Genomic DNA, 57,671 nt, shown 5'->3' on the forward strand with positions numbered 1-57,671 from the left:
CGCCGTGCCCGCACCCACGAGGACGACGTCGGCGAGCCCTCGCAGCACGCGGAACACGGCTTTGTCGCCGGGACCGCCGAGACCGCCGGACTTGCCGTCGACGGTGACCGCACCGTCGATCGACGACACCATGTTCGCCCGCACGAACGGCGTGCCGTCGTCCGGATCCGTGGACGATCGAGGGGGGTAGGAGTAGAGCTCGGCCAGCCGGACCAGCTCGTCCTCGGATGTGACCTGGGTCGCTTTCTGCAGGTGGAACATGCGTTCATCATTACGCGCCTGGCTACTCTCCACACATGGTGGCCCGACTCTGCGATCGCAACCCTGCGACCTCGCCCGACGCACTCATCGACGAGATGGTGCCCCCGTCGACCTTCGACGACGTGAGCTTCGACTCCTACATCCCCGACCCCAACGAGCCGTCGCAGGCCGAGGCGGTGGCCAAGGCGCGCGACTTCGTGGCGCGGGCGTCGAAGGCGCGCTCGGGCAAGAAGGGCCTGTTCTCCCGGAAGGCGCCGACCCAGGGCGTCGGTCTGTATCTCGACGGCGGCTTCGGCGTCGGCAAGACCCACCTGCTGGCGTCGATCTACCACTCGATGCCCGCACCGAAGTCGTTCGCGACATTCGTCGAGGTCACACACGTGGTCGGCGCGCTGGGCTTCGTGAATGCCGTCGAGCGGCTCTCGCAGCACACGGTGCTGTGTATCGACGAGTTCGAGCTCGACGACCCGGGCGACACGATGCTCGTCTCCCGGCTGCTGACCGAACTCACCGCCAAGGGCGTGTCGATCGTCGCCACCTCCAACACGCTCCCCGGCCAGCTGGGCGAGGGCCGGTTCGCCGCCCAGGACTTCCTACGGGAGATCCGCAAGCTGTCCTCGGTGTTCGAGACGATCCGCGTCGACGGTCCCGATTATCGTCACCGCGATCTGCCGCCGGCGCCGGAGCCGCGCAGCGAGTCCGAACTGACCGAGATCGCCGAGTCCACCGACGGCGCGACCCTCGACGACTTCGACGCACTGTGCGACCACCTCAGCACCCTGCACCCGTCGAAGTACAAGGACCTCGTCGACGGCGTCTCCCTGGTCTGCATCTCTGGAGTGCACCCGGCCGAGGACCAGTCGGTCGCCCTGCGCCTGGTGGTGCTCGCCGACCGTCTCTACGACGCCCACATCCCGGTGACCGTCTCGGGCGCGAAGCTCGACGAGATCTTCACCGAGGAGATGCTCGCGGGCGGTTACCGCAAGAAGTACCTGCGCGCCACGTCGCGTCTGCTGGCTCTCTCGCGGTTCGCGGAGTCGGCGGCCTGATCTCCGTACAAACCCACCTCTTCTCCGTAAACCCACCCGATCCGAGCGCGGTGGGTTTACCGAAAAGGGGTGGGTTTGCGGGTGGGCGCGACTGAGCCCGCCGGTTCACAGCCGCTGCGTGAACACGTAGTCGTGCTCGATGCTGTCCCCGAGGGTGAAGGTTTTCACGCCGGCGCGTTCGAAGCCCATCTTCGTGTAGAACCGCTGGGCCCGGACGTTGAGCTGGTTCACGCCCAACCACACCAGCGCGCTGCCGTGCGACCGTGCGCGATCGAGTGCGGCACCCATGAGCAGGTGCGACGGAGTCGCGCCCTGCCGCGAATGATGGTCGCGCAGCACATACATCTTCGAGATCTCGCTCACCGGACGCTCGGTCACGACCGCACACACGTCGGGGTGCCTTGGGTCGCCATGCAGCACCAGCGCGTAGCCGAGGATCGGTCCGCCGACACCGTCGCGCGCGACCAGGACATCGGCAGTCGGATCGGCGATGTGATCACGAAAGTTGTTCTCCCGCAGGTTGTCGGCGACGAAGTTCTCGATGTCGGCCGGTGCAGCGTGCGGCGGGCACGCGAGCGGGAACGTGACGGCGGCGACCTCGGCGACTCCCGCCGCCGCTGCGGGGTCGGTCACGACCTCCACGGTGACATCGGCGAGGTCGGCGGCACCGGGGTCGGTCACGACAGCGGACGAGCCGGATCGGCGGTCCAGGCGTTCATCGATCCGTCGTAGACCGCGACGTCGTCGCGTCCGAGGCTGTGCAGCGCGAATGCCGCAGCGGTGGCAGCGATTCCGCCGCCGCAGTACGTGACCGGGCGTACCGACGGGTCGAGGGCGCCGACATCTGCAAACAGTTCGCGCAACTCCTCTAGCGGCCGGAGGCGCCCCGCGTCGTCGACCAGTGCGGCGAACGGCACGTTGACACTGCCGGGAATGTGGCCGCCCGCGAACGATTCCCGGTCGAGCGCGTTGACCAGCAGGACGGAGGACTCGCCGGTGGCGGCCACGACCTCGTCGGTGGAGACGATCCGCTGGGGCCGGCGGCGCGGGGTGAACGAAGCCGGGGTAGTCGTGACCTCGCCGGTCTCGACCGGGAGGCCGGCCGCGGTCCAGGCGGCGTATCCGCCGTCGAGGACGAGTACGTCGTCGAAGCCCTCGAGTCCGAACTGCCACCACAGTCGCGTGGCCCAGATGCCGTTGGCGGTGTCGTACACGACGACGGTGGAGTCGTCGCCGATGCCGAGGCGGCCGACCGCATCGGCGAAACGCGCGGAGTCTGCTGCGGCGAACGGTGCCTCGCCGTCGGGGTCGCTGAGGTCGGTGATCTGATCGGCGAACACCGCGCCGGGCAGGTGCCCGGCCAGATAGGTCTCCCGACCGGAGGCGACGTGTGCGCCGTCGGCATCGAAGGTCAGATGGACGGTGGCGTCGACGATGCGGAGGTTCTCCTCGCCGAGGCGGGCGGCGAGATCGGTGGCGGAGATGAGGGGCGTCATGACAGCCACGGTAGTCCCGTCAGTCGACGAGGGGTTCGGCGACGAAATCGTCGAGGTCGACACTGCGCGTCCGCGCCCAGTAGTCGACGATCCGCCATGGCAGGACGGCGACGACGCGTCCGTCGGGGTTGCGATACCAGTTGGTCATCGCCGGATGCGTCCACACCATCTGCGCGTGGGCGCGGTCGACGGCGTCGTTGTATTCCTCGGTGACGTCACGTCGGACTTCCAGTACGCCCAGCCGGTTCTCGATCATCGCGCGGAGAGCGTCGCAGACATAGCGCACCTGGTATTCGAGGATGCTGATGAAGCTGCCGCCGTGTCCCAGTGCGGTGTTCGGCCCGGTGAGGATGAACAGGTTGGGGAAGTCGGGTGCGGTGATCCCCAGGTAGGCGTACGCGTCGTGATCACCCCACGCGTCGACGGTGTTCTGCCCGCTGCGTCCGACGATGTCCATGGGGTAGAGGTAGCGGTCGCTGTGGAATCCGGTGGCGAAGACGATGATGTCGAAGTCGTGGGCGGTGCCGGTGCCGTCGACGAGTCCATCGGAGGTGACCCGTTCGACGCCGTGTGGAACCAGCTCGACGTTCGGCCGGCGCAACATGCGAAACCAGCCGTTGTCCAACAGCATCCGCTTGCCGAAGGGCGGGTAGTCGGGAGTCGACAGGTCGATGAGGTCGTCGCGGTCACCCAGTTCGCTGCGCAGGTAGCGCAGGTAGAACTCGCGGTGACCGTGATTGACGGCGTTGATCGACGCGGTCGGCTCGGGCCAGTCCGGGTCGATGCGCAGGGTCGAGTGGACCTTGTCGTTGAAGATCCACGACAGTCGTGCGCGGTACCACTCCCGGTACCCGGGGAGGTTGTCCATCAGCCAGTGCACGTCGTCGCCGACCGGGGCGAAGTAGTCATCGTTCGGCGCGATCCACTGCGGCGAGCGCTGGAAGATCGTCAGCGATCCGACCCGATCGGCGATGGCCGGCCCGATCTGCATCGCGCTGGCACCGGATCCGACGATGGCGACCCGTTTGCCGGTGAGCGCGCCGGGCCCGTCGAGTTCGTCCGGCCATTGTGCGGAATGGAAGATCGGACCGGTGAAGTCGTCCATCCCCGGAAGTTCGGGAAGCTTCGGGCGGTTGAGGAGACCGACTGCGCTGATGAGGATCCGGGCGGTCAGGGTGTCCTGGTGGCCCTCGCGGTTACGGACGTGGACCGTCCAGCGCTGGGTCTCGGCGTCGTAGGCGGCCGAGAGGACCTCGGTGCCGAAGCGGACGCGATCGCGCACCGCGTGCCGGTCGGCGAAGGCCTGTAGGTAGCCCTGCACCTCGTCGCGCTTGCCGAAGTGCGTGGACCACGGGTGGTCGAAGGACGAGATCGAGTACAGGTAGCTCGGCGTGTCCACGCCGGCGCCGGGGTACCGGTTCTCGTACCACGAGCCGCCGACCTCGTCGTTCTTCTCCAGCACGGTGTGCTCGACGCCGGCTCCGGCGAGTTGCGTGGAGATCAGCATGCCGGCCACACCGGCGCCGATGACCAGCGCGTCCATCGACGTGGCGAGATCATCGGGCAACGCCGGCAGATGCATATCCCGGAGGTCGCCACGGACGATCTCGGTCATCATCGGCGCGAATTCCGGGGCCACCTGCTCGCCCGCCGTGAACGACATCAACGATGCGACGAGTGCCTCGTCGGCCGGCTTCCGCGCAGGCCGGCCACGGTCGTACCAGTCCTCGAGGGCGTCGACGACCGCCGCGCGGATCTTCTGCTGGACGTCCTCTCCGAGCCCGCCCGAGGAGTTGTCGTCCATGCCTCGGCTCCGCGTCGGGCGGTATCGATCGGCCATCCACCGGTGGTCACCCGTCATCTCCACGAGGACCGCGAGCAGGGTCGGGATGTTGCCCGCGGCCACGGCTGCCCGGATCTCCGCTGTGGTCGGTCGCGTCTCCGGACGCAGCGAAACAGATGTCATGGATAAAACTAACCACTGTTAGTAGTGCGTCGTCAACACCGCGTTTTGCTCGGACTGACGGGCCTTGACGGCGAAAACGAGCTGTGTCACTGTGTCCTCAGTCATACTAACAACGGTTAGTGAGCACGGAGGATTGACATGGATCTCAGCGAGGCAATGCGCACGACGGGCACCTGCCGCTACTTCAGCGACCGCCCGGTGGAGGACGAGGTGCTGTACCGGGCGTTCGACGACGCGCGATTCGGCCCGCAGGGCGGCAACCGCCAGCCCGTCCGTTGGGTCGTCGTCCGCGACGAGGTGACCAAGAAGGCTCTCGCCGACCTGTACCTGCCGTTCTGGGAGGGCTACTACGCCGCGGTCGTCGAGGGGTCGAAGAAGGTCGGCGCCATCCCCAAGACCGTGGAGAGCGCCAACTATTTCGCGCACCACCTCGCCGAGGTGCCCGCCCTGATCGTGGTGTGCGCCGAGATGGACGGACTGCACCCGACCGACCACGAACTGGGCAGGCTCAGCGTCGTCGGCGGGGCGTCGATCTATCCGAGCGTCCAGAACCTCACCCTTGCGCTCCGGCAGCAAGGCGTGGCCACTGCGCTGACGACCCTGCTCTGCGCCGCCGAGAACGAGGTGAAGAACCTCCTCGGCATCCCCGAGGGTTATCTCACCGCCGCCCACATCGCCGTCGGCTATCCGCGTGACGACTTCCCCCGCAAGCTGTCCCGGACCCCGGTCGAGGAGATCGCCTTCCTCGACCGCTTCGACAACCGGATGTTCGCGTGAGCGCCCCCGCCGTGAACCCCTCGACGCGCGCCCTGTCTCCCGCTCAGACCTCGATGCTGGGCCGGGCCACCATCGGTGACCAGCTGCGTCGCCTGGCCCGGTCCCAGGGTTCGACCCCGGCGATCGTGGCCTACGACGCGGAAGGCGGACGTACGTCGACGTCGTACGCGGAGCTGAACACGATGGCCAACCGGGTCGCCCATGTGCTGCTCGACCTCGGCGTCGGGCGCGGGGATCGCGTTGCGGTGATGAGTCGTAACCGGGTCGAGACGGTCGCCACCTACTACGGCGCCCTCAAGGTCGGTGCCGCGTATTCCGGCGTCAGTTCCATGTTCCGGGAGGGCGAGGTCGCCCAGCAGCTCCGGCACCTGGAACCGACGGTGCTCGTCGTCGAGCAGCCGCTGTCCGCGTTGGCCGGCCCCATCGCCGACAGTCTCGGCATCTCGGTTCTCGTCGTCGGCGACGACGAGGCGAACTCGTGGAACTCGTTCGACGAGTCCGTCGCGGCGGCTGACGATTCCGAACCCGACTGCGAGGTCGACGAACACGATCTCGCGATGATCGTCTACACCAGCGGCACCGAGTCGACGCCGAAGGGCGTCGAGATCGCCCATCGGAACTACCTCATCTCCACCTCGCCGGCGTACACGTGGGGGCTGCGCTGCCGCAACGACGACGTGTGGCTCTATGTGATGCCGTTCCACACGATCGCCGGGATCGGCTCGCTGACCTCGTTGACGCTGCTGGGCGCCACCCTGGTGCTGCCGGCCGCGGTCGACCCGGCGACGGCGTTGCGGATGATCCGCGACGAGAAGATCTCGGTGCTGGCCCAGACGCCGACCTTCTTCATCGCGCTCGCCAACCACCCGGACTTCGGAGTCGACACCGTCGGTTCGGTGCGCCGCTGCCTGACCTACGGCGGTCAGGTGTCGCCGCACGCGGTCGACGCGTGGGCCGCGGCGACCCCGGAATCGGTCTGGGGTACCTACTGGGGACAGTCCGAACTCACCCAGCTCGGCTCCGTCGGCTGGTTCCGACGGCTCGAGGACGTGCCGGACCAGGACCCGACCTGGATCGGCAAACCGGTCGGGCACCTGGAGGTCCGGGTCGTCGACGCCGACGGCAACGACGCCGAAGAGGGTGAACTCCTGTGCCGCACACCGTCGGTCATGCTCGGCTACCACAAGGACCCCGAGCGCACCGCGCAGGTCTTCGAGGGTGGCTGGGTGCACACCGGTGACATCGTCCGCATCGACGCCGACGGCAACCTGTTCTTCCGCGACCGGCGCAAGGACATGATCAAAACCGGCGGATTCAACGTCGCGTCACAGGAGGTCGAGCGAGTCCTGCAGGCGCACCCCGACGTCGAGCGTGCCGCCGTCGTCGGGCTGCCCGACCCCTACTGGTCGGAGGCGGTCACCGGATTCGTGGTGCTCCGTGCCGGCGCGGAACACACCGGCGCGGACATCCGTGAGTACTGCCGAACCGACCTGGCATCGTACAAGGTGCCCAAGGAGGTCCACGTGGTCGACGCGTTGCCGACCGACGCCCAGGGCAAACTGCTCAAACGCGAGTTGAGGAAGGCCTATGGAACCGGTCAGGGCTGAGATCGACGCCGACGCTGCCACCGACGAAGACCGGACGCCGCCGGCGCGGCGGCCCCGCCGACGCCGCGACGAGATCGTCGAGGCCGCGGCCCGCTACTTCGCCGATCACGGCTACTCCAACGCGGGGATGCGTGACATCGCCCAGGCGGTCGGTATGCGGGGTGCGAGCCTCTACAACCACTTTCAGTCCAAGGAGGAGATCCTCTACGCCATCGCGCTGCGGATGACCGAGGATCCCCAGCAGGATCTGCTGCTGCTCGACGCCGAGGGCGGTCCCGTCGAACGGCTCACGAACCTGATCGAGGCCCACGTCCGGCGTCTGGCGCGGCACCGGGTGGAACACCTTGTCGCCCTTCGGGAATTGTCGGCGCTGACACCCGAGCACCGACGGGTGGTCACCGACTATCGGAAGTACTACCAGCGTCGAATTCGCGATGTGATCGCCGCCGGCGCCCGACTGGGGCTGTTCGAGGTCCGCGACCCACACCAGTCGGCGATCGCGGTGCTGGACCTGATGAACGGGATCAGCTGGTGGCTCAACGACTCCCACGATGTCGACCAGTTGGTCCGCGACTACGTCGACTTCACGATCGGTGGCGTTCTCCACCATCGTCCGACGTCGTGAGCGGACCACTCGCCGGCGTGCGGGTGGTCGAGATGCCCGGGCTCGGGCCGACCCCGCACGCCTGCATGCTGCTCGCCGATCTCGGCGCCGACGTCATCCGGATCCGGCGGCCCGGCCCGGATCTGCCCGGGCCCGACGGTATCCCGGATGCCGACGCCGGTCTGTACCGGTCGCGACGCACGGTCGACGCCGACGTCAAGGACCCCGACGACGTGGCCCGCATCCGAGAGCTGATCCGGCGCGCCGACATCGTCGTGGAGGGCTTCCGTCCGGGCGTGATGGAACGCCTCGGCCTGGGTCCCGAGATCTGCTCCGACGCACCGCAACTCATCTACGCGCGCATGACCGGGTGGGGTCAGGACGGGGATCGTGCCGCGAGCGCCGGACATGACATCAACTACCTGGCGGTCACCGGTGTGCTCGAGGCGATGGGTCCGGCCGGCGCCCCGCCGGTGCCGCCGCTCTCGCTCGTCGGCGACTTCGGCGGGGGGTCGATGCTGCTCGTCGTCGGCGTGCTGGCCGCTCTGCACGACCGCACGCGCACCGGCCGAGGCCAGGTCATCGACGCCGCCATGGTCGACGGTGCCGGACTGCTCGGCGCGCTGCAGTGGTCGTGGAAGGCCGCCGGACGCTGGGAGTCTCGGGACCAGGGCAACCTACTCGACGGCTCGGCGCCGTTCTACGCAACGTATCGGTGCGCCGACGACAAGTTCGTCGCCGTCGGCGCGCTCGAGGAGAAGTTCTGGCAAAACCTCATTGACACCCTTGGTCTCGGCGACCTGCCCGACCGGTGGGACCGGGCCGCGTGGCCGGTGATCAGCGCGGCACTGCAAGCCCGCTTCGGGTCGCGTACGCGCGACGAGTGGGGGAGTGTGTTCGACGGTGTGGACGCCTGCGTGACACCGGTTCTCGACTTCGACGAGGCCGCCGCAGACCCTATCGCGGTGCAACGCGGTTCCTTCGTGCGCGTCGACGACGCGATCGCCCCCGCGCCGGCACCGCGGTTCTCGCGGACCGTGCTGCCCGCGCCCTCGGGTCCGTCGGCGGCGTCGTTGGGGGAAATCGTGGACGAGTGGTCGGCGGGCAACTGAAAGGCCGATGAGCCCACGAAAAACCCCCGGAGCGATCCGGGGGTTTTGTCGTGGTGCGCGATACAAGGATTGAACTTGTGACCTCTTCCGTGTCAGGGAAGCGCTCTCCCACTGAGCTAATCGCGCGGGTATGGAATTGTGCAGCGGTGGAGGTGGCGACGGGAATCGAACCCGTGTACACGGCTTTGCAGGCCGTTGCCTCACCACTCGGCCACACCACCAGATGCGAGTCGACTCGCGCCGAGCGGATGACGGGATTCGAACCCGCGACCCTCACCTTGGCAAGGTGATGCGCTACCAGCTGCGCTACATCCGCATGCCCACGAGCGATCTTGTGGATCGTGCTGCTCGCGGTGCGAAGAGAAACTTACGCGATGGTTTCCGAACTATCCAAATCGCCTGGTCAGAGGCGTGGCCGCGAGTGAATCCCCAGCGTGTGATTCGCTCCCGTGCCGCATAGGCGGGTTTGTGACGTGGCCCACCGCGGTGATTTGGGACTTCTGCGCAACCCGTGTAATCTTCTGGCTCGTGCGCAGGCGCCCCCGGCACTGACCGAAGGCGCCCGACACGGTCCCGTGGCTCAGTGGAAGAGCGTCCCGTTCACACCGGGAAGGTCGCTGGTTCGATCCCAGCCGGGACCACCAGGTGATAGCGGCTGTCAGGTCATCGGGCCATCACTCGACCTCTCGCCAGCCACGACGCGCCTTCGTTCTTCAACAGCAACCGCACCGCCACCGTCTAAGGTTTGCTCCGTGCCCTGTCGGAGTTGTGCGCGGTGACCATTCCTGATTTCCAATCCCTAATGCGGCCAGTGCTCGCCTTTCTCGCCGACGGGCAGGTCCACAGATCTCGCGATGTTGTCGAGGCCATGGCTGATCAGTTCGGTTTGACCGAGGCTGAGCGCGCCGAGATGTTGCCCAGCGGTGCGGCGAAACGAATCAACAACCGAGTTGGGTGGGCGACGACCTACCTCAGCCAGGCCGGCCTGATCGAACGCCCTGGCCGAGGGCAGATTGTGATCTCACAGCAGGGGCGTGGCGCCTTATACAGCAATCCCGAGCGCATCGACATGAAGGTCTTGGAGGAATACGAGTCGTATCGCGCGTTCAAGATGCGGAAGCGGAAGCGCGAGGATGACTCTCACGAGGACCACGACATCGTCGAACCGACTGTGACTGACGACGATGGGGCGGCGACGCCGAACGACCTCCTGGAGCGTGCGGTCGCACTTAATCGGGCGGCCGTTGAGAGCGAGGTGCTGGCAACGGCACTTAAACTCTCGCCGACCGGGTTTGAGGAGCTGGTCGTGAGGCTCCTGGACCGCATGGGATATGGGCGTGCCGGATCGGTCGAGCGAACGAGCGCGTCGGGTGACGCAGGAGTGGACGGGATCATTAGCCAGGATCCGCTCGGCCTCGATCGCATCTATGTTCAGGCGAAGCGGTACGCCGAGGACCGTGCTGTCGATCGACCGAGGATCCACGAGTTCGCGGGAGCGCTCCTTGGAAAGCAGGGCGACCGTGGCGTGTACTTAACTACATCGAGATTCACCCACGGCGCTCGCGACGAGGCAGAGCGAATCAACGCCCGCATCGAACTCATCGACGGTTCCCGGCTCGCCGAGTTGCTGGTGCAGTACGAGGTCGGCGTTCAGCCCGAGCAGGCTGCGACTCTGTATCGCCTGGACGAGGACTTCTTTGAGTCGATCTGATGATGAACGGGGTGATGAATGCAAGGGCGGGTGTTTCCGCACAAGTGGACATCGGATGTCGAGATCGAGGAGTCGAAACGTCTTGCTGCCGCTGGCGGTGTCGGAAAGAAGCATCACCACGTGCCTCAGGTTTACCTCCGGCGGTGGGCTGACTCCGAAGGTGCGGTCCGAGTCACGAAAGTCTCGACGCGTGACACATATGTCCAGCCCACCAAGGACATCGCCAAGAAATCGAATCTGTACAGGATCTCCGCGTCCGATTTGGAATCTGACTACCCTGAGCTGTGGTTCGAGAAGCACATGTCGAGGATCGAGAGCGACGCCGCCGCATGGCTCGGCGCGTTAGACGAGCTTCCCGATGGGCAAATTCGTGATCGGCAATTGATCGCTAATCTTGGTGTGTTCGTGGCGCTGCAGGAGCAGCGGACACTCAAACATCACGCGCAGAATTTGCGGATTGAAGACGCGTTGAATCGGTTTGGTCGCGCTGAGACGGTCAGTCGAGTGCTGCCCTGGCTTGCTCCGTTGTATGGGATTCCTTACTCGGCGGAGCGCCACGACGAGCTGTTGGACGAGATTCTGAATGTTCAGTTGCTCAGTAGCGAGCGGAAGCCCCGGGCTTTGGAAAGTGCCATAGGCGTCTGGCGGTCGCAGGCTATTCCGCACCTCGTGGCGGCGCGAAGTTGGTGGCTTGTGTCGAGTGCGGGTCCATTGGTCACATGTGATGAGCCCACCATCTGGTTGGGAGGTCCGGCTCGTGGCCGGTGGGAGCCCCCTGCCTGGGCGCGTTCCTCGCACATGGTGTTTCCGCTCGGTCCGCATCGACTACTGGTACTGGCAGCGCGCAAGTTTCATCCATTGCCGCCGCCGTTTGAACTAAGTGCCAGTGAGGCTCGGCAGATCAACTTCGAGATCGTGGCTGCCTCTCACGAGTTCGGTTACGAGACCCCGGGCACTAGCGCTGCAGCGGCGTTTGAAGTGCCGCCGTGGCCGCCTCATAGCCCGGATAGTGCCCCGACATTTATGGAGGCAGTCCTAGAGCCGTCGCGATGGGCGCAGGGCGAAGGTCCTCCGTGGGCTGTCCGCCGCTGGTACGGGTAGCGGCTTGTCGGCACTGAGGACGTAAACGCGTTGCTTGCATGTCAATCGGAACTCAGCCGGTATTCGTCGTCGTACCAGCGAATGAACCGCTCAACGGAGCCCCAACCTTCCGCTACGCGGTCGTGAAGTGCACGCTGGTCGTGGCCGGGAACCCAGCGGCGGCCAGGTGGCAATTCACTGCCACACCCGCACATACAGCCAAGGTTGGAGTTGTCGTCCGGCAGATACCGGACAGGATTGCGGAATGGCTCGATCGCGGTGTCGATGAGACGGTCGTAATCAGGGTGCCCCCTGCGCAGAACGTGTCCGACAACGGCCTGCTTGACGCCTCCTGAGCGAAGCGGAACGTCTTCGATGTGATCGATCTCGGCAACGATACGAATGACGTGCCCGACGCTCATCGTGGCGATCCGCTCTCGATGACCGCGTGGCCCAATCTTGTACACGCCGCGGTTCTGATTGAAGTTCACGCTGTCGCTTGCGTGTGGGTCGAACCCGGCCCAGTTGCGATTCCAATCCGACGGATCCTCGCCGACTGATGTCCCGGGTCCGACCAAGAACTTCTCACGCAGATTGAGATTCAGCATGCGCCTGCCTTCCCAAGGAGTGATGCAGACAATACGTTACAGCAGGACGTAAGGGCAAGGCAATATCTTTAGATTAAAGTCGCTTCCTAGGATCAATCTTTAACCATCGAGCTACTGCGATCCTGATGACAGCCTCAGCCCGCGTACGAGCAGGACTCGTGCTTACGTGACCCAGGACCTCTGTCCTCGCACGCGTGTCGCTACTAGGACTTCTGAAGACGTTGATGGCGAAGAACGCCGTCGCCGGTTTGCGATGGCAGTGGTAATCGCCACGCCGACGTCCCGTGGGTGCGGCGCGACGATCGGACGCTTTCAGTGCGGACTGCACCCATGAACGAACACGGGCCGGTATGGCTGTCCCGCAACCGCATCGACGTCGGCGAGAGCCCGGGCCAGCACGACGACCGCGGCGTCCGCGGACCGCTGCAGCGGCGCGGCGAGGAGGCCGTAACCGTGCCGCATCGTCACCGTGGCGACGATGCGCGCCTGCCAGCCCGGCGCGTCGGCCGGCGGTGACTGGATGCCGTCGAGAACGCGGCAGGTCGAACGCTGCGCGAGCTCCTCACCGTCGTTCCCGGTCGAGAGATCGATGAGTACGTCGACCACTCGCCGCTGGTCGGGTCGTAGCGCAGAGTCGTCGGGGAGTGGCCAGGGGTTGAGCCGCGGGCGCACGACCTCGGACGGGGTCTCGAGTGCGATGTGGATCGGTGGAACCGGACCGTCGGCGGTGCTCGACGAGGTGTCGCGCGTCATCGCGACCGGCTCGATGCCTTCCCCGACGCATGCGACGGTCAGCGTCGATGATGCCGCGATGACCAGTACGACTCCGAGGGTTGCTCGTAGTGATGACATGGTGTCGTCCCCAAGGTGATCTCGTCACCCACCGAGGTCAACGGTAGTCCGGCACGGACTGTCGCGATCCAGCTGTCCACCGAACAACCGACCACGCCCCACGGCGTTGCGCGTGATGCAGCTCACAGACAGGGCGTACGCTCGCCGCGTGGCCGCGAGGACTGCCGTCAATCTGCCGGAGTCGTCTCGTCCTGTGCCCGCACGGATCTCGACGGCGGCGATCGTCGTGGCGGCCGTCGTCGCGGTCGGGGTGATCGCCTGGCACATCGCGGCGTTCCCGATCACCAACCCGTTCTACGGGCTCTTCGAGAACGCCACTGATGCCCGCGTCTATCGCGCGGGCGCGGCCACCGTGCTCGACGCGGGTCCGCTGTACGACGCACCCGTCCTGTGGCGTCTGCACTTCACCTATCCGCCGTTCGCCGCGGTCGTGTTCGTCCCGCTGGCTCTGCTCACCGAGGCCGTCGCCAACATCGTCTGGTGGACGATCGGTTTCGCCGCGCTCACCGGCGTGATCGGGATGTGCCTTCGCAGCCTGCGCTACCGGCCCGATGGTCGCCTGATCACGTTCGCCGCCTTACTCGCGATCTCGTCGACCGCCCTCGAACCCGTCCGAACCACCATCTGGCTCGGACAGGTCAACCTCCTGGTGATGACCCTGATCCTCGTCGACCTGGTGTTCCTCCGGACGCACTCTCGATGGCGCGGAGTGGCCATCGGCATCGCGGCCGGGATCAAACTGACACCGCTGTTCGCCGTCGTCTACCTGTTGGTGACCCGCCAGTGGCGCGCGGCAGCCACGGCGCTGGCGACGTTCGCGGCGACCGTGATGATCGGATTCCTCGCCGTCCCCGCCGACTCGTGGGCCTACTGGACCCGCCACCTCGCGGACACCGAACGCATCGGCCGGGCCGACTCGCCGGCCAACCAGTCGGTGCGCGGATTCGTGTCGCAGATGTTGTCCCACTTCGACATCGGGCGGTTCGCCGAGCCTGCACCCGGCGGGCCCGTCTTCGTCGCACCGACGTGGCTGTGGCTCCCGCTTGCGCTGGTCGTCGCCGCGCTCGGACTGCTCGCCGCGGTGGTTGCCCACCGCGACGGTCGCGACCTCCTCGCGGCCACGATCGTMGGCATGACGATGTGTGCGGTCTCGCCCTTCGCGTGGGGACATCACTGGGTCTGGTGCGTGCCGCTGTTCGTCGTCGCGCTGGATCTGGCGATGCGGCGGGGCAGTACGGCTCGTACGTGGTGGTACTTGCTCGCGCCGGCCGGCGTGGCGGCGCTGACGTTCACCTGGTGGCGGCACTGGTGGGACAGCGGGCCGTACCTGACCTCCGACCACGCCATCGCGTTGGGGCTTTTCATGATGCCGCGAAACGGTGACGACTCTGTCGTGCGCGATCTGCTCGYCGTGCTCTATTCGGGCTGCTATCCGCTGCTTCTCGCGGTCACCGTGTCCGCGACTCTGATCGACGGCGCGCGGCGGAGGCGACGGCGTCGCTCGACCACCCTGCCGACGCCGGAGGCCCACACCTGCATCGCGTAGCCTGGACGTCACTTTCCAGGCCGAGACGAACACCGGGCCGAAGTGCGCAGCGGGCCGAATGAACGAGGTGGGAGACGATGCCGACACCGGGGGCGAGCGAGTCCGGAGTGAACGAGACGTCCACACCGAGCGGCGCGCGGACGTCGGCCGACGCGGACCGCGGGTCTCTCCGGCATCGCCTGCGCATCCGCGCACGCCATCGTCGCTACGTCGTGCGCAGCAACCCGAAATGGCATGGCATGTACCGCATCGCGGTCGGGACCATCGGCACGATCGTCCTGCTGTGCGGCATCGTCGCGATCCCGTACCCGGGCCCGGGCTGGCTCATCGTGTTCCTCGGACTGGGCATCCTGGCGTCCGAGTTCGACTGGGCGCACCGGTTGCTGAAGTTCGCGCGGGCGAAATACGACGCCTGGATGGACTGGATCGGTCGGCAACACTGGTCGGTACAGGCCGTCTTCTGGCTCGCAACCTGTGCCATCGTCATCGCCACCCTGTGGGTTCTCGGCGCGCTCAACACCGTCGCCGGGTGGGTCGGCCTCGACTACGGCTGGCTGGCGAGTCCGATCTTCGGCTGATCTCCGACGCCGCAAGGTAGGGGTGCACTCCACGACGACCCGGCGCGGATACCATCAGAGTCGCAAACGTCCGACCCGGACGCGTCTTCGCGTGTCCGCCCCAACCCGAGGAGCGCCCCCGTGCCCGACGACGTCCAGGTGACCAGCCCCGCCACGATCCGTGTGCCGGCTGGGACGACCGCGGGCACCGCACTGCGCGAGGCCGAGCTGCCCAACAAGGGCCCGGAGGCCATCGTCGTCGTCCGTGACGCGGGCGGGGACCTCCGCGACCTGTCGTGGGCACCCGACGCCGACACCGATGTCGAACCGGTCGCCGCGAACACCGAGGCCGGCCGCAGCGTGATCCGGCACTCCACCGCACACGTTCTCGCGCAGGCGGTCCAGGAGCTGTTCCCCGAGGCCAAGCTCGGGATCGGCCCGCCGATCAAGGACGGCTTCTACTACGACTTCGACGTCGCCGAACCCTTCACCCCCGAGGACATCACCGCCCTCGAGAAGAAGATGAAGCAGATCATCAAGTCGGGTCAGCGGTTCTCGCGGCGGGTGTACGAGTCGAAGGACGAGGCCCGCGCCGAACTGGCCGGCGAGCCGTTCAAACTCGAACTCATCGACGACAAGGGCGCGGCCGACGACGCCGAGGTGATGGAGGTCGGCGGCGGGGAACTGTCGGTCTACGACAACCTCAATCCGCGCACCGGAGAACGCATCTGGTGCGACCTGTGCCGCGGACCGCACGTCCCGACCACCAAGTACATCGCGGCCTTCAAGCTGACCCGCAGCTCGGCGGCGTACTGGCGCGGCGATCAGGCCAACGCCGGTCTGCAGCGCGTCTACGGCACCGCGTGGGAATCGTCGGAGGCGCTGGACGCACACCTGGAGATGCTCGCGGAGGCCGAGAAGCGCGATCACCGCAAGCTCGGCGCCGAACTCGACCTGTTCAGCTTCCCCGACGAGCTCGGCTCGGGACTCCCGGTCTTCCACCCGAAGGGCGGCATCATCAAGCGCGAGATGGAGGACTACGTCCGCGCGAAGCACATCGAGAACGGCTTCCAGTACGTCGGCACCCCGCACATCTCGAAGGAACATCTGTTCCACCTGTCGGGCCATCTGCCGTACTACGCCGACGGCATGTTCCCGCCGATCCACGTCGACGAGGAACGCAACGAGGCAGGGGAGATCACCCGCCAGGGGCAGGACTACTACCTCAAGGCAATGAACTGCCCGATGCACAATCTGATCTTCCGGTCGCGCGGACGGTCGTACCGTGAACTGCCGCTGCGGCTCTTCGAGTTCGGTCACGTCTACCGCTACGAGAAGTCGGGCGTCGTGCACGGTCTGACCCGCGTCCGCGGGTTCGCCCAGGACGATTCGCACAGCTATGTGACGCCGGAACAGGCCAAGGACGAGATCAAGCATCTGCTCGACTTCATCCTCGGGTTGCTGCGCGACTTCGGCCTCGACGAGTTCTACCTCGAGCTGTCCACCCGTGACGACTCGCCGAAGTTCATCGGTTCCGCGGAGCAGTGGGCCGCCGCGACCGCCATCCTCGAAGAGGTGTGCGTCGAATCAGGTCTCGACCTCGTGCCCGACCCGGGTGGTGCCGCCTACTACGGACCGAAGGTCTCGGTTCAGGCGAAGGACGCGATCGGGCGTACCTGGCAGATGTCGACCATCCAGTACGACTTCAACCAGCCGGCCGGATTCGACCTCGAGTACACCGCCGCCGACGGCACCAAGCAGCAGCCGGTGATGATCCACTCGGCGAAGTTCGGCTCCATCGAGCGGTTCTTCGGCGTGCTCACCGAGCACTACGCGGGCGCGTTCCCGGCGTGGCTCGCACCGGTCCAGGTGGTCGGGATCCCGGTCGCGGAGGCGTTCAAGGAGCATCTGTACGACGTGGCAGCCGACCTTCTCGCCGCCGGTGTCCGCGCCGAGGTCGACGCCTCCGACGACCGCATGCAGAAGAAGATCCGCAACCACACCACCGGCAAGGTGCCGTTCATGCTGCTCGCCGGCGAACGCGACGTCGAGGCCGGGGCGGTGAGCTTCCGGTTCCGCGACGGCACACAGGTCAACGGCGTGCCGGTCGCCGATGCGGTGTCGGTGATCGTCGAGTGGGTCCGGAGCAGGCGCAACGAGTCGCCCACCAAGGAGTTGGTCGAGGCCGCGCTCGGCGAGGTGGAGACGGTCGTGGTGGCGGGAGCGCTCGATGAGTGACGCCGCGTTCGGTGAGGCGCCCGGCGAGATCCGGGACGAGGGTGTCGGTGTGGCGGATCGCCTGCAACGGCTGTGGAGTCCCCACCGGATGACCTACATCGCCGACCCGCAACCGGCCGAGAAGACGGGGCATCCGTTCCTCGACATCCCGACCATGAGCGATGAGGACGGTCTCATCGTGGCGCGTGGTGACACCGTCTACGCGGTGTTGAACCTGTACCCCTACAACCCGGGGCACACCATGGTGGTGCCGTACCGGCAGGTCGCCGACCTCGAGGATCTGACCGCCGCGGAGTCCGCGGAACTGATGGCGTTCACGCAGCGGATGATCCGCACGATCAAGGCGGTGTCGAACCCCAACGCGTTCAACGTGGGTCTGAATCTCGGCTACGCGGCGGGCGGTTCGTTGTCCGAGCACCTCCACCAGCACATCGTGCCGCGATGGATGGGCGATGCGAATTTCATCACCATCGTCGGCGAGACGAAGGTCATGCCGCAGTTGCTCCGGGACACCCGCGGACTGCTGGCCACCGCCTGGCAACGGCTGGACGACTGACCCCGCTGTGAGCGATCGGGTGCCGGTGCGATCAGGTGAGGCGATGTCAGACGAGAGCGATCAGGAAGCGCTGAGGCACGACGCGGCGCGAGATGGGGGAGGAACTCGGCGATGCTGAGCATTCTGGGTCGGGCATCGGTCTCGAAGGTGACCCTCCCGATGGGTCGCGCGCTCCTGCGGACCGGGCTCACGCCGGACTCGGTGACGGTGATCGGCACGCTGGCCGGCGTCGCAGCCGCCCTCACGCTGTTCCCGATGGGGGAGCTGTTCTGGGGCACGCTGGTCATCTGGCTGTTCGTGATGTTCGACATGCTCGACGGCGCGATGGCCCGCGCCCGAGGCGGCGGCACGCGATTCGGCGCCGTTCTCGACGCGACCTGTGACCGCGTCGCCGACGGCGCCATCTTCGCCGGCCTCGCCTGGTGGTGCGCGGTCACCGAACCCCACGACCTGCTCCTCGTCGCGACCCTCATCTCTCTGGTGACCTCCCAGGTCATCTCCTATGCCAAGGCCCGCGCGGAGGCGAGCGGCCTGTACGGCGACGGCGGTCTCATCGAGCGGCCCGACCGGCTGATCATCGTGCTCGTCGGCGCCGGTCTCACGGGTCTCGGCCTGTGGTGGGCCATCCACGTCGCGATGTGGTTCCTCGCGGTCGCCAGTGTCATCACCGTCGGGCAGCGGATGTGGTCGATCGCGCAATCACCGGGTGCGCGGGACCTCATCCCCATCGCCTCGGAACCCGCAGACACCGGGCCCTCAGACACCGAGAACGGCGATGCCGAACCCTCGTCCGGCTCGGACGGTCAGACCCCGCCCGCGGGACAACGATGACCGATCTCGGCGCGATGGCCGCCGATCTCGGGTACCGGGCCGGCTGGGCCGCCGTTCGCTGGGCTCCGGAACGCGCCGCGCGGGGTCTGTTCGACCGTGCCGGCAGCTACGCGGGTCGTCGTGGCGGTGGCCCGGACCAGTTGCGCCGCAACCTGGCCCGTGTCCTGGGCGTGGAACCCCCGCAGGTGCCCGACGACCTCGTCGCCGACGCCATGCGCTCCTACGCCCGGTACTGGTGCGAGGCGTTCCGCCTGCCGACGCAGGATCGTGCGACCGTCACGTCCACCGTCACGCTCCCCGACGAGGACCGGGCCCGACTGGACGCCGCGCTGGCGAGGGGCAAGGGAGTCATCCTGGCGCTGCCGCACACCGGCAACTGGGACATGGCCGGTGTCTGGCTGGTCCACCATTACGGCAGGTTCGCGACGGTCGCGGAACGCCTGAAGCCGGAGTCACTGTTCAACCGGTTCGTCGCCTACCGGGAATCGCTCGGCTTCGAGATCTTCCCGCTGAGCGGTGGCGAGCAACCCCCGTTCGGGCAGCTGGCCGACCGGCTCCGCGCCGGCGGCATCGTGTGCCTGCTCGGCGAACGCGACATCGCCCGGCATGGGGTGCCGGTGACCTTCTTCGGCGAGCGAACCCGCATGCCGGCGGGGTCCGCACGGCTGGCGATGGAGACCGGTGCCGCGCTGATGCCCGTGCATCACTGGTTCGAGGAGGCGCCGTACTCCCGGATGTGTTGCGGGGAGCAGATCGACGTCTCCGGTGGGATCGAAACGGCCACCCAGGCCCTCGCCGACGCCTTCGCGGTCAACATCGCCGCGCATCCGGCGGACTGGCACATGCTGCAGCCGCTCTGGGAGAGCGACTGGACCGACCGTCAGCGCGGTCGCGTGGAGCAGGACGGGACGCCGACATGACGACGACCAGGGGAGTGCCATGCGAATCGGAATGATCTGCCCTTACTCGTTCGACGTGCCCGGGGGTGTACAGGCCCACGTCACCGAACTCGCCGACGTCTTCCTCGACCGGGGCCACGAGGTCAGCGTGCTCGCCCCGGCCGGCCGCGACACCGAACTGCCGGAGTACGTCGTCCGGGCGGGACCCGCGCTGGCGATCCCGTACAACGGCTCGGTCTCCCGGGTGAACTTCAGTCCCAAGGGCTACCTGCGGTTGCGTCGCTGGGTCGCCGAGAACGGCTTCGACGTCCTGCACGTCCACGAACCGAATTCGCCGAGCATCTCGATGCTGTCGTTGATGGTGGCCTCCGGGCCCATCGTCACCACCTTCCACACCGCCACCTCGAAGTCCTTGTGGCTGAGCGTGTTCCAGGGGATCTTGCGGCCGTACCACGAACGGATCGCGGGCAAGATCGCCGTCTCCGAGCTCGCGCGTCGCTGGCAGATGGAGTCACTCGGCTCCGATGCCGTCGAGATCCCGAACGGCATCAACGTCGCGTCCTTCGCCGACGCCGAGCCCCTCGACGGGTATCCGCACCCGGGTGGCACGATCCTGTTCCTCGGTCGTTTCGACGAACCGCGCAAGGGCATCGACGTGCTCATGCGTGCACTGCCCGCGGTCGTGGAGAGGTTCCCGTACGTGCGGGTCCTGGTCGTCGGCGGCGGCAACCAGGCGGCGCTGCGGCGGCGGGCGGGTCCACTCGCCGAACACCTGGTGTTTCTGGGGCAGGTCGACGACGCGACCAAGGCGCGGGCGCTGGCCTCCGCCGACGTCTACTGCGCGCCCAACCTCGGCGGCGAGAGCTTCGGCATCGTCCTGGTCGAGGCGATGGCGGCCGGGGCGGCGGTGATCGCCAGCTCCCTGAACGCCTTCCGGCGGGTGCTCGACGACGGCCGGGCCGGGCGACTCGTCGAGACGGGGTCCCCCGATCAACTCGCCGCCGGCCTCGTCGAACTCCTCGCCGACCCGGAGGCGCGCGCCGATCTCGTCGCCGCCGGACGGATTCGGGCCGACAAGTACGACTGGTCGCGGGTGGCCGACCAGATTCTCCGGGTCTACGACACCGTCACGGTGGGAGCCGGTCCGGTCGTGGTGTCGGACTGATGGCCACCTGGATCGTCCTCGGCGTGGTGGCCGTGCTGCTCGTGGCGGGATGGGCCTACCACACGGCCAACCGCCTCGACCGGCTCAACGTCCGTGTCGATCTCGCCCGCCAGGCGCTCGAATCGAACCTCGACCGGCGCGCGGTGGTCGTGCGTGCGGTGTCAGCGGAGATGATCGCCGGCGACGGCGCCGCGAACTCCCGCACGTCCGTCGACGACGGCGTCGCCGCCCAGGCGCGAGAGCTCGCCACGCTGGCCGATCGCGCCGAGCGGGCCGCGCCGACGGCACGTGAGGACGCCGAGAACGCGCTGTCGGCCGCACTGGCGCGCACCGACCCGAATCGTCGGTCCGCGGCCCTCGTCGTCGAACTCGCCGACGCCGAGACGCGGGTGATGATGGCGCGTCGGTTCTACAACGACGCCGTGCGGGACACCAGGGCCCTCGCGCAACGCCGGCCCGTTCGATGGCTGCGGCTCGGCGGCCACGCGGCACCCCCGGAGTACTTCGAGATCATCGAGCGCGTCACCCCAGGCCAGGCGGACTGATCCCTCGTCAGGGGCCATCGGCCCCTCACCTAGACTGGTGGGCATACCGCCGCCGCGAACGCGGCAGGTCGGGACTGCGACACGAGGAGATCTTCAGTGAGTCACAACGGCACGACCGTTCCCGAGGTCGGCCAGGGCACGGCCCGGGTCAAGCGCGGCATGGCGGAGATGCTCAAGGGCGGCGTGATCATGGACGTCGTGACCCCCGAGCAGGCGAAGATCGCCGAGGATGCCGGCGCGGTGGCCGTCATGGCTCTGGAGCGGGTGCCCGCCGACATCCGTGCCCAGGGCGGGGTGTCGCGGATGAGCGATCCCGACATGATCGACGGCATCATCGCCGCCGTCTCGATCCCGGTGATGGCCAAGGCCCGCATCGGTCATTTCGTCGAGGCGCAGATCCTGCAGAGCCTCGGCGTGGACTACGTCGACGAATCCGAGGTCCTGACCCCGGCCGACTACAGCAACCACATCGACAAGTGGGCCTTCACGGTGCCGTTCGTGTGCGGTGCGACCAATCTCGGTGAGGCCCTGCGCCGGATCACCGAGGGGGCGGCCATGATCCGCTCGAAGGGCGAGGCCGGCACCGGCGACGTGTCGAACGCGACGACCCACATGCGCAAGATCCGCGACGAGATCCGGCGTCTGACCTCGTTGCCGAAGGACGAACTGTACGTCGCGGCAAAGGAGTTGCAGGCTCCCTACGAGCTCGTGGTCGAGGTGGCCGAGGCCGGCAAGCTGCCGGTCACCCTGTTCACCGCCGGCGGGATCGCCACCCCGGCCGACGCCGCGATGATGATGCAGCTCGGCGCCGAGGGCGTGTTCGTCGGATCGGGGATCTTCAAGTCGGGCAACCCGGCACAGCGGGCCGCGGCGATCGTGCAGGCGACCACGTTCCACGACGATCCCGACGTGCTGGCGAAGGTCTCGCGCGGCCTTGGTGAGGCGATGGTCGGCATCAACGTCGACGACATCCCGCAGCCGCACCGCCTCGCCGAGCGCGGCTGGTGACCGCTTCGTCCGGATCGTAGGTGGTCAGACCGACCGCCTCCCGCCGCGGGGCCCCTTCTCAACACGCCGGAGACCGAACAGTCGACATGCGTGGCGGGTCAGGGGCTTCGCGGCGGTAGTATCTGCTGATCATGGATGCGGCGACCATCGTTCGAGACGCTTCGGTCTCGGGCACACACATCGTGGGTGAATTGCGGCTCGAGTGGTCCGCGGCGTGCAATGTGGGACGAGTCCGGGAGACGAACGAGGACGCGGCACTCGCGCTGCCGGGGATGTACCTGCTCGCCGACGGCATGGGCGGGCACGACAGCGGCGAACTGGCCAGCGAGGCCGCACTGCTCACCTTGTCGGAGGCCACCAGCGCGGGTGAACTCAAGGCGACCCAACTGCAACTCGACGATCTGTTGCTCGCCGCCCAGCGGCGCATCGGCGAGATCGACACCGAGACCGAGCGACGCGCGGGTACCACCGCCACCGGCATCGTGCTCGTCACCCACGAGCAGAGTCCGCACTGGCTGGTGCTCAACATCGGCGACTCGCGGACCTATCGCTTCCAGAACGGGTCGCTCAACCAGCTCACCACCGACCACTCGCAGGTCCAGGAATTCATCGACGCCGGATTCCTCACGCCCGAGCAGGCCCGAACCGACCCGCGCCGCAACGTGATCACGCGTGCGCTGGGCGCGGGCATGGTCGACCCGGTCGCCGACTACTCGAGTACGCCGGCATTCCCGGGGGATGTGCTGCTGCTGTGTACCGACGGTCTGACCGGGGAGCTGCCCGACGAGGAGATCGGTGACATCCTGCGCAATGCGGAGGACTCCCGGCAGGCGGCCGAACGGCTCGTCGACGCCGCCCTGGCGCTCGGCGCGCACGACAACGTCACCGTCATCGTCGTGAGTGTCCACGAATCGGTGCCGACCCTCACGATGCCCGCGCTCGACGACTCGGCGCAGGGAGAGGCCGCCGGAGCTGCTCCGGCCCCCGACCCGAGCTGATCGGAGGACTGATGACCACGGGTCAGGACCGGGCCGAGACATCCCCCGCAGAGTCCGGCGACGCCGCGCTGGACGCCGGGGCGACCTACGTCGAATACTGCGGCGAGCGCATCGCGCTCGACGCCGACCGACGGTTCTTCATCGGCCGCGAAGCGGATCTGTCCATCGACGACAACCCGTACCTTCATCGCCGATTCCTGGTGATACACAACGAGAACGGGCTCTGGTGGCTCACCAATCTCGGCACGCACCTGTCGGCGAGCGTCTCGGCGGGCGACGTCGGGTTCTCGGCGACCCTGGGCCCCGGTGCGCGCATGCCGCTCGTCTTCGGTGAGACGACCATCGTGTTCACCGCCGGCCCGACGACCTACGAGCTGAGCCTGTTCGCCCGCGCGCCGCAGGTGAAATCGGTGACGCGTCCGGAATACAGCGGCGGGCACACGACGCAAGGCGTGCCCACGCTCACGGAGAGTCAGAAGCTGCTGATCATCGTGCTGGCCGAGGAGATCCTGCGGCGTGAGGGGACCGGGTCGAGTGCCATCCCGTCGTCGGCGCAGGCGGCGCGCCGGCTGGGCTGGCCGCTGACCAAGTTCAATCGCAAGCTCGACAACGTCTGCGACAAACTCGATCAACTCGGGGTGAGCGGAATGCGCGGCGGGGGCGGGAAACTCGCGAGCAACCGCCGGACCAAACTGGTGGAGTACGCGGTGTCGTCACGCATCGTCACGCGAGAAGATCTCCCCCTCATCGACGCCGAGGCGGCCCGAAACGCGGCCGACTGAGTCAGCCGCCGCGTATGCACGTCGCTGACCTGCGGTTTCACCGTGGGTAGTTCTCCCCACGGGTAGGGGAGTTCTCCCCATCGACCACCCGGGCCGCAGCCCATAATCTTCATCTCATCGCCGGGAGAACCCGGAAGACCACCGGTTGAATGAGTGAAGAGGAAGCACACATGACTGCGATCGCCCATCAGGCCCCCCAGCACCTGCGCTCGGTCAGCGCTCGTCGTGACGCGGAGGCCATCGCCCGCCGGAAGGAAGCCCTGGCGCGTCTGGCGGCTCGCCGGATGCCGTTGCCCGGCCACCAGATCCAGACACCGCGCGCGGGTCAGCCGCTCGGCCTGGGCCATCGTCCGGGACACCCCCACCTGCACCGTGCGGTCGCCGTTCCCGCGCTCGCCGAGTTCCCCGAGGTCGCGGAGGCCACGGCCGACCGCGCCAAGCCGAATCTCACCTCGCGCGAGGTCGAGGTCCTGCGCACCTGGATGCTCGTCGACTCCAAACCCGCTGTGGCCCAGCAGCTCTACATCTCGCTCGGTACGGTGAACACCCACCTCACCCGGATCCGGGCCAAGTACGCCGAGATCGGCCGTCCGGCCCCGACGAAGGCATCGCTGGTCGCCAGGGCCATCCAGGACGGGATCATGACCCTCGACGAACTCTGATCGCCGGCCGCGCTTCGGCGGGCAGGGGAGTGCCCACCGGCGCCGTGCGCGATACTGGTCTGCGTGGCAGCCATCGAGGACATACTCCAGGTCGAACAGATCGAGACCGACATCTACCGCGGCGGTGCGTTCCCGAGTCACCTTCAGCGCACCTTCGGCGGCCAGGTCGCCGGCCAGGCCCTGATGTCGGCGACCCGCACGGTGTCCGACGAGTTCGACGTTCATTCCCTCCACGGTTATTTCCTGCGTCCCGGTGACCCGGATCGTCCGGCGGTGTTCCTCGTCGACCGCATCCGCGACGGACGGTCGTTCGTCACCCGGCGGGTGACCGGCATCCAGAACGGCGAGGCGATCTTCACCATGTCTGCGTCGTTCCATGTACGGACCGACCAGGGCTACGAGCACCAGGACCGGATGCCGCCGGCGCCGCAACCGGACGAGCTCACCGACCGCCTCGACGAGCTGGCCGAGGAAGAGCGCGCGGTGTTCAAGGAGTGGCGCAACTTCGATCTGCGCATCGTGCCCCCGGAGATGATGGTCACCTCGTCGTATTTCGCTGCGCAACAACGAGTCTGGTTCCGCTACCGCCATCGGCTGCCCGACGACACCGTCTTCCATGTCGGCACCCTCGCCTACATGAGCGACATGACCTTGCTCGGCTCCTCGCGCGTGCCCCATCCGGAGTCCAACCCGCAGGTCGCCTCCCTCGACCACGCGATGTGGTTCATGCGCCCCTTCCGGGCCGACGACTGGCTCCTCTACGACCAGACGTCGCCGTCGGCGGGCGGTGGTCGCGCGCTGACCCAGGGACGGATCTTCGATCGACAGGGCCGCCTGGTGGCGGCGGTCACCCAGGAGGGGCTGGCGCGCACCGGTCGTGTGATGCCCGACGACCAGCACGCCCGGACCGATCGGTGAGCGAAGGCAACCGGCCGCGGATCGGGGTTCTGGCACTGCAGGGCGATGTGCGCGAGCACGTCTTCGCGCTCGAGGCGGCCGGCGCCGACGCCGTGGCGGTGCGACGCCCGGCCGAACTCGACGAGATCGACGGAATCGTCATCCCCGGCGGTGAATCGACGACGATGACCAAACTGCTCGGCATCTTCGACCTGTTCGACCCGCTGGTCGACAAGCTGTCCGACGGCCTCCCGGCGTACGGGTCGTGCGCGGGCATGATCATGCTGGCCTCCACGATCCTCGACACCCGGCCCGACGCACGGCATCTGGACGCCCTCGATGTCACGGTGCGGCGCAATGCATTCGGGCGACAGGTGGAGAGTTTCGAAACCGACCTGGAGTTCACCGGGATCACCGACACCGAGGGTGCCGCGCCGATGCGTGCGGTGTTCATCCGGGCGCCGTGGGTCGAGTCCGTCGCCCCGGAGGTCGAGGTCCTGGCGCGTGTTCCCGACGGCCCGGCGGCCGGGCGGATCGTCGCGGTCCGCCAGGGGAACGTGCTCGCGACGTCGTTCCACCCGGAGGTGACCGGCGACCGGCGCGTACATGAATACTTCGTGGAGATGGTGCGTCGGTAAGATCGTGCCGAACCAGCGGTAGACCACGAGCCCGGCACCGCGCCGGAGACAACCAACAGGGCGACCGAGTAGACGTAGGAGTGCGCCGGATGCGGGCCACGGCCCGCCGCACGTGCCGGCGCCGGGAAAGGAATCGACGGACATGAGCGGCCACTCCAAATGGGCCACCACCAAGCACAAGAAGGCGGCCATCGACGCCAAGCGCGGCAAGATGTTCGCCAAGCTCATCAAGAACATCGAGGTGGCGGCGCGGACCGGCGGCGGTGACCCGGCGGGTAACCCCACGCTGTTCGACGCGATCCAGAAGGCGAAGAAGTCCTCGGTTCCCAACGACAACATCGAGCGCGCACGCAAGCGCGGCGGTGGTGAAGAGGCCGGCGGCGCGGACTGGCAGACCATCATGTACGAGGGCTACGGGCCCAACGGCGTCGCCGTGCTCATCGAATGCCTCACCGACAACCGCAACCGTGCGGCCGGCGAGGTCCGGACCGCGATGACGCGCAACGGCGGCAACATGGCCGACCCGGGTTCGGTCTCCTACCTGTTCACCCGCAAGGGCGTGGTGACGCTGGAGAAGAACGGCCAGACCGAGGACGACGTCCTGATGGCCGTGCTCGACGCGGGCGCCGAAGAGGTCACCGATCTCGGCGAGTCCTTCGAGATCGTCAGCGAGCCAAGCGATCTCATCGCCGTCCGCAGCGCGCTGCAGGAGGCCGGGATCGACTACGACTCCGCCGAGGCCAGCTTCCGCGCGTCGGTCGAGGTCGCGGTGGACGCCGACGGCGCACGCAAGGTGTTCAAGCTGATCGACGCCCTCGAGGACTCCGACGACGTCCAGAACGTCTACAGCAACGTCGACATCAGCGACGAGGTCCTCGCCGAACTCGAGAACGACTGACAGCCGCCTCCTCTCCGGTGTGTTGATCACCGGACTTGTCCGTCCTCCCCGATAAGATCTCGAACAACTGTTCGCAGATCACCATGCCTGGGAGGGTACGAGTGCGCGTCATGGGCGTCGATCCGGGTCTGACCCGGTGCGGTATCGCGCTGGTCGAGTCGGGTCGGGGGCGGACGGTGACCGCCCTCGACGTGGACGTCGTGCGCACCCCGAGCGACATGGAACTCGCCGAGCGACTGCTCGCGATCTACACCTCGGCGTGTCACTGGCTCGATGTGCACCAGCCCGACGTGGTGGCCATCGAACGGGTCTTCGCGCAGAACCAGGTGTCCACGGCGATGGGGACCGCGCAGGCCGGCGGCGTCATCGCGCTCGCGGCGTCCCAGCGCGACGTCCCGGTGCGCTTCCACACCCCGTCGGAGGTGAAGGCGGCGGTGACCGGCAGCGGACGAGCCGACAAATCCCAGGTCACCGCGATGGTCACCCGGATTCTCGGCATGCAGACAAAGCCGCGTCCCGCCGACGCCGCAGATGCGCTCGCGCTGGCGATCTGTCACTGCTGGCGCGGACCCATGATGGAGCGGATGGCAGCCGCACAGAAGCAGGCCGACGCGGCCGCGGCGCGGCACCGCGCGCGGGTGGCCCAGGCACGAGAAGGGAGTCGCGCATGATCGCGTCAGTCCGCGGACCGGTGCTCGAGATCGCGCTCGACCACGCCGTGATCGACTGCGGGGGAGTGGGATACCGCGTGCTGGCGACGCCCGCGACGCTGTCCCGGCTGCGCCGCGGCGACGAGGCGACGCTGCTGACCTCGATGATCGTCCGCGAGGACTCCATGACGCTCTACGGCTTCACCGAACCCGACGCCCGTGCGCTGTTCGCGCTGCTGCAGACGGTCACCGGCGTCGGCCCGCGACTCGCGATGGCGACCCTCGCAGTCCTCGAGCCGGATGCGTTGCGACGCGCGCTCGCCGAATCGGACACCAAGTCACTGACCTCGGTACCCGGCATCGGCAAACGCGTGGCCGAACGGCTGTGCGTCGAACTGCGGGACAAGGTGGACCGGCCCACGGGCGAGGCGTCGACCGGTGTGACCGTCGTCGGCGGTATTCGCGAGCAGGTCGCCGAGGCGCTCGTCGGGCTCGGGTTCACCGCCGGTCCGGCGGAGAAGGCGGTCACGGCGGTACTGGCCGAGAATCCCGACGCCGATGCGTCCACCGCGCTGCGTCACTCGCTGTCACTGCTCGGCAAGGCGTCGTAGATGGGCGGCGATCCGGACGACGTCGACGACCGGGACGTGAGCGCGATGCCGGTGCGCTCCGACGGCGACCTCGACGCCGGTCTCCGTCCCCGGTCACTCGCTGATTTCATCGGCCAGCCGCGGGTCTGCGAACAGCTCGAACTGGTCCTGCACGGGGCCAAGGGCCGCGGTGGCACCCCCGACCACATCCTGCTGTCGGGACCGCCCGGGCTCGGCAAGACGTCGCTGGCCATGATCATCGCCTCGGAGATGGGCGCCGCCATCCGGGTGACCTCTGGTCCGGCACTCGAGCGCGCCGGCGACCTCGCGGCCATGCTGTCGAACCTCGTCGAGGGCGACGTGCTGTTCATCGACGAGATCCATCGCATCGCGCGCCCGGCCGAGGAGATGCTGTACCTCGCGATGGAGGACTTCCGCGTCGACGTCGTGGTCGGCAAGGGCCCGGGAGCGACTTCGATTCCGCTCGACGTCGCGCCGTTCACGCTGGTCGGGGCGACAACACGGTCGGGGTCGCTGACCGGCCCGCTGCGCGACCGGTTCGGGTTCACCGCGCACATGGAGTTCTACGAGCCCGACGAACTCGTCCGGGTGCTGCACCGCTCGGCCGGGATTCTGGGCATGGAACTCCGCGGCGACGCCTCGGGCGAGATCGCGCGCCGGTCGCGGGGCACGCCCCGCATCGCGAACCGGCTGCTCCGCCGGGTCCGCGACTACGCCGAGGTAAGGGGAGACGGGTCGATCACCGTGGACGTCGCCCGCGCGGCGCTCGCGGTCTACGACGTCGACGAACTCGGCTTCGACCGTCTGGACCGAGCCGTCCTCGACGCCCTGATCCGCGCCTTCGGCGGGGGGCCGGTCGGGGTGTCCACGCTGGCCGTGGCCGTCGGCGAGGAACCGGCGACCGTGGAGGAGGTCTGCGAGCCGTTCTTGGTGCGCGCGGGCATGATCGCGCGGACGCCGCGCGGGCGGGTGGCCACTGCCGCCGCCTGGCATCATCTCGGACTCACCCCGCCCGCCGGTGCGATGAACGCCACCTTCGGGGTGCGTCCCCGTGACGTGGCGGCCGACACGCTGTTCGACGACCTCTAGCCGGATCTTCGACGACCGTCGAGGACACCGGCACCACCTGCGGGGATGAGCTCCGCGCAAGACGTGGCACACTGTGTGGAGCACAGCTGAGCTGATGCTGCCCGGATTTGTCCGGACAGGCCGCTCGCTCACGCCGTACCCACTGATACCCAAAGGACTGACTCGCACTCATGGACGCTCTGCTCTTCCCGCTTCTGCTCGCCCTGCTGGCCGGCTTCATGTTCTTGTCGATGCGGAAGCAGAAGAAGCGTGTGGCCGAGATGCAGGAGATGCAGAACTCGGTGTCCACCGGTACCCGCGTCCAGCTGACCTCGGGTCTCTTCGGCACCGTGATCGACGCGAGCTCGCCCGACGTCGTCGATGTCGAGATCGCCACCGGCGTGGTCACCCGCTGGAACCGGCTGGCCGTCATGCGCGTCGTCCCGACGGATGAGGCCGCGGCCACCTACGCCGGCCACGTCGCCCCGGAGATCGAGTCCGACGACTACGACGACGCCGACTCGGTCAGCCTGGACAAGCCCGCCACCGACGACGCGCGCGACAACGACAAGTAAGCCGCATCCGCGCCGCGTCGATCCACGACGCGGCGCGCCCATCCGTCTGCACCGCCTCCGACGCGTTTCCGGCGTGTCCCGGCCAGGAGTGGACGATGGGTCATGCCGGTCGGGCTGCTCGTCGGCCGGTTGACGCTCTCAAGGAGACCTGAACAGCTGTGACAACTCCCTCTCGGACTTCGGGGAAGGGCCGGACTGCAGGGAAGCGGTCGCGACCGGCTCGAGAGATCCCGCCGTGGCGTCCGCTCGTGGCCTTCATCGGCCTGCTCGCGGTCGTCTACGGACTGATCTTCTTCACCGGACCCCAGACCATCGAACCGAAGCTCGGTATCGACCTCCAGGGCGGTACGCGCGTCACGCTGACCGCGCGGACCGAGGACGGTCAGGCGGCGACCCGAGAGCAGCTCGATCAGGCCAAGCAGATCATCGAGCAGCGCGTGAACGGGCTCGGCGTCTCCGGTTCCGAGGTCGTCGTCAGCGGTGACAACCTGATCATCACGGTCCCCGGCCAGGACGGCGCGCAGGCCAAGTCACTCGGCCAGACGGCGCGCCTGTACGTCCGACCGGTCGTCGGGCAGCCGGCCATGGCGACTCCGCAACCGCCGAAGCCCGAGAGTGCCGACGATCAGGCCGACGCCCTGCCCACCGAGGCCGCGGCAGCCGCCATCGACGAGCAGCGCAAGCTCCGTCAGGCGCCGGGGAACGCGACCCCGCAGCAGCTCGAGGCACTCCAGCAGCAGATGGCGAAGATGGACTGCTCGCCGACGGCCAACGACCCGCTGCTGGGCAACGACCGCCCCGATCAGTACCTCGTGGCCTGCTCGACGGACGGCTCGGAGGTCTACCTCCTCGGCCCGGAGATCATCGACGGTCGCGACATCAAGAACGCGAACGCCGGTACCGATCCGCAGACCGGCGAATGGGTGGTGACCCTCGAATTCGAGGGTGAGGCCGCCAGCTTCTGGCCCAGGTACACCGCCGAGCAGGCCCCCAACCGGACCCAGACCGCCTTCACGCTCGACTCGCGCGTCGTCTCGGCGCCGGCGATCAACGAGCCCATCCCGGGCGGTCAGACCCGAATCAGCGGCGGTAGCGCCAGTCCGTTCACCGAGTCGTCGTCGAACGAACTCGCCAACGTGCTGAAGTACGGCTCGCTGCCGTTGTCCTTCACCGCCTCCGACGCCGAGACGATCTCGGCGACACTGGGTCTCGCGTCGTTGCAGGCCGGTCTGATCGCCGGTCTCGTCGGCCTGATCGCGGTCTTCATCTACGCTCTGGCCTACTACCGAATGCTCGGCATCCTGACGGTGCTGTCGCTCGTCCTCGCCGGGGCGATGGTCTACGGCATCATCGTGCTGCTCGGTCGCTGGATCGGGTTCACCCTCGATCTGGCCGGTATCGCAGGTTTGATCATCGGCATCGGTATGACCGCCGACTCGTTCGTCGTCTACTTCGAACGAATCAAGGACGAGATGCGCGAGGGGCGCAGCTTCCGGTCCGCGGTGCCCCGCGGTTGGGCGAGCGCGCGCCGCACGATCTGGTCCGGCAATGCGGTGAGCTTCATCGCCGCCGCGGTCATCTACATCCTGGCGATCGGCGAGGTCCGCGGCTTCGCGTTCACATTGGGTCTCACCACGATCCTCGACGTCATGGTCGTGTTCCTGGTCACCCACCCGCTGGTCGTCTACGCGAGCCGTTCGACATTCCTGTCGAAGCCGAGCGTCAACGGACTCGGGGCGATCAGCGAGGTCGCCCGCCAGCGTCGCGTCGCGGCACACCGACAGGCGAGTGCTGCCCCCGATGGCACGCCCGCGGGCACCGCGGACGCCGACGACACCACTGATGCCACTCGGGAGAAGGGGACGGTGCGATGACCGGGCCGGACAACAAGGCAGCCGGCGACTCGGCCGTTCTCGACGCCGACAAGGCCCAGCCCGGCGCGGACGCCGACTTCGTCGCCGATCGCAACCGCTCATTCCTGTCCCGGCTCTACACCGGTACCGGTGCCTTCGAGATCGTCGGGCGCCGCCGCATGTGGTATGGCGTCACCGCGGCGATCCTGCTGATCTGCCTGGCCTCGATCGGAATCCGCGGGTTCACCCTCGGTATCGACTTCGAGGGCGGTACCCAGATGTCGGTGCCGGTCGTCTCCTCGGAGATCACCGCGGAGTCCGTCGAAGAAGTTGTCACCGCGACCCTCGGCGAGGCGCCCGAATCGGTACAGACCGCGGGAGCCGGTGGCAGCCAGACGGTCCAGGTGCGCACCGAGACCCTCGATCTCGCCCAGGCGGAATCGGTGACGCGCGCGCTCGCAGACGAATTCGGTCCCGAACTCGCGCCCGCCGAGGTGAGCATCTCGGATGTGAGCTCGACGTGGGGCAGCGAGATAACCGAGCGCATGCTGATCGCGCTGGCCGTGTTCCTGGTCATCGTCTTCGTCTACATCGCGGTGCGATTCGACCGGGAGATGTCCATCGCGGCGATGGGGTCGCTGTTCTTCGACCTGATCGTGACCGCCGGTATCTACTCGCTCGTCGGGTGGGAGGTCACCCCGGCGACCGTCATCGGCCTGCTCACCATCCTCGGCTTCTCGATCTACGACACGGTGGTCGTGTTCGACAAGATCTCCGAGAACACCCGCTCGGTGCTCCAGACCACCCGGCGCACCTACGCCGAACAGGCCAACCTGGGTGTGAACCAGACCCTCATGCGATCGATCAACACCACCGTCATCTCGGTGCTGCCGATCATCGCGTTGATGGTCATCGCGGTCTGGCTGCTCGGCGTCGGAACGCTCAAGGATCTCGGGCTAATTCAGCTCGTCGGTGTCCTCGTCGGTACGTTCTCGTCGGTCTTCCTCGCCGCGCCGCTCCTGGCGACACTGAAGGAACGTCGCCCCGACATCGGCCGGCACACCGAGAAGGTCCTCCGGCGTCGCGCCGGGCTCCCGTCCGACGAGCCGCGGCCGGTCCGGACGCGCCGAGGGGCGTCCGCCGGGGCAGCAGTCGACACCGACGACGCGGACCGCGCGGTCCCGACCGGCAAACGCCGTCGCAACCGCTAGTCTCTGCGACGTGAGCGTTGGACGCCGGGAGTTCGTCAGGGTCCTGAGCCTCCTCGTCGGGCTCGTCACGGTCGCCGGGCTGGTGACGGCCTGCGGCGACGACGGGCCGCCGACGATCGACTACGTGGTCGACGCGCGGATCACGACCTACAACGCGAACACGGTGAGCGGCAACGCCGATGGCGTCCTCATGGCGACCACCCGGCTGCTGCCCGGCTTCAGTCTGCTGGGCCCGGCCGGCCAAGTCATCCCGGATCGCGACGTCGGCACGGTCACCCAGGTGCCCGGCCGCGTGCCGACCCTGCGGTATGACTTCAACCCCGAGGCGGTCTTCTCCGACGGGGTGGCCCTCGACTGCGACGATCTCGTGCTCGCCTGGGCGGCGATGAGCGGACGGCTGCCCGGCTTCACCCCGGCGACCACCGCCGGCTATCGCGACATCGACTCGGTGAACTGCGGGGCCGGCGACAAGAGCGCGACCGTCACCTTCGCGCCCGGACGGGAGTACCGGAACTGGCTCTCGCTCTTCGGCGCCGGGGCGATGATGCCCGCGCACGTGGTGGCCCGCGTGGCAGGCCTCTCCGACGTCATCGACCCGATCCGGGCGATGGACCGGGCCGCCGTCGGACGCATCGCGGACGCATGGAACACCGGCTTCGACCTGACGTTCGGACCGGTCGATCACGCGCACTATCCGGCGTCGGGTCCGTATCGCATCGACCGGTACTCGCGCTCGGGCGGACTCGTCCTGGTGCCCAACGACGAGTGGTGGGGCGACAAGCCGGAGACCTCCCGCATCGTCGTCTGGGGGCGCGGGACCGACGCGACTCGCCGGCTCCCCGACGGGCGGTTCGACGTCGTCGACGTGACGGCCGGCCTCGTCGACGGTGACATCGCCGGTTCGGCGGGGGCCGCCGGGCCGTCCTCGCCGGCGCGCGCGCTGGGCGTCGAGGAACTCGTCCTGGCCGGCCGCGGCTTGTTCGGCGATGTCCGGATGCGCCGGGCGTTCGCCTCGTGCGTCCCGCGAGCCGACCTCGCGCGCGACTTCGGCGCCGGCGCGCAGGTCTGGAATCTCCGGGTGCTCTCCCCGGCAGACAACCTGGCCGCACAGATGAACACCGAATTCGGCCAGGCCTATCAGCGGCCGGACATCGAACGAGCGCGCGGACTCGTCCGGGCGGCCACCGGGCAGGGCGCGGTAGAGGATCCAGCCGGCGGCGAGGCGGCCGGTTCGGAGGTCGCGCTGCGACCGCGGACGGTGCGCATCGGCTACGTCGCGCCGACTCCGCGGTGGCAGCAGATGACCGCGGCGATCGCGGCGTCGTGCCGCGCCGCCGGGATCGTCGTCGAGGACGCGTCCTCACCCGACCTGCGGCCCGACGCGCTGGGCCGCGACGTCGACGCACTCATCGTCGCCGGTGGCGCGTCATTCGCCGCGGCCGGTGCCGCCGACCCGAGCCGGGACGCCTACGCGTTGCGCGGCGGAGACCCGTTGAACCTGTCCGGCATCCGGGAGCCGATGGTGAGCCGGGGAGTGGATCAGCTCGCGACGACCGTCTCGGCGCCCGACCGACTCCGTCTGGCCCGGTCCATCGAGAACGCGACCTGGGCGACGATGCCGTCGGTGCCCCTCTTCGCGGCGCCCCGGATACGGCAGTGGAAGGATCGGGTGGGCAACGTGGTGGCCGGCCTCGGCCGCGACGGCACCGGATGGAACATGGATCGGTGGACGATCCGTGGTTGAGCAGGGGAGTGAAGCGATGGGTGGTGTCGTGCCCGAGCGTACGGCCGAGGCGGTCTCGCGAGCACAGGCGGCGATCGCCGCACACGCTCGCCTCGTCGACGACTTCCCGGCTCCCGGAATCGCTTTCAAGGATCTGACACCGGTCCTCGCGGACCCGGAAGGGCTGTCGACGATCGTCACCGCGCTCACGCACGGCTGTTCGTCGATCGACCTCGTGGCCGGTATCGACGCGCGCGGGTTCCTGCTGGGCGGCGCGGTCGCGCGTGAGCTCCAGGTCGGGGTGCTTGCGGTCCGCAAGGGCGGCAAGCTGCCGCCGCCGGTCCTCGCCATCGACTACAGCCTCGAATACGGGCAGGCCACGCTCGAGATCCCGGCCGACGGCCTCGACCTCAGCGGCCGGCGTGTCCTGCTCGTCGACGATGTGCTCGCCACCGGTGGGACGGCGGTCGCCGCGGCCGAACTGCTCCATCGTGCGGGTGCGCACGTCGTCGGGGTCGCGGTGATCATGGAACTCGCGGGTCTCGGCGGCCGGGACACGATCGCCCGTGGCCTCGGACCGGACGTTCCCGTCCATGCGGTCGCACTGGACTGACGGCGTCGACCCGGTCATGGGCGGGCCGCGACTAGAATCGGCTGAGCCCGCCCGGCAGGCCGGACGGGTCACCGTATGCCGACATACAACCGTGAGGAGGACCGCTGATGCCCGATGAATCCGACACGGCGCAGCGTGGCGTGACCCCCGCGGGTACCCCGGACGCCGGAACGACGTCGGCCGAGACCGCCGACCGGCCGAACGCACCGGCCGCGGTCGGCTCCATCCAGCCGGGTGCGTCGGCCTCACGCCGGGTGCGCGCCCGCCTCGCGCGCCGCATGACCGCGACCCGCAGCCAGGTCCGGCCGGTCCTCGAACCGCTGGTCACGTTGCACCGCGAGATCTACCCGAAGGCCGACGTGGCGTTGCTGCAACGCGCCTACGACGTCGCCGACGAACGGCACAGCGGCCAGAAGCGCAAGTCCGGCGATCCCTACATCACCCATCCGCTGGCGGTCGCCACGATCCTCGCCGATCTGGGCATGGACACCACCACACTCATCGCGGCGCTGCTGCACGACACGGTCGAGGACACCGGCTACTCCCTGCAGGCGCTGGAGAAGGACTTCGGACCCGAGGTCGCACACCTCGTCGACGGCGTGACCAAGCTCGACAAGGTCGCCCTCGGCAGCGCCGCGGAGGCCGAGACCATCCGCAAGATGATCATCGCGATGGCGCGCGATCCGCGCGTTCTCGTCATCAAGGTCGCCGACCGGTTGCACAACATGCGCACGATGCGCTTCCTGCCGCCGGAGAAGCAGGCGCGCAAGGCTCGCGAGACCCTGGAAGTCATTGCGCCACTTGCTCATCGACTCGGCATGGCGACGGTCAAATGGGAACTCGAGGACTTGTCGTTCGCGATCCTGCATCCCAAGCGCTACGAGGAGATCGTGCGGCTGGTCGCCGACCGCGCGCCGTCCCGCGACACATATCTCGCGCGGGTGCGCGCCGACATCAACAACGCGCTGGCCGGGGCGCGTATCAACGCCACCGTGGAGGGGCGGCCCAAGCACTACTGGTCGATCTATCAGAAGATGATCGTCAAGGGCCGCGACTTCGACGACATCCACGACCTCGTCGGGATGCGCATCCTCTGCGAGGAGGACCGCGACTGCTACGCCGCCGTCGGTGTCGTGCACTCGCTGTGGCAACCCATGGCCGGGCGCTTCAAGGACTACATCGCCCAGCCGCGGTTCGGCGTCTACATGTCGCTGCACACCACCGTGATCGGGCCCGAGGGCAAACCGCTCGAGGTGCAGATCCGGACGCACGAGATGCACCGCACGGCCGAGTTCGGGATCGCCGCGCACTGGCGCTACAAGGAGAACGGCTACCGCAAGTCGGGCAAGAAGTCCGACACCGCCGAGATCGACGACATGGCCTGGATGCGCCAGCTGCTCGACTGGCAGCGGGAGGCCGCGGACCCGGGCGAGTTCCTGGAGTCGCTGCGCTACGACCTCGCCGTGCGCGAGATCTTCGTGTTCACCCCGAAGGGCGACGTCATCACCCTGCCCGCCGGATCGACCCCGGTCGACTTCGCCTACGCGGTCCACACCGAGGTCGGGCACCGCTGTATCGGCGCGCGCGTCAACGGCCGGCTGGTCGCGCTCGAGCGCACGCTCGAGAACGGCGAGGTGGTGGAGGTGTTCACGTCCAAGGCGCCGACCGCGGGTCCGTCGAAGGACTGGCAGACGTTCGTGGTCTCGCCCCGCGCCAAGGCCAAGATCCGGCAGTGGTTCGCCAAGGAGCGACGCGAGGAGGCCCTCGAGGCCGGCAAGGACGCGATCGCCAAGGAGGTTCGCCGCGGCGGGCTCCCGCTCCAGCGGCTCCTCAGCGCGGAATCGATGTCGGCGATCGCCCGCGAGTTGCGCTACACCGACGTGACCGCGCTCTACACCGCGGTCGGTGAGAACCATGTCTCCGCACGGCATGTCGTCAACCGGCTGGTCGCCTCACTGGGTGGCATCGAGGACGCCGAAGAGGCGATCGCCGAGCGGTCGACGCCGTCGACGATGCCGACCCGGGCACGTCAGGGCGGCGACGCGGGCGTCATGGTCGACGGTATCGACAACGTCGTGATCAAACTCGCCAAGTGCTGCACCCCGGTGCCCGGCGACGACATCCTCGGTTTCGTCACCCGCGGCGGCGGGATCAGCGTGCACCGCACCGACTGCACAAACGCCGAATCGCTTCGGCAGCAGGAGGAACGGATTCTCGACGTGTCCTGGGCCCCGTCGCCGGAATCGGTGTTCCTGGTGGCGATCCAGGTGGAGGCGCTCGACCGGCACCGGCTGCTGTCGGACGTGACCAAGGTGCTCGCCGACGAACGCGTCAACATCCTGTCCGCGTCGGTGACGACGAGCCGGGACCGGGTGGCCATCAGCAAGTTCACCTTCGAGATGGGCGACCCGAAGCACCTCGGGCACGTGCTCAACGTCGTGCGCAACGTCGAAGGCGTCTACGACGTCTACCGGGTGACCTCGGCGGCGTGATCGGGAGGCTCTGTTCTGATTCGCCAGCCCACTCCCTCTGCTCCCTGAGGTGCGAGCGAAGCGAGCCACGAAGGGCCGGGTGAGCTGCCTCGCCAGGCCCTTCGTGGCTCGTCGCTCGCGCTCCTCGCACCTCAGTATCTGCGGCCTGGCGGCCGTCGTGGGGGTCGAAGAGTTCGTGCTGGTCACCGGCGCGTGGGGGGTTGATAGTGGAGGGGTGGGATGCGGTGACCTTGAATTCCTCCCTTGTGCCGAAGAGCCAGTACCTCAGTGTGAGGCGCGGGGCCTGCCACGGGAATCGTGGATTGTTGCTACGAGCACGCGGATTAGACTCCTGCATTTGTTTGCCCCGTCCGCAGCCCACTTCCGAGGACTCGAAAGGAAACCGAGATGGAAGTGCTGCATCCCCGATGCGCCGGGATGGATGTCTCCAAAAAGGATGTGAAAGTCTGTGTCCGCCTGGCTAGTCCGGGCCGAAAGACGGTGCAAGATACCACGACCTGGTCGTCGATGAGCGGCGACATTCTGCGGCTGCGGGATCATCTGATCGCCGAGCAAGTGACGTGTGTGGTCATGGAAGCCACCGGCGACTACTGGAAACCGTTCTACTACCTCCTCGAAGACGCCCCGTTCGAGGTGATGCTGGTCAACGCCCACGACGCCAAGAACCTCCCGGGCCGCAAAACCGATGTGTCGGATGCGGCGTGGCTGGCGCAGCTGGCCGCCCACGGGCTGTTGCGTGCCTCGTTCGTGCCACCGGAACCGATCCGACGGTTACGCGATCTGACCCGCACCCGCACCGCGATCACCCGCGAACGCGGCCGCGAGATCCAACGGTTGGAGAAAGTCCTCGAAGACGCCGGCATCAAACTGTCGGTGGTGGTCTCCGATATCAACGGGGTCTCGTCGCGATTCATGTTGCAGGCGCTGGTCAAGGGTGAACGCGATCCCGCCGTGTTGGCGGAGTTGTCGGTGAAACAACTCCGCCGCAAAATCCCCGCGTTGACCCAGGCGTTGCAGGGCCGCTTCACCGACCACCACGCGTTCCTGGTCGAGTTGCATCTGGATTTCATCACCGAACACACCACCCGGATCGACGCGTTGACCGAGCGCATCGAGAAGGTGATGGCGCCGTTTCAAGCCAAGCGGGACCTGATCTGCACGATCCCGGGTATCTCCACCACCACCGCCGATGTGATCATCGCCGAGACCGGCGGCCAGATGGCCCAGTTCCCCACACCAGGCCATTTGGCCTCGTGGGCGGGAGTCTGCCCCGGCCAGCACCAATCCGCCGGACGGGTCAAAAACGTCAAAACCCGCCCCGGTAACCGTCACCTCAAAGGTGCTCTCGGTGCTACAGCGTTGTCGATCGCCAGCCACAAAGGCACGTTCCTCAACGCCAAGTACCGGCGCCTGGTCCGCTCTCGCGGCAAACCCAAAGCGATCGTCGCCCTCGAGCACACCCTGCTCACCGTGGTCTGGATCATGCTCACCGACAACGTCGTCTACGACGAACCCGGCCCCGACTACCACCAGCAACGCCACCCCGAACGCACCAAGAACCGCGCCATTTACGACCTACACAAACTCGGATACGACGTCACCATCACACCCCACGGAGCGGCCTGAGCAGCCACCTCACCTAACTCTTCGGATTAGGGATCACGGGTTTCGAGGTTCTTTTGGATTAGGGATCAGAGTCCCGGCGCCTAGTTGATCGTGGCCGTCTCGATGGTCACCGGGAGCTTCGGCTCGCCGTCCCCGGGCTGACTGCCGATCGGGCCGGGGTTGATGCCGCCGGCGTAGACCTTGTCGAGCACCGCGAGTCCGGGTTCGTCGACCTTGCCGACGATCGAGTAGTCCGGGCCCAACTGGCTGTCGTTGATCACGATGAAGAGCTGGCTGGACCCGGTGTTCGGGTTCTGTCCGCCCTGGCTGCTGTTGGCGATCGCGATGGTGCCGCGCGGGTAGATGACGGGCTGCGAACCGGTCGTCGGATCCGGCTGCCCGACCGTCTGCAGGTCGGTCGGCGGCTCGTCGGGGCTGGTCCAGCCGGGCCCGCTCATGCCGGTGCCGGTGGGGTCGCCGCACTGCAGGATCTTCAGCGTCTCGCTGGTGGTCATGCGGTGGCAGGTGGAGTCGTCGTAGAACTTGTTCTCGATCAACGAGGTCACCGCAGCCGTGTTGCACGGCGCGCCGTCGCGCTCGAGCGTGATCGGCAGGGTGCCCTGGGAGGTGACGAACGTGGCCTTCTCGGTGCCCGACTTGAGGACGCGCTCATCGGGCTTGGGCGAGGTCCGCTCGTTCTCCGCGGCCGCCTTCAGCTCGTCGAGTTCGGCTTGGTATTGCGCTCGCTGATCGGCCGGGACGTTGTCGGGCACCTGATCGGGCAGCTGGTCGAAGCGGCTCGGGGAGTCCTCGTAGGCGCAGGTCGTCCAGCGTGCAGCCTCGCGGTCGTCCATGATCTTCTTGACCACGACGGCGGTCACGCCCGCGACCACGGCGACCACGACGGCGGTCGAGACGGAGGCGATGACGATCTTCCGCTTGCGCCGGGCGAGGCGCTCGGTCTCGAGGCGTTCTTCGAGCTTCCGCTTCGCCGCCTCGCGGCGCTCCTCATTGGTGGACACGCGGGTGGATCCTCCTGAAACCTCGGCATGGCTGTGCCGACATCGTCGTGGATGTCACTTACTCGGGGGCAAGTGTGCCAGTTGTACCTGAGAACGGGGTGCGGCGGGTCGCGAGCCCTGGCGCCTACGCAACAATGGACGGCGACGTGTGTGCGTTGTCCTGTCCGCGCCGACCCGAGGAGCAGCATGCTCATCACCGGATTCCCCGCCGGGATGTTCCAGACGAACTGCTACATCGTCGCCGCCGAGGCGGGATCGGAGGCGGTGATCATCGATCCGGGCCAGGATGCGGCGCCGCGGGTCCGGGAACTGCTCGCCGAACACGACCTCACCCCGGTGGCGGTGCTGCTCACGCACGGTCATCTCGACCACACCTGGAACGCGACGGAACTCTGCGACGAGTACTCGATCCCGGCCTACATCCATCCCGCGGATCGTCCGATGCTCGCCGATCCCGGTCTCGGCATCGGACGGGCGTTGGGCGCGATGATCGGCGACCAGGTGTTCACCGAGCCGGAGAAGGTGGTCGAGTTCGCCGACGGCGAGTCGGTGGAGCTCGCCGGGGTCTCCTTCTCGGTCGATCTCGCGCCCGGGCACACACAGGGCTCGGTGCTGCTCGGGGTCGACGTCGACGTGCCGGACGAGGCCCGGGATCAGGCCGGGCCCGACACGCCGTCGGTGGTCGGGGTCTGCTTCTCCGGTGACGTATTGTTTGCCGGTTCGATCGGCCGGACGGATCTCCCCGGGGGCAACCATCAGCAGTTGCTCGACTCGATAGCGGCGAAACTCCTGCCGCTGCCCGCGGAGACGCTGGTCCTGCCCGGCCACGGACCCCAGACCACCATCGGCCAGGAGAGTGCGAGCAATCCCTTCCTGGCCGGCCTCGAACGCCAGAACACGCGACCGAAGGGACGACACGGACTGTGAGCGGAGCATTTCAGGCCCCCCGGGGCATCCCGGACTACTTCCCGCCGAACTCGGCGGACTTCCGGCGGGTCCGGGACACGCTCACCGACGCGGCGCGTCGTGCCGGCTACGGCCACATCGAACTGCCGGTGTTCGAGGACACCGCGCTGTTCGCACGCGGGGTCGGGGAGTCGACCGATGTCGTGAGCAAGGAGATGTACACCTTCGCCGACCGCGGCGACCGCTCGGTGACGCTGCGTCCCGAGGGCACCGCGGGCGTGGTGCGCGCGGTGATCCAGCACGGTCTCGACCGCGGCCAGCTACCGGTGAAGGTCTGCTACGCCGGGCCGTTCTTCCGCTACGAGAAGCCGCAGACCGGCCGGTACCGCCAACTGCAGCAGGTCGGCGTCGAAGCGATCGGTGTCGACGACCCGGCGCTCGACGCCGAGGTCATCGCGATCGCCGACGAGGGCTATCGCCGACTCGGTCTGACGGGGTTCCGGCTGGAGATCACCTCGCTGGGTGACGACGAGAGCCGTCCGCGCTATCGAGAGGCGTTGCAGGAGTTCCTGTTCGGGCTCGATCTCGACGAGGCAACCCGGATGCGCGCCGAGATCAACCCGCTGCGTGTCCTCGACGACAAGCGGCCGGAGATCAAGGCGGCGACCGCAGGCGCACCGCTGCTCATCGACTATCTTTCCGACGATGCGAAGGCGCACTTCGACCTCGTCCTGGCGCACCTGGACCGGCTGGGTGTCGTCTACGAGATCAACCCGCGTCTGGTGCGCGGCCTGGACTACTACACGAAGACCACGTTCGAATACGTCCACGACGGTCTCGGTGCGCAGTCGGGCATCGGCGGCGGCGGGCGCTACGACGGTCTGATGCGACAGCTGGGCGCCAAGCAGGATCTGTCGGGCATCGGGTTCGGGATCGGCGTCGACCGGACGATGCTGGCGCTGGAGGCCGAGGGCGTCGCGGGCACCGAGGCGGCCCGCTGCCAGGTCTTCGGAGTGCCGCTGGGCTCGGCGGCCAAAGCCGAACTCGTCGGTGTCGCAGGCGCTCTGCGCGCCGCCGGGATCAATGTCGACCTGGCCTACGGCGATCGTGGCCTCAAGGGCGCGATGAAGGCAGCCGACCGTTCGGGGGCGCGGCTGGCGCTGGTGCTCGGGGAGAACGAACTCGCCGAGCGCCGGCTGGAGATCAAGGACCTGAGCAACGGCGAACAGCACCGGGTCGCCCTGGACGACTTGGTCGCCGAGGTCCGTCGTCTCCTGGGCTGAGGTCAGCGCATACATTCGCAGCTGAAAACCGCCCAGTGCAGGACCGGCGACTGCTCAAAGGCGTCGGCGAAGCTGCGGAGGGTGGTTTTCAGCGGCGCGTCTCCTGGTCCTCGCCGGCGACCTCGGCCGCGAGGACGTCCAGCGAGACACCGCCGAGAGCCAGTGCGCGCGAATGGAAGTCCTTGAGCGTCCAGTCCGGGTGCCGGCGGAGGGCGGCGGTACGCGTCTGCTCCCACACGCGCTGGCCGAGCGCATACGAGGGCGCCTGGCCGGGCCAGCCCAGATAGCGGTCGAGTTCGAAGCGCAGCACGGCGTGGTCCATCGCGACCGACGAGGTCAGGAACGTCCAGGCCTTGTCGGCGTCCCAGATCCCGCCGCCGAGGGACTCCGGCGCGGGCAGGCGGCAGTGGACGCCGATGTCGACCACGACCCGCGCGGCCCGCAGCCGCTGCGAGTCGAGCATCCCCATACGGTCGCCCGGGTCCTCGAGCCAGCCGAGCTCGTCCATCAGGCGTTCGGCGTAGAGCGCCCAGCCCTCGCCGTGTCCGGAGGTGAACGACGCGAGCTTGCGCCAGGCGTTGAGGTCGGGGTCGACGATCGCTGATCCGAGCTGGAGATGATGCCCGGGCACGCCCTCGTGGTAGACCGTCGTCTTCTCCTGCCAGGTGTGGAAGACGGTCTGGTCGTCGGGCACCGCCCACCACATCCGTCCCGGACGGGAGAGATCCTCGCTGGGCTGGGTGTAGTAGATGATCCCGGTCGACGACGGGGCGAGCCGACACTCCAGCCGGGACAGCCGGGCCGGGAGGTCGAAGTGCGTGCCCGCCAGACCGGCGACCGCCGCGTCGGACGTCGCCTGCATCCAGTCGACGAATTCCGCGCGATCGTGGATCTGGTACTGCGGCTGACGATCCAGCCAGGCGAGCGTCGCCGCGACCCCCTGTCCGGGGAGCAGACCCTCCGCGATCTCCTGCTGCTCGGCGACGATCTGCTGCAACCGGGTCATCGCCCAGGCATAGGCGTCGTCGGGGTCGGCGTCGGCGCCCAGGTAGGCCGGCAGGTGCAGCAGGTAGCGGTCGCGGCCGACCGCGTCGTCGTCGACGGCCTGGGCGAGAACGCCGGTGCGCAGGTAGTGGGCGAAGGTCCCGAACGAGGACCGGGCCGCGTCGAGCGCGGTGGCGAGGGTGCCGGCCAGCGCCGGGTCGGCCGCGATCGGTGCGGTGTTGCCGGCGATGGCGTCGGCCGCGGTGTCGGCCTGCCGGGCGACCGCCGCCACCTGTCGACGGGCCGGCGGCGGACCGTGACGAAGTCGGTGGGCGAGGCCGTCGACGACGTCGGTGAGCGACGCCGGGATCGCGGTGAGGCGGGACAAGAAGGTCTCCCGCTGCTCGCGGGTGTCGGTGGGCATGAGGTCGAAGACGTCGCGCAGCGCCTGCAACGGTGACGCGATGACATTGCAGTTGCCGATGTGCTCGCCCGCGTCGGCGAGTGCGAGCTCGCGACGCAGCGAGGCGCTCATGGTCGCGACGGTGACGCGGTCGATGGCATCGACGACGTCGGCGCCGCCCAGGGCGGAGAGGGTGCCGGCGGCGACCTCGGCGCGTTCGGCGCACCCCTGCGCGGAGAAGTCGGTCAGCCGGTCGTCATGCCCGCCGCGCCCGATCTCGGTGGCGAACAGCGGATCGAGCGCGCACAACCGGTCCAGGTGCGCCTCGGCGATCGCGTCGACGGCGGTGGGCCTGCGCGGGCCGGTCCCGCCGGGGTCGGTGGCGTTCACAGGTCGTCGGTGGCGAAGGTGTCGCAGCGATCCGGATCGCCCGACTGGTAGCCGACGGTGAACCACCGCGTGCGTTGGGCGGCCGAACCATGAGTCCAGCCCTCGGGATTGGAGCCCGCGCCCTGGATGGTGTCGTCGCCGATGGCCTTCGCGGTCTGGATGACCGTCGCGATCTGCTCCTCGGTGATGGGCGCGAGGAGGGCGTCGGGGCCGTCGTCGGCGTGATGGGCCCACACCCCGGCGAGGCAGTCGGCCTGCAATTCGACCCGTACCGAACCCGATCGCGGTCCCTGCGAACCCATCCGCTGACCCTTGGCGAGGGCGCCGGTGAGGTTCTGCACGTGGTGTCCGTACTCGTGGGCCACGACGTACTCCTGCGCGAGGGGCCCGTCGCTGCCGCCCATGCGACGCAGCTGGGCGAAGAACGTCGGATCGAAGTACGCCGTCGAATCGGCGGGGCAGTAGAACGGGCCGGTCGCCGAACTCGCCGCGCCGCACCCGGTGTTCACCGCGTCGGAGAAGATGACCGTCTGCGGTGGCTCGTACTCGGGCCACAGATCCGACCACACCGTGTCGACGCTGACGGTGGTCGCCTTGATCCGGCAGATCGTGTTCTCGTTGGCCATCTCATAGGTGCACTCGTCCAGTTGCTGCTGGATCTGCGCGGCGTCCGACGAGGTGCCGGGTGTCGGGCCACCGGCGCCGAGCAGATCGCCGGGGTTCACACCGAAGAACAGCGCGACGATCGTGATGAGGAGTCCCGCGCCGCCGCCCAGCGCGATCCGGCCCCCACCGCCTCCACCGCCGCCGGAGACGCTGCCGGTGTCGATCGATCCGCTGCCTTGGAAGGTCACGCGGCCATTCTGGCACGATCGTCACCCGCCCCTCGCTGCCTCGGCGAAGGTATGCGATTGACGGCCGGGGGCGCGGATACGGCACCATGGACACCTGGTCTGCGTTTCCGCCGACCGATTTCGACTCCTGGAAGGATTCTCAGTGCTCCGCACGCATTCCGCAGGTTCGCTGCGCCGCGCCGACGCGTCGCAGACCGTCACCGTCGCCGGGTGGGTCGCACGCCGACGCGACCACGGTGGCGTGGTCTTCATCGACCTGCGCGACGCCACCGGACTGGTCCAGGTGGTCTTCCGCGACGAGTCGGTCGCGCCGGCCGCCCACCGTCTGCGCGCCGAGTACTGCGTCACCGTGACCGGCGTCGTCGAGGTGCGTCCCGAGGGCAGCGAGAACCCCAACCTGAGCTCCGGCGAGATCGAGATCAACGCCGTCGAGCTCGAGGTCCTCAACGAGTCCGCGCCGCTGCCGTTCCAGCTCGACGAGTCGCCGGGCGAGGAGGCGCGCCTGCGTCACCGCTACCTCGACCTGCGGCGTGCGGGGCCCAGCGCGGCGCTTCGCCTGCGGTCCAAGGCGAACGCGGCGGCGCGCGGCGTGCTCGCCGCCCACGACTTCACCGAGATCGAGACGCCCACGCTGACCCGGTCGACGCCGGAAGGGGCACGTGACTTCCTGGTCCCGGCGCGCCTGCAGCCCGGCACCTTCTACGCCTTGCCGCAGAGCCCGCAGCTGTTCAAGCAGCTGCTGATGGTCGCGGGCATGGAGCGGTACTACCAGATCGCGCGCTGCTACCGCGACGAGGACTTCCGCGCCGACCGGCAGCCGGAGTTCACCCAGCTCGACATCGAGATGAGCTTCGTCGACCAGGACGACGTCATTGCGGTCGCCGAGGAGATCCTCGTCGCGCTGTGGAAGCTCATCGGCGTCGACATCACCACCCCGATCCCGCGCATGACCTACGCCGATGCGATGCGCCGATTCGGTTCGGACAAGCCGGATCTGCGCTTCGGTATCGAACTCGTCGAGTGTGCCGAGTACTTCAAGGACACCCCGTTCCGCGTGTTCCAGGCACCGTACGTCGGAGCGGTCGTCATGCCCGGCGGTGCGTCGCAGCCGCGCCGCCAGCTCGACGCATGGCAGGAATGGGCGAAGCAGCGCGGGGCACGCGGTCTGGCGTACGTCCTCATCGCCGAAGACGGGACCCTCAGCGGGCCGGTCGCCAAGAACCTCTCCGAGGAGGAGCGCTCCGGTCTGGCCGCCCATGTCGGCGCGGAGCCGGGTGACTGCGTGTTCTTCGGTGCGGGAGAGGTGAAGTCGACCCGCGCCCTGCTCGGTGCCGCGCGCGGTGAGATCGCCTCGAAGCTCGGGCTCATCAAGGACGGGGACTGGGCGTTCACCTGGGTGGTGGACGCGCCGATGTTCGAGCCGGTTGCCGACGCGACGGCGTCCGGCGATGTCGCACTGGGACATTCGGCCTGGACCGCGGTGCACCATGCGTTCACCTCGCCCAAGCCGGAGTCGATCGACGCCTTGGAGTCCGATCCGGGTTCGGCCCTGGCCTACGCCTACGACATCGTGTGCAACGGCAACGAGATCGGCGGCGGATCGATCCGTATCCATCGGCGGGACGTGCAGGAGCGCGTCTTCGAGATCATGGGCATCGGCCACGACGAGGCGCAGGAGAAGTTCGGCTTCCTGCTCGACGCCTTCGCCTACGGCGCTCCGCCGCACGGCGGCATCGCCTTCGGATGGGACCGCATCACCGCACTGCTCGCCGGCGAGTCGTCCATCCGCGAGGTGATCGCGTTCCCCAAGTCGGGTGGCGGCGTCGACCCGCTGACCGACGCCCCCGCGGCGATCACCCCGCAGCAGCGCAAGGAATCGGGGATCGACGCCAAGCCCGCACCGCGGGGCGGCGCCGACCAGAAGGACGCCGAGCAGAAGGGCGCCGACCAGAAGGACGCCGGGAGCACTGCCTGAGCCGAAAAGCGGTGGGCCGACGTGAGTTCGGCCACCGTGTTCCCGGCGCGGTGCTCGTCACCCGGCGCCTGGAGGTCATCTGTGATGAGATCTCCACCATGGCGCACAGCGGTGGGATCGAGTCGGCTGCCGGAATAGTGGTGACGGGCCCGGGCGGGGAGTTCCGCCGGTGACGATCAAGGTTGCCCTCGAGCATCGGACGGTGTACTCGTTCGACCGGCCGACCAAGATCTACCCCCACGTCGTCCGCCTGCGTCCGGCGCCGCACTCGCGCACACCGATCGAGGCGTACTCGCTCACCGTCGACCCCGGTGAGCACTTCCTGAACTGGCAGCAGGACGCGTTCAGCAACTATCTGGCGCGCCTGGTGTTCCCGGAACCCTCGACCACCCTCGGGATCACCGTGAGTCTGGTCGCGGACCTCACCGCGATCAATCCGTTCGACTTCTTCATCGAGGAGTGGGCCGAGTTCTACGGGTTCGACTATCCGGCCGAGCTGCGGCGCGACCTCGAGATCTTCCTCCGGCCGGCCGGGGTCACCGACGGTGAATTCGCCGGTGCGCCGGTGCATCCGGAGATCGCGAGGTTCGCGGCGAAGCATCGGCCGTCCGGCCGCACGCGGGTCATCGACTTCCTGGTGCGCCTCAACGCCGCGGTGCGCGACGCCGTCGGCTACACCGTCCGCCTCGAGGCCGGCGTGCAGTCGCCGGAGTACACGCTCTCCAGTGCCATCGGTTCCTGCCGGGACTCGGCCTGGTTGCTGGTCGCCCTCCTCCGCGAACTCGGGTTCGCGGCACGCTTCGTGTCCGGATACCTCGTCCAGTTGACCTCGGACGTGAAGTCGCTCGACGGTCCGTCGGGTCCCGACGCCGATTTCACCGACCTGCACGCGTGGACCGAGGTGTACCTCCCCGGGGCCGGTTGGGTCGGACTGGATCCGACGTCGGGTCTGTTCGCCGGCGAGGGGCACATCCCCTTGGCGGCCACCCCGCATCCGGTCGGCGCCGCACCGATCACCGGTTCGACCGGCCCGTGCCACGCCACTCTGGATTTCACCAACACGGTCACGCGGTTCCACGAGGACCCACGCGTCACGCTGCCCTACACCGCGGAGCAGTGGGGCCGGGTCACCGATCTCGGCGCGCTGGTCGACGAACGGATGGAACGCAACGACGTACGCCTGACGATGGGCGGCGAGCCGACATTCGTGTCCATCGACAACCAGACGGACCCGGAGTGGCGCACCGCCGCGGACGGTCCGCACAAACGGTTGCTGGCCGGGCGGCTGGCCGACCGCCTCATGACGGCGTTCGCGCCGGGCGGCCTGATGCGGCGCAGCCAGGGCAAGTGGTATCCCGGTGAACCGCTGCCGCGGTGGCAGCTCGAACTGATGTGGCGCGCCGACGGTCTGCCGATCTGGCGGAATCCGGAGTTGCTCGCCGACCCGTGGGCGACGCCGGACGACTGTGCCGCGGCGATCGACCGCGAGACCCACGGCCCGAACCCCGACGACCTCGGCGACCCCGGCCCGGCACGGGAACTGCTCACCGCCTTCGCGACGCGACTGGGACTCCCGGTCGGTCAGGTCGTGCCGGCCTATGAGGACCCGCTGGTCCGGATGCGGGAACTCGCCGCGATGCCGCCCGGTGACCCCGGAACCGACCCCACCCTGCCCGCCGCACGGTCGTTCACGCAGGCCGAGATCGCCGTCGACGCCGATTCGGCGGACGGCGACGACGACGACGACGAGAGCCTCGCGCCGACAACGGATTCCGTCCGACGCAGACGAGCACTGATCGAGCGGCTCGACGCCGCCGTCACCCAGCCGAGTGCGCACGTGTTGCCGCTGAGCCGCTCGGAGGACCGGACCGCGTGGCAGAGCGCGGTGTGGACGACCCGGCGGGGACGGATCGTGCTGACCCCCGGCACCTCGCCGGCCGGCTTGCGGCTGCCGCTCAACTCGCTGTCGTGGGGTCCGGCACCGACGCTGTTCGAAGCCGACCCGTCCGCGCGCCACGACGACCTGCCGACCGACCCGTCGGCGGCGCTGGGGCACACCGTCCGCGAGGTGGACCCCGCACAGTTCCTGCCCCGGACCGCCCTCGTCGCCGAGGTCCGCGGCGGCGTGGTCCACGTGTTCATGCCGCCGACCTCGACCCTGGAGGAGTATCTCGCGATCGTCGAACTCGTCGAGGACGCCGCCGCCACGGTGTCGACGCCGGTCGTCGTCGAGGGGTACGGACCGCCCGCCGATCCGCGTCTCGTGTCGTTGTCGGTGACCCCGGACCCGGGGGTCGTCGAGGTCAACATCCAGCCGACCGGCAGTTTCGCCGAGCAGTCCGAGCTGCTCGAATCGCTCTACGACCATGCCCGACACGTGCGACTGGGCACCGAGAGTTTCGATCTGGACGGCAGCCACGGTGGTACGGGCGGCGGCAACCACATCACCCTCGGCGGCGTCACGCCCGCCGATTCGCCGATGCTGCGCCGTCCCGACCTGCTGGTGTCGATGCTGACCTACTGGCAACGTCATCCCGCGCTGTCGTACCTGTTCTCCGGCCGGTTCATCGGCACCACCTCGCAGGCGCCGCGCGTCGACGAGGGTCGGGAGTCCTCGCTCTACGAGCTGGAGATCGCCTTCGCCGAGATCGACCGGCTCGCGGTCAAGAATCCTGGCGATGGTGCCCGGGCCGGGGGACGGTTCGACGGCGCGCCCCCGAACCCCTGGGTCACCGACCGGGCGCTGCGGCATCTGCTCACCGACATCACCGGCAACACGCACCGGGCCGAGTTCTGCATCGACAAGCTCTACAGTCCCGACTCGGTGCGCGGCCGGCTGGGCCTGCTGGAGCTGCGGGCGTTCGAGATGCCGCCCCACCACCGGATGGCGATGGTGCAGTCGCTGCTGGTGCGGAGCCTGGTGTCGTGGTTCTGGGAGAAGCCCTACCGGGCCCGGTTGATCCGCCACGGCGGCGACCTACACGGCAAACACCTGTTGCCGCACTACGTCATCGCCGACATCGCGCTGGTCGCCGAGGAACTCCGCGAGGCCGGCTATCCGTTCGAGACCGCCTGGCTGGACCCGTTCACCGAATTCCGCTTCCCGCGTCTGGGGACCGTGCAGATCCGGGACCAGGAGATCGAGCTGCGCGGTGCCATCGAGCCGTGGAACACGTTGGGGGAGGAGGCAACCGGAACGGGCACGGCCCGGTACGTCGACTCCTCTGTCGAGCGCGTGCAGGTGCGCGTCCTGGGTGGTGAGGACGATCGTTACCTGTTGACCTGCAACGGTTTCCCGATCCCACTGCGTGCCACCGGTCGCACCGGTGAACGCGTCGCCGGCATCCGGTTCCGGGCCTGGCAGCCGCCGAGCTCGCTGCACCCGACGATCACCATCGACACCCCGCTCACCTTCGACCTGATCGACACGGTCAACGGCCGGTCGGTGGGCGGTGCCACCTACCACGTCGTGCATCCCGGAGGACGTGCCTACGATCGGCCGCCGGTGAACGCGGTCGAGGCCGAGTCCCGGCGCAACGGGCGGTTCGAGGCGGCCGGTCACACGACCGGCACCGTCGACGTCGGGCTGTTGCGCGAACGACAGTCCCGGCAGGCCACCGACTTCGGGGTGCCCGGGATCCTCGACCTCCGGCGGGCACGTACAGTTCTTCGGTGACCTCTTCGCCGGGCAACGCTTCCGCGGTGTTCGACCGCTACCGCGCCGAGGGCCACACTCTCTTCGATCCCGACCGTCTGACCCGTCTCGCCGCATCCGCGGACCGGCCGGCCGACTCCTACGACGAGCTCCTGGAAGCCGACGGCGCGATCCGTCCGGCGTGGGCCGACCTGGCCCGCATCTACCAGCTGCGCGGTCCGGACCGCCTCCGCGAGTCCGCGGCCCGGCTGGCCGCAGCCGTCAGCGACGACGGCGTGGTCTACAACGAGTTCGACGGTCAGCACACCGTGACCCGCGACTGGGATGTCGACGCGGTGCCGCTGGTGATCGACGGCGTCGAATGGGCCGAACTCGAAAAGGCCATCACGCAGCGGTCGATGCTGCTCGACCTGCTCCTGCGTGACCTTTACCGCGATCAGAAGACGATCGCGGCCGGACTCGTCGCGCCCGAGATGGTGTTCGGCCATCCCGGTTACATCCGCAAGGCCGCCCGACTCGAGGTCGCCGGGCCGCACGCGCTGTTCCTGCACGCGGTCGACATCTCGCGCACCGCCGACGGCCGGTTCGTCGCCTACCGGGACCGCACCCAGGCGCCGTCGGGGATCGGTTACGCGATCGTCGGGCGGCGACTGATGTCGAAGACCTTCCCGCAGCTGTTCCAGGCGTGCGCACCGCGGCCGATGACCACCTTCGCCGGCACGATGCGGCTGGCACTCACCGAGTACGCGCCGCCCGGGGTCGACGACCCGACGGTGGCGGTCCTCAGCCCCGGCAGCATGTCCGAGACCGCCTTCGACCAGGCCTATCTCGCGTCGGTGCTCGGCTTCCCCCTCGTCGAGGGCGCCGACCTCACCGTTCGGGACGGCGCGGTCCACATGCGCTCGCTGGGTCGCTACAAGCGGGTGGACGTGCTGCTGCGACGGGTCGACGCCGCCTACTCCGATCCGCTGGACCTGCGGACGGACTCCCAGCTCGGCGTCGCCGGGCTGGTCGAGGCGATCTCGCGCGGCACGGTGACGGTCCTCAACACCCTCGGCTCGGGGGTGCTGGAGAACCCGGCGCTGCACACCGTGCTGGAACGTCTCGCGCCCGTCCTGCTCGACGAGGACCTGCGGCTGGGCTCGGTCACCACGTACTGGGCCGGAGATTCGTTGCAGCGCAGCCTGATCCGTGATCGACTGGACGCCCTGGTCCTGACGAACACGAGTACGGGGGAGGAGTTCATCGGCCCGTTGCTCGCGGCGACCGATCGCGCCGACCTCGCCGCCCGGATCGAGGCCCAGACGTGGCAGTGGGTGGCCCGCGAGCTCGAGGCGTTCTCGGTGGCCCCGACGATCACCCCCGGCAGCGGTCCCGTTGAATCGATCGCGACGCTGCGGGCGGCGCCGGTGTCGGTGCGCGCGTTCAGCGTGGCGCAGGGTCCCGGGTACGCGGTCATGCCGGGCGGCCTGGGGGCCGTTCTCGCCGACGGGGTCGCCGGCGCCGCCCACCACGTGGTGGCCGCCAAGGACGTGTGGGTCACCAGCACCGAGGTGGGCGGGCACGTGTCGCGGCGTTCGGAGACACGCGGTGAGCCGGCCGGGGAGGTCGTCGCGGGCACGTCGGCGGGTCGCCCGGTGACCCGGGAGTACTCCGACGTCGCGGCCGCGGCCAGTCCGCGCGTCCTGGCGGACCTGTTCTGGCTGGGCCGCTACGGGGAGCGCACCGAGCTCGTGACCCGCCTGGCCAAGGTGTCCCGCGAGCGTTATCAGGACTTCCAGTACAGGCCATGGATGTCGGGCACGCCGGCGGTGCCGCTGCTGTTGCACGCGGTCGCCACGGTGACGGGCACCGCGCGCTACCTGGACACCGCCGACCTGCTGTTGCCGGGTTCGGACCGGCCGCCGTCACCCGATCAGGTCAACGAGGCGATCGAGAAGATCGCCGACCTGACCGTGTCGCGATCGGTGCCCGGGACCATCGCCTACTCGGTCGACCGGCTGATCAGTACGGTCCGGGCGGTCCGTGACCAGATGTCCACGAGCACCTGGATGGTGCTCGCGCCGGTCGAACGGATCATGGCGAGCACGACCCGGCTGGTCCTCCGGTCGCGCGCGGACGCCGGGGCGGGCGACGCCGCGCTGGACCTAGGACCCGATCTGGCCCGCGCGCACGACGAGATCCTGCACGGCGTCCTGGCGCTGACCGGGCTGCAGGCCGAGTCGATGGTGCACGATCCGGCCTGGATGTTCATGGACGTCGGCCGACGCATCGAACGGGCCGTCACCCTCGCCGACCTCACGCTCGCGATGTTCGCCGACGCGCAGGACACCGACGTCGAGCAGGCGCTGCTGGAGTCGTACCTGGTGGCCAACGAATCGTCGGTGATCTACCGTCGCCGCAACCGCGGGCTGTATCAGGCGGCCAGTGTCGCCGAGCTGCTGCTGTTCGACCCGACCAATCCCCGGTCGATGATCTTCTGCCTCGACAAGATGAACGCCGACCTGTCGTCCGTACCGGAGACCCTGCGGTCGGCCGGCGCCGAACGGGCCGTGCAGGACATGATCGCCGAACTGCGCCGCGGCGACCCCGCCGACCTCGTGCGGGTCGACGCCGACCGGAGGCGCCCGGAACTCGTCGAACTGATGACGACCCTGCGCACCGGGGCGCGTGAACTCTCCGATCTGCTCACCCGGACCCGCTTCGCCACCCCGCGCCAGGCGCGACCGATCTGGGCCGGTGGGGAATCGTGAGCACGCGCGTCTACCGTGTGCTGCACCGGACCAGCTACACCTACGACGACGACGTGTCGTCCTCGTACGGGCGCTGCCATCTGACCCCGCGCGACCTGCCCGGCCAGCGCGTGCACTCGACGTCGGTCGAGATCGAACCCGAACCCGACGACCGGTCGACGGGGCTCGACGTCTACGGCAACCACGACAGCTATTTCCATGTCCGGACCGCGCACCGCGAGCTGACCGTGACCGCGCGGTCGGTCGTCGAGGTGGACCCCGTGGACCCGGGCGTCCTCCTGAGTCCGGCGGCCCGGGGTCCGTGGGAACAGGCGCGACCGTGCGTGGTCGACGGGCGGGACAGCGCCCTGGCCGCCGAGTTCGTCCTCGATCTCGACCCGCCCGAGATCACCCCCGCGGTGCGCGACTACGCCGCCGGCATCTTCACGCCCGGCCGGCCGCTGGTGGAGTCGGTCATCGATCTGACGTCGCGGATCTTCACCGACTTCACCTACCGGTCCGGGTCGACGGCCATCTCCACCCGGGTCGACACCGTCCTGCAGCGTCGCGAGGGCGTCTGCCAGGACTTCGCCCGGATCGCGATCGCCTGTCTGCGGTCACAGGGTCTCGCCGCGCGGTACGAGTCGGGATATCTCGCGACCGAGCCGCCGCCCGGCAAGGAAAAGGTCTTCGGTGCCGACGCCAGTCACGCCTGGGCGGCCGTCTGGATGCCCGACGGCCGCTGGCTATCGTTCGATCCGACCAACGACAAGCTGGTCGACGAACGCCACGTCACACTGGCGTGGGGGCGGGATTACGACGACGTGCCGCCTCTCCGAGGGGTCATCTACACCGATTCCACGAAGAGCCGGATCGACGTGTCGGTCGACGTCCGGCCGACAGATGACCTCACCGCGGGCTGAACCGGGCACATCGGACTCGCCTCCTCGGTAAGTCGCTGTGCCACAGTGTTTTCGGCGCACGTTTTCGGGTCATACCGGTAACGAGGTGGTACAGATGGACGAACGCGCTGTTGCGACAACGTTGCAACGGGTAGGTTGGTTGGCGACATGACGGTCATTACGAAAAGCCGCATCACCAGCGTGGTGCGGGCGGCAGAGGCGCTGCTGTCACACCGCGCCGGATCAGCAGTGGTTCTCGACGATCCCGAGGACCTCGGCGGCAGCGGACGCACCACGGTCGTGCGGGTCCGCGTCGCCCAGAACCCCCTCAGCCTGGACCGCTCACTGGTGATCAAGGCCCTTCCCGAACACGAGGACCCTCAGGCCTTCCACCGGGAGATCGCGTCGTACAAGTACGCGACCGCCCTCCCGAACGAATCGCGCCCGGGGCCGCAACTGATCGCCTCCGACACCGATCTCCGCATCATGGTGCTCTCCGACCTCGGCCACGGCCGGACGATGCTCGAGTACCTGGCCGGCGTCGACCCGGTCGAGACCTCACGTGCTGTCAGTGCCTGGGGCCAGGCACTCGGCCGGATGCACGCGGCGACGGTCGGCGGCGAGGGCGACTTCCTCGCGCTGCTGCGGCGCGGACCGTCCGGGATGCAGGGACGCGACATCCTGCGCGACGAGGCGTTGCGGTCGATCGACTCGGTGGTGGGGCACGCGGCCGCGCTCGACGTCGAGGTCCCCGAGCAGGTGGTGGAGTCGCTGCGTACCGCGGCGACGCTGTTCGACGAGGGCGATCACCGCGCATTCAGTCCGTCGGATGTCGGGCCCGAGAACATCCTGCTCAACGACGACGGCGTGCAGTTCATGGACTACGAGTGGGGCGGCTTCCGCGACGCCACCCTCGACATCGCCTACGCCCTCGTGACCATCACCGCGCAGCTTCCGCCCCGGACCACTGCTCGGGCCACCGACCTCGAGGTCTCGATGGTCGACGCCTGGCGCTCGGAGGTGCACTCGATCTGGCCGGCGCTCGCCCATGAGCGGGAGATGCAGCGCAAGGTGCTGCTCGCCCGTCAGCTGTGGGTGTGGCTGTCGACGGTGTGGATGCTGCCGAGCGACCCGCTGGCTCCCACCGGCCCGGACGCGGACGTCGAGGCGCCCGACTTCGAGCCGGCCGACGTCACTGCCGCCGGCTTCACGCATGACTGGGCGCTGCACACGAACGACCCCCGCGTGATCGTCAGCCGCTGGACCGACCTCGCCGCCGCCGCGGGACGCGCGGGCGACGAGGAGATCGCGGTGTTCGCGACCGCGATGGGCGTCGCGCTGCAGCGCATCTGGCTGGCCTGACACGCTCGTGGACGGACTGTTCGACCCACCCGACGATCCTCGGGCCGGCTCCGACGGGCATGGCAACGCCGGTGGTCTCACCGCACCACCGGCCCCGACCGCACCCCTGGCGGTCCGCATGCGGCCGCAGACCCTCGACGAGATCGTCGGACAGCAGCACCTGCTCGGCACCGGTTCGCCGCTGCGCAGGCTGATCAGTGGCTCGGGCGCGGCGTCGGTGCTGCTCTACGGGCCGCCCGGAACCGGCAAGACCACCATGGCCTCGCTCATCGCGCGCGCCACCGGCGGCCGCTTCGAGGCCCTGTCCGCGCTGTCGGCGGGGGTCAAGGAGGTGCGCGCGGTCATCGACGTGGCCCGGCGCCGGCTCATCGGTGACGGCAAGAACGGCGGTCAGCAGACGGTCCTGTTCATCGACGAGGTCCATCGGTTCTCGAAGACCCAGCAGGACGCGTTGCTCGACGCCGTGGAGAACCGGATCGTGCTGCTCGTCGCGGCCACGACCGAGAACCCGTCGTTCTCGGTGGTCGCGCCGCTGCTGTCCCGGTCGCTGGTCCTGCAGCTGCGGTCGCTGACCGATGCCGACATCCGGGAGGTGCTGACTCGTGCGGTCGCCGACCCGCGTGGGCTCGACGGCAAGGTCGAGGTGACCGACGCCGCCTACGACCACCTCGTCGCGGTGTCCGGTGGGGACGCGCGCCGGGCGCTGACCGCGCTGGAGGCCAGCGCCGACGCCACCGACCGGATCGACCTCGCCGATGTGGAGACCGCGATCGACCGCGCCGCCGTCCGGTACGACCGGGACGGCGACCAGCACTACGACGTGACGAGTGCTTTCATCAAGTCCATCCGGGGTTCCGACGTCGACGCCGCCGTCCACTATCTCGCCCGCATGATCGCGGCCGGGGAGGACCCGCGGTTCATCGCGCGGCGCCTCATGATCCACGCCAGCGAGGACATCGGCATGGCCGACCCGACGGCCCTGCAGACCGCGGTCGCGGCCGCTCAGGTCGTGAACCTCGTCGGGATGCCGGAGGCCAAACTCGCGCTCACACAGGCCACCATCCACCTCGCGACGGCACCGAAGTCGGCGGGCGTGGTGTCGGCGATCGGCGCGGCCCTCGCCGATGTCGGGTCGGGCAAGGCCGGCGCGGTTCCGGCCCATCTGCGTGACAGTCACTATCCGGGGGCCAAGAAGCTCGGTAGCGGTGTCGCATACCGATATCCGCACGATGATCCCGACGGGGTTGTGCCGCAACAGTATCCGCCCGACGACCTGGTCGGCCGGGACTACTACGAGCCCACCGACCATGGGCTGGAACGCGAAATCGGGCCGCGGGTCGCGAAGTTGCGATCGATCGTGCGTGGCGCGGTGTCGCGGCGCCGGTCGCGCTGACCGTCCGTGGGGCGTTTCCCCAGTGCAGAGTCCCTGCGCCCCCGGCGACTCGCCGACGGTAGGCTG

Annotated in this window: 50 protein-coding genes and 4 tRNA genes; 42 read left to right on the forward strand and 12 right to left on the reverse strand. The window is 68.5% G+C overall.

Features of this window, described 5'->3' with window-relative positions; genetic code table 11:
* Positions 1-261 (reverse strand): dihydrofolate reductase family protein (locus A9310_RS19910; protein WP_175401183.1); only part of this gene is annotated, 261 nt, incomplete at its 3' end.
* 35 nt (positions 262-296) lie between these two features.
* Here A9310_RS19910 and zapE point away from each other — a divergent pair.
* The gene (gene zapE, locus A9310_RS19915) at positions 297-1,310 is read left to right on the forward strand and encodes a cell division protein ZapE (protein WP_065632086.1); all 1,014 of its coding nucleotides are present in this window, start codon (positions 297-299) and stop codon (positions 1,308-1,310) included.
* 105 nt (positions 1,311-1,415) lie between these two features.
* Here the strand turns inward: zapE and A9310_RS19920 are convergent, their stop codons facing one another.
* The 3 genes from A9310_RS19920 to A9310_RS19930 are packed head-to-tail and all read right to left on the reverse strand — an operon-like array spanning position 1,416 to position 4,772.
* A complete protein-coding gene (locus A9310_RS19920) occupies positions 1,416-1,991 on the reverse strand; it encodes an N-acetyltransferase (protein WP_065632087.1) in 576 nt (191 codons plus the stop codon).
* Positions 1,988-2,806: a sulfurtransferase gene (locus A9310_RS19925; protein WP_065632088.1), complete on the reverse strand. Its 819-nt coding sequence runs from the start codon at positions 2,804-2,806 to the stop codon at positions 1,988-1,990. The genes A9310_RS19920 and A9310_RS19925 overlap by 4 nt, the downstream gene beginning before the upstream one ends.
* A 19-nt stretch (positions 2,807-2,825) precedes the next feature.
* Positions 2,826-4,772, reverse strand: a complete 1,947-nt coding sequence (locus A9310_RS19930; protein WP_065632089.1) for an NAD(P)/FAD-dependent oxidoreductase — start codon at positions 4,770-4,772, stop codon at positions 2,826-2,828.
* A gap of 138 nt (positions 4,773-4,910) precedes the next feature.
* Here A9310_RS19930 and A9310_RS19935 point away from each other — a divergent pair, with 138 nt between their 5' ends.
* The 4 genes from A9310_RS19935 to A9310_RS19950 are packed head-to-tail and all read left to right on the forward strand — an operon-like array spanning position 4,911 to position 8,872.
* Positions 4,911-5,549, forward strand: coding sequence for a nitroreductase family protein (locus A9310_RS19935; RefSeq protein WP_058250243.1), 639 nt, complete (start codon positions 4,911-4,913; stop codon positions 5,547-5,549).
* On the forward strand, positions 5,546-7,156 hold the full coding sequence (locus tag A9310_RS19940; protein ID WP_065632090.1) for a class I adenylate-forming enzyme family protein: 1,611 nt from the start codon (positions 5,546-5,548) through the stop codon (positions 7,154-7,156). The genes A9310_RS19935 and A9310_RS19940 overlap by 4 nt, the downstream gene beginning before the upstream one ends.
* Positions 7,137-7,781: a TetR/AcrR family transcriptional regulator gene (locus A9310_RS19945; protein WP_065632091.1), complete on the forward strand. Its 645-nt coding sequence runs from the start codon at positions 7,137-7,139 to the stop codon at positions 7,779-7,781. The genes A9310_RS19940 and A9310_RS19945 overlap by 20 nt, the downstream gene beginning before the upstream one ends.
* Positions 7,778-8,872, forward strand: a complete 1,095-nt coding sequence (locus A9310_RS19950) for a CaiB/BaiF CoA-transferase family protein (RefSeq protein ID WP_065632092.1) — start codon at positions 7,778-7,780, stop codon at positions 8,870-8,872. Before A9310_RS19945 ends, A9310_RS19950 begins: the two co-directional genes overlap by 4 nt.
* 51 nt (positions 8,873-8,923) lie before the next feature.
* Here the strand turns inward: A9310_RS19950 and A9310_RS19955 are convergent.
* From A9310_RS19955 to A9310_RS19965, 3 genes are all read right to left on the reverse strand, one after another.
* A tRNA-Val gene (locus A9310_RS19955) sits at positions 8,924-8,998 on the reverse strand.
* A 21-nt stretch (positions 8,999-9,019) separates the two neighbouring features.
* A tRNA-Cys gene (locus A9310_RS19960) sits at positions 9,020-9,093 on the reverse strand.
* 22 nt (positions 9,094-9,115) lie between these two features.
* Positions 9,116-9,188, reverse strand: a tRNA-Gly gene (locus tag A9310_RS19965).
* A gap of 253 nt (positions 9,189-9,441) precedes the next feature.
* On the opposite strand from A9310_RS19965, the gene A9310_RS19970 reads away from it, so the two are divergent.
* The 3 genes from A9310_RS19970 to A9310_RS19980 all read left to right on the forward strand — a co-directional run bounded on the left by A9310_RS19970 (position 9,442) and on the right by A9310_RS19980 (position 11,684).
* A tRNA-Val gene (locus A9310_RS19970) sits at positions 9,442-9,516 on the forward strand.
* A gap of 131 nt (positions 9,517-9,647) precedes the next feature.
* Positions 9,648-10,583 carry a restriction endonuclease gene (locus tag A9310_RS19975; RefSeq protein WP_065632217.1) on the forward strand — a complete coding sequence of 312 codons (936 nt, stop codon included), beginning with the start codon at positions 9,648-9,650 and terminating at the stop codon, positions 10,581-10,583.
* Positions 10,584-10,601: 18 nt separating this feature from the next.
* Entirely contained in the window at positions 10,602-11,684 is a 1,083-nt protein-coding gene (locus tag A9310_RS19980; RefSeq protein ID WP_065632093.1) for a DUF4238 domain-containing protein, read from the forward strand.
* 41 nt (positions 11,685-11,725) lie between these two features.
* Here the strand turns inward: A9310_RS19980 and A9310_RS19985 are convergent, their stop codons facing one another.
* Together A9310_RS19985 and A9310_RS19990 are read right to left on the reverse strand one after the other, a co-directional pair.
* Positions 11,726-12,271 carry a hypothetical protein gene (locus tag A9310_RS19985; RefSeq protein WP_065632094.1) on the reverse strand — a complete coding sequence of 182 codons (546 nt, stop codon included), beginning with the start codon at positions 12,269-12,271 and terminating at the stop codon, positions 11,726-11,728.
* A 312-nt stretch (positions 12,272-12,583) separates the two neighbouring features.
* The gene (locus A9310_RS19990) at positions 12,584-13,123 is read right to left on the reverse strand and encodes a hypothetical protein (protein WP_065632095.1); all 540 of its coding nucleotides are present in this window, start codon (positions 13,121-13,123) and stop codon (positions 12,584-12,586) included.
* 148 nt (positions 13,124-13,271) lie between these two features.
* Here A9310_RS19990 and A9310_RS19995 point away from each other — a divergent pair, with 148 nt between their 5' ends.
* From A9310_RS19995 to A9310_RS20115, 25 genes are all read left to right on the forward strand, one after another.
* On the forward strand, positions 13,272-14,669 hold the full coding sequence (locus A9310_RS19995) for a glycosyltransferase 87 family protein (protein ID WP_065632218.1): 1,398 nt from the start codon (positions 13,272-13,274) through the stop codon (positions 14,667-14,669).
* A gap of 77 nt (positions 14,670-14,746) precedes the next feature.
* Positions 14,747-15,247 (forward strand): TIGR02611 family protein, encoded by a 501-nt coding sequence (locus A9310_RS20000; RefSeq protein WP_083207463.1) that lies wholly within the window; start codon positions 14,747-14,749, stop codon positions 15,245-15,247.
* A 120-nt stretch (positions 15,248-15,367) separates the two neighbouring features.
* The gene (gene thrS / locus A9310_RS20005) at positions 15,368-17,464 is read left to right on the forward strand and encodes a threonine--tRNA ligase (protein ID WP_065632096.1); all 2,097 of its coding nucleotides are present in this window, start codon (positions 15,368-15,370) and stop codon (positions 17,462-17,464) included.
* Positions 17,457-18,020, forward strand: coding sequence for an HIT domain-containing protein (locus tag A9310_RS20010; protein ID WP_058250257.1), 564 nt, complete (start codon positions 17,457-17,459; stop codon positions 18,018-18,020). Before thrS ends, A9310_RS20010 begins: the two co-directional genes overlap by 8 nt.
* A gap of 111 nt (positions 18,021-18,131) precedes the next feature.
* A complete protein-coding gene (pgsA, locus tag A9310_RS20015; RefSeq protein WP_065632097.1) occupies positions 18,132-18,851 on the forward strand; it encodes a phosphatidylinositol phosphate synthase in 720 nt (239 codons plus the stop codon).
* Positions 18,848-19,771, forward strand: a complete 924-nt coding sequence (locus tag A9310_RS20020; RefSeq protein WP_065632098.1) for a phosphatidylinositol mannoside acyltransferase — start codon at positions 18,848-18,850, stop codon at positions 19,769-19,771. Before pgsA ends, A9310_RS20020 begins: the two co-directional genes overlap by 4 nt.
* 19 nt (positions 19,772-19,790) lie before the next feature.
* Entirely contained in the window at positions 19,791-20,915 is a 1,125-nt protein-coding gene (locus A9310_RS20025) for a glycosyltransferase family 4 protein (protein WP_065632099.1), read from the forward strand.
* Positions 20,915-21,460, forward strand: a complete 546-nt coding sequence (locus A9310_RS20030; RefSeq protein WP_065632100.1) for an NUDIX hydrolase — start codon at positions 20,915-20,917, stop codon at positions 21,458-21,460. Before A9310_RS20025 ends, A9310_RS20030 begins: the two co-directional genes overlap by 1 nt.
* Positions 21,461-21,556: 96 nt before the next feature.
* Complete coding sequence (gene pdxS / locus A9310_RS20035) at positions 21,557-22,468, forward strand: pyridoxal 5'-phosphate synthase lyase subunit PdxS (protein WP_065632101.1); 912 nt, start codon at positions 21,557-21,559, stop codon at positions 22,466-22,468.
* A gap of 131 nt (positions 22,469-22,599) precedes the next feature.
* Positions 22,600-23,466 (forward strand): PP2C family serine/threonine-protein phosphatase, encoded by an 867-nt coding sequence (locus A9310_RS20040; protein ID WP_058250263.1) that lies wholly within the window; start codon positions 22,600-22,602, stop codon positions 23,464-23,466.
* Between the two features lie 11 nt (positions 23,467-23,477).
* Complete coding sequence (locus tag A9310_RS20045; protein WP_058250264.1) at positions 23,478-24,248, forward strand: FHA domain-containing protein; 771 nt, start codon at positions 23,478-23,480, stop codon at positions 24,246-24,248.
* Positions 24,249-24,418: 170 nt separating this feature from the next.
* Complete coding sequence (locus tag A9310_RS20050) at positions 24,419-24,910, forward strand: LuxR C-terminal-related transcriptional regulator (protein WP_065632102.1); 492 nt, start codon at positions 24,419-24,421, stop codon at positions 24,908-24,910.
* 63 nt (positions 24,911-24,973) lie between these two features.
* Positions 24,974-25,828 (forward strand): acyl-CoA thioesterase II, encoded by an 855-nt coding sequence (locus tag A9310_RS20055; RefSeq protein ID WP_065632103.1) that lies wholly within the window; start codon positions 24,974-24,976, stop codon positions 25,826-25,828.
* The gene (gene pdxT, locus A9310_RS20060; protein ID WP_065632104.1) at positions 25,825-26,445 is read left to right on the forward strand and encodes a pyridoxal 5'-phosphate synthase glutaminase subunit PdxT; all 621 of its coding nucleotides are present in this window, start codon (positions 25,825-25,827) and stop codon (positions 26,443-26,445) included. The genes A9310_RS20055 and pdxT overlap by 4 nt, the downstream gene beginning before the upstream one ends.
* 142 nt (positions 26,446-26,587) lie before the next feature.
* Positions 26,588-27,343: a YebC/PmpR family DNA-binding transcriptional regulator gene (locus A9310_RS20065; RefSeq protein ID WP_058250268.1), complete on the forward strand. Its 756-nt coding sequence runs from the start codon at positions 26,588-26,590 to the stop codon at positions 27,341-27,343.
* A gap of 101 nt (positions 27,344-27,444) precedes the next feature.
* A complete protein-coding gene (ruvC, locus tag A9310_RS20070) occupies positions 27,445-28,014 on the forward strand; it encodes a crossover junction endodeoxyribonuclease RuvC (RefSeq protein WP_058250269.1) in 570 nt (189 codons plus the stop codon).
* On the forward strand, positions 28,011-28,604 hold the full coding sequence (gene ruvA / locus A9310_RS20075; RefSeq protein ID WP_065632105.1) for a Holliday junction branch migration protein RuvA: 594 nt from the start codon (positions 28,011-28,013) through the stop codon (positions 28,602-28,604). Before ruvC ends, ruvA begins: the two co-directional genes overlap by 4 nt.
* Positions 28,605-29,693: a Holliday junction branch migration DNA helicase RuvB gene (ruvB, locus tag A9310_RS20080; protein ID WP_058250271.1), complete on the forward strand. Its 1,089-nt coding sequence runs from the start codon at positions 28,605-28,607 to the stop codon at positions 29,691-29,693.
* A 170-nt stretch (positions 29,694-29,863) separates the two neighbouring features.
* A complete protein-coding gene (yajC, locus tag A9310_RS20085) occupies positions 29,864-30,247 on the forward strand; it encodes a preprotein translocase subunit YajC (protein ID WP_065632106.1) in 384 nt (127 codons plus the stop codon).
* A 248-nt stretch (positions 30,248-30,495) separates the two neighbouring features.
* On the forward strand, positions 30,496-32,121 hold the full coding sequence (secD, locus tag A9310_RS20090; protein ID WP_254661307.1) for a protein translocase subunit SecD: 1,626 nt from the start codon (positions 30,496-30,498) through the stop codon (positions 32,119-32,121).
* Positions 32,118-33,311 carry a protein translocase subunit SecF gene (secF, locus tag A9310_RS20095; RefSeq protein WP_065632108.1) on the forward strand — a complete coding sequence of 398 codons (1,194 nt, stop codon included), beginning with the start codon at positions 32,118-32,120 and terminating at the stop codon, positions 33,309-33,311. The genes secD and secF overlap by 4 nt, the downstream gene beginning before the upstream one ends.
* A gap of 10 nt (positions 33,312-33,321) precedes the next feature.
* On the forward strand, positions 33,322-35,055 hold the full coding sequence (locus tag A9310_RS20100) for an ABC transporter substrate-binding protein (protein WP_065632109.1): 1,734 nt from the start codon (positions 33,322-33,324) through the stop codon (positions 35,053-35,055).
* A 16-nt stretch (positions 35,056-35,071) separates the two neighbouring features.
* Complete coding sequence (locus tag A9310_RS20105) at positions 35,072-35,647, forward strand: adenine phosphoribosyltransferase (protein ID WP_065632110.1); 576 nt, start codon at positions 35,072-35,074, stop codon at positions 35,645-35,647.
* A 107-nt stretch (positions 35,648-35,754) separates the two neighbouring features.
* The gene (locus A9310_RS20110) at positions 35,755-38,139 is read left to right on the forward strand and encodes a bifunctional (p)ppGpp synthetase/guanosine-3',5'-bis(diphosphate) 3'-pyrophosphohydrolase (protein WP_065632111.1); all 2,385 of its coding nucleotides are present in this window, start codon (positions 35,755-35,757) and stop codon (positions 38,137-38,139) included.
* Between the two features lie 387 nt (positions 38,140-38,526).
* The gene (locus tag A9310_RS20115; protein ID WP_065632112.1) at positions 38,527-39,765 is read left to right on the forward strand and encodes an IS110 family transposase; all 1,239 of its coding nucleotides are present in this window, start codon (positions 38,527-38,529) and stop codon (positions 39,763-39,765) included.
* A gap of 80 nt (positions 39,766-39,845) precedes the next feature.
* Here the strand turns inward: A9310_RS20115 and A9310_RS20120 are convergent, their stop codons facing one another.
* A complete protein-coding gene (locus A9310_RS20120) occupies positions 39,846-40,766 on the reverse strand; it encodes a peptidylprolyl isomerase (protein WP_058250323.1) in 921 nt (306 codons plus the stop codon).
* 186 nt (positions 40,767-40,952) lie between these two features.
* Between A9310_RS20120 and A9310_RS20125 the strand changes: the two genes are divergently transcribed.
* Both A9310_RS20125 and hisS read left to right on the forward strand, forming a co-directional pair.
* Positions 40,953-41,693 (forward strand): MBL fold metallo-hydrolase, encoded by a 741-nt coding sequence (locus A9310_RS20125; RefSeq protein ID WP_065632113.1) that lies wholly within the window; start codon positions 40,953-40,955, stop codon positions 41,691-41,693.
* The gene (gene hisS, locus A9310_RS20130) at positions 41,690-42,955 is read left to right on the forward strand and encodes a histidine--tRNA ligase (RefSeq protein WP_065632114.1); all 1,266 of its coding nucleotides are present in this window, start codon (positions 41,690-41,692) and stop codon (positions 42,953-42,955) included. The genes A9310_RS20125 and hisS overlap by 4 nt, the downstream gene beginning before the upstream one ends.
* 88 nt (positions 42,956-43,043) lie before the next feature.
* Here hisS and A9310_RS20135 read toward each other — a convergent pair whose 3' ends face one another.
* Together A9310_RS20135 and A9310_RS20140 are read right to left on the reverse strand one after the other, a co-directional pair.
* Positions 43,044-44,732 (reverse strand): DUF885 domain-containing protein, encoded by a 1,689-nt coding sequence (locus tag A9310_RS20135; protein WP_065632115.1) that lies wholly within the window; start codon positions 44,730-44,732, stop codon positions 43,044-43,046.
* Positions 44,729-45,586, reverse strand: coding sequence for a neutral zinc metallopeptidase (locus A9310_RS20140; protein ID WP_065632116.1), 858 nt, complete (start codon positions 45,584-45,586; stop codon positions 44,729-44,731). Before A9310_RS20140 ends, A9310_RS20135 begins: the two co-directional genes overlap by 4 nt.
* A gap of 142 nt (positions 45,587-45,728) precedes the next feature.
* Between A9310_RS20140 and aspS the strand changes: the two genes are divergently transcribed.
* From aspS to A9310_RS20170, 7 genes are all read left to right on the forward strand, one after another.
* Positions 45,729-47,561 (forward strand): aspartate--tRNA ligase, encoded by a 1,833-nt coding sequence (aspS, locus tag A9310_RS20145; protein ID WP_065632117.1) that lies wholly within the window; start codon positions 45,729-45,731, stop codon positions 47,559-47,561.
* 11 nt (positions 47,562-47,572) lie between these two features.
* Positions 47,573-47,734, forward strand: coding sequence for a hypothetical protein (locus A9310_RS26035; protein WP_175401184.1), 162 nt, complete (start codon positions 47,573-47,575; stop codon positions 47,732-47,734).
* Complete coding sequence (locus A9310_RS20150) at positions 47,731-51,237, forward strand: DUF2126 domain-containing protein (protein ID WP_065632118.1); 3,507 nt, start codon at positions 47,731-47,733, stop codon at positions 51,235-51,237. Before A9310_RS26035 ends, A9310_RS20150 begins: the two co-directional genes overlap by 4 nt.
* Positions 51,234-53,969 (forward strand): circularly permuted type 2 ATP-grasp protein, encoded by a 2,736-nt coding sequence (locus A9310_RS20155; RefSeq protein ID WP_065632119.1) that lies wholly within the window; start codon positions 51,234-51,236, stop codon positions 53,967-53,969. The genes A9310_RS20150 and A9310_RS20155 overlap by 4 nt, the downstream gene beginning before the upstream one ends.
* Positions 53,966-54,871, forward strand: coding sequence for a transglutaminase family protein (locus A9310_RS20160; RefSeq protein WP_065632120.1), 906 nt, complete (start codon positions 53,966-53,968; stop codon positions 54,869-54,871). The genes A9310_RS20155 and A9310_RS20160 overlap by 4 nt, the downstream gene beginning before the upstream one ends.
* Before the next feature lie 147 nt (positions 54,872-55,018).
* On the forward strand, positions 55,019-56,212 hold the full coding sequence (locus A9310_RS20165; RefSeq protein WP_065632121.1) for a hypothetical protein: 1,194 nt from the start codon (positions 55,019-55,021) through the stop codon (positions 56,210-56,212).
* A 7-nt stretch (positions 56,213-56,219) separates the two neighbouring features.
* Positions 56,220-57,605, forward strand: coding sequence for a replication-associated recombination protein A (locus tag A9310_RS20170; RefSeq protein WP_058250333.1), 1,386 nt, complete (start codon positions 56,220-56,222; stop codon positions 57,603-57,605).
* The last annotated feature ends 66 nt before the right edge of the window (positions 57,606-57,671 follow it).

Origin of the sequence: Gordonia sp. UCD-TK1 (assembly GCF_001691435.1) — a bacterium.
GTDB classification, from domain to species: Bacteria; Actinomycetota; Actinomycetes; order Mycobacteriales; family Mycobacteriaceae; genus Gordonia; species Gordonia hongkongensis.

What these genes read in the sequence shown, in the direction of transcription:
- A9310_RS19980 (WP_065632093.1), top strand. Translation starts at nt 10,602, where the DNA reads ATGCAAGGGCGGGTGTTTCCGCACAAGTGGACATCGGATGTCGAGATC.
- A9310_RS20065 (WP_058250268.1), top strand. Translation starts at nt 26,588, where the DNA reads ATGAGCGGCCACTCCAAATGGGCCACCACCAAGCACAAGAAGGCGGCC.
- yajC (WP_065632106.1), top strand. Translation starts at nt 29,864, where the DNA reads ATGGACGCTCTGCTCTTCCCGCTTCTGCTCGCCCTGCTGGCCGGCTTC.
- A9310_RS20050 (WP_065632102.1), top strand. Translation starts at nt 24,419, where the DNA reads ATGACTGCGATCGCCCATCAGGCCCCCCAGCACCTGCGCTCGGTCAGC.
- A9310_RS19985 (WP_065632094.1), bottom strand. Translation starts at nt 12,271, where the DNA reads ATGCTGAATCTCAATCTGCGTGAGAAGTTCTTGGTCGGACCCGGGACA.
- A9310_RS19930 (WP_065632089.1), bottom strand. Translation starts at nt 4,772, where the DNA reads ATGACATCTGTTTCGCTGCGTCCGGAGACGCGACCGACCACAGCGGAG.
- secF (WP_065632108.1), top strand. Translation starts at nt 32,118, where the DNA reads ATGACCGGGCCGGACAACAAGGCAGCCGGCGACTCGGCCGTTCTCGAC.
- ruvA (WP_065632105.1), top strand. Translation starts at nt 28,011, where the DNA reads ATGATCGCGTCAGTCCGCGGACCGGTGCTCGAGATCGCGCTCGACCAC.
- A9310_RS19935 (WP_058250243.1), top strand. Translation starts at nt 4,911, where the DNA reads ATGGATCTCAGCGAGGCAATGCGCACGACGGGCACCTGCCGCTACTTC.
- A9310_RS20020 (WP_065632098.1), top strand. Translation starts at nt 18,848, where the DNA reads ATGACCGATCTCGGCGCGATGGCCGCCGATCTCGGGTACCGGGCCGGC.
- A9310_RS20105 (WP_065632110.1), top strand. Translation starts at nt 35,072, where the DNA reads ATGGGTGGTGTCGTGCCCGAGCGTACGGCCGAGGCGGTCTCGCGAGCA.
- A9310_RS20000 (WP_083207463.1), top strand. Translation starts at nt 14,747, where the DNA reads ATGCCGACACCGGGGGCGAGCGAGTCCGGAGTGAACGAGACGTCCACA.
- A9310_RS20110 (WP_065632111.1), top strand. Translation starts at nt 35,755, where the DNA reads ATGCCCGATGAATCCGACACGGCGCAGCGTGGCGTGACCCCCGCGGGT.
- A9310_RS20045 (WP_058250264.1), top strand. Translation starts at nt 23,478, where the DNA reads ATGACCACGGGTCAGGACCGGGCCGAGACATCCCCCGCAGAGTCCGGC.
- A9310_RS20125 (WP_065632113.1), top strand. Translation starts at nt 40,953, where the DNA reads ATGCTCATCACCGGATTCCCCGCCGGGATGTTCCAGACGAACTGCTAC.
- pgsA (WP_065632097.1), top strand. Translation starts at nt 18,132, where the DNA reads ATGCTGAGCATTCTGGGTCGGGCATCGGTCTCGAAGGTGACCCTCCCG.
- zapE (WP_065632086.1), top strand. Translation starts at nt 297, where the DNA reads ATGGTGGCCCGACTCTGCGATCGCAACCCTGCGACCTCGCCCGACGCA.
- A9310_RS20010 (WP_058250257.1), top strand. Translation starts at nt 17,457, where the DNA reads ATGAGTGACGCCGCGTTCGGTGAGGCGCCCGGCGAGATCCGGGACGAG.
- ruvB (WP_058250271.1), top strand. Translation starts at nt 28,605, where the DNA reads ATGGGCGGCGATCCGGACGACGTCGACGACCGGGACGTGAGCGCGATG.
- A9310_RS20025 (WP_065632099.1), top strand. Translation starts at nt 19,791, where the DNA reads ATGCGAATCGGAATGATCTGCCCTTACTCGTTCGACGTGCCCGGGGGT.
- A9310_RS19945 (WP_065632091.1), top strand. Translation starts at nt 7,137, where the DNA reads ATGGAACCGGTCAGGGCTGAGATCGACGCCGACGCTGCCACCGACGAA.
- A9310_RS20165 (WP_065632121.1), top strand. Translation starts at nt 55,019, where the DNA reads ATGACGGTCATTACGAAAAGCCGCATCACCAGCGTGGTGCGGGCGGCA.
- A9310_RS20040 (WP_058250263.1), top strand. Translation starts at nt 22,600, where the DNA reads ATGGATGCGGCGACCATCGTTCGAGACGCTTCGGTCTCGGGCACACAC.
- A9310_RS19990 (WP_065632095.1), bottom strand. Translation starts at nt 13,123, where the DNA reads ATGTCATCACTACGAGCAACCCTCGGAGTCGTACTGGTCATCGCGGCA.
- A9310_RS20030 (WP_065632100.1), top strand. Translation starts at nt 20,915, where the DNA reads ATGGCCACCTGGATCGTCCTCGGCGTGGTGGCCGTGCTGCTCGTGGCG.
- A9310_RS19925 (WP_065632088.1), bottom strand. Translation starts at nt 2,806, where the DNA reads ATGACGCCCCTCATCTCCGCCACCGATCTCGCCGCCCGCCTCGGCGAG.
- A9310_RS20115 (WP_065632112.1), top strand. Translation starts at nt 38,527, where the DNA reads ATGGAAGTGCTGCATCCCCGATGCGCCGGGATGGATGTCTCCAAAAAG.